Source organism: Pseudoalteromonas sp. APC 3355, assembly GCF_030407615.1.
Lineage (GTDB): Bacteria > Pseudomonadota > Gammaproteobacteria > Enterobacterales > Alteromonadaceae > Pseudoalteromonas > Pseudoalteromonas distincta.
In genome coordinates this window covers 675,257-732,927 of record NZ_JASDDB010000001.1, presented here as the reverse complement: position 1 = coordinate 732,927, position 57,671 = coordinate 675,257, and the positions used below count along the sequence as shown (strand labels likewise).

45 protein-coding genes (1 of these 45 cut by a window edge) are annotated in these 57,671 nt (G+C 38.2%); 19 read left to right on the top strand and 26 right to left on the bottom strand.

Features of this window, described 5'->3' with window-relative positions; translation table 11 throughout:
• Nucleotides 1-81: 81 nt before the first annotated feature.
• Nucleotides 82-357 (bottom strand): hypothetical protein, encoded by a 276-nt coding sequence (locus QMA08_RS03170; protein ID WP_290173691.1) that lies wholly within the window; start codon nt 355-357, stop codon nt 82-84.
• Nucleotides 358-733: 376 nt separating this feature from the next.
• Here QMA08_RS03170 and QMA08_RS03165 point away from each other — a divergent pair, with 376 nt between their 5' ends.
• A complete protein-coding gene (locus QMA08_RS03165; RefSeq protein ID WP_290173690.1) occupies nt 734-1,036 on the top strand; it encodes a hypothetical protein in 303 nt (100 codons plus the stop codon).
• Between the two features lie 56 nt (nt 1,037-1,092).
• On the opposite strand, the gene QMA08_RS03160 is transcribed toward QMA08_RS03165, so the two are convergent.
• From QMA08_RS03160 to QMA08_RS03115, 10 genes are all read right to left on the bottom strand, one after another.
• Nucleotides 1,093-1,263, bottom strand: a complete 171-nt coding sequence (locus QMA08_RS03160) for a hypothetical protein (protein ID WP_290173689.1) — start codon at nt 1,261-1,263, stop codon at nt 1,093-1,095.
• Between the two features lie 280 nt (nt 1,264-1,543).
• A complete protein-coding gene (locus QMA08_RS03155; protein WP_290173688.1) occupies nt 1,544-2,284 on the bottom strand; it encodes a hypothetical protein in 741 nt (246 codons plus the stop codon).
• Between the two features lie 38 nt (nt 2,285-2,322).
• Nucleotides 2,323-3,267: a hypothetical protein gene (locus QMA08_RS03150; RefSeq protein WP_290173687.1), complete on the bottom strand. Its 945-nt coding sequence runs from the start codon at nt 3,265-3,267 to the stop codon at nt 2,323-2,325.
• An 11-nt stretch (nt 3,268-3,278) separates the two neighbouring features.
• Complete coding sequence (locus QMA08_RS03145; protein WP_290173686.1) at nt 3,279-6,620, bottom strand: DEAD/DEAH box helicase family protein; 3,342 nt, start codon at nt 6,618-6,620, stop codon at nt 3,279-3,281.
• An 11-nt stretch (nt 6,621-6,631) separates the two neighbouring features.
• The gene (locus QMA08_RS03140; protein WP_096739807.1) at nt 6,632-9,799 is read right to left on the bottom strand and encodes a site-specific DNA-methyltransferase; all 3,168 of its coding nucleotides are present in this window, start codon (nt 9,797-9,799) and stop codon (nt 6,632-6,634) included.
• Between the two features lie 75 nt (nt 9,800-9,874).
• Nucleotides 9,875-12,763 (bottom strand): SNF2-related protein, encoded by a 2,889-nt coding sequence (locus QMA08_RS03135; RefSeq protein WP_290173685.1) that lies wholly within the window; start codon nt 12,761-12,763, stop codon nt 9,875-9,877.
• A 2-nt stretch (nt 12,764-12,765) separates the two neighbouring features.
• Nucleotides 12,766-13,644 (bottom strand): WYL domain-containing protein, encoded by an 879-nt coding sequence (locus QMA08_RS03130; RefSeq protein ID WP_290173684.1) that lies wholly within the window; start codon nt 13,642-13,644, stop codon nt 12,766-12,768.
• A 72-nt stretch (nt 13,645-13,716) separates the two neighbouring features.
• Nucleotides 13,717-13,998, bottom strand: a complete 282-nt coding sequence (locus tag QMA08_RS03125; RefSeq protein ID WP_058406002.1) for a hypothetical protein — start codon at nt 13,996-13,998, stop codon at nt 13,717-13,719.
• Nucleotides 13,999-14,006: 8 nt separating this feature from the next.
• Nucleotides 14,007-14,657, bottom strand: a complete 651-nt coding sequence (locus tag QMA08_RS03120) for a HEPN domain-containing protein (RefSeq protein WP_290173683.1) — start codon at nt 14,655-14,657, stop codon at nt 14,007-14,009.
• A 72-nt stretch (nt 14,658-14,729) separates the two neighbouring features.
• Nucleotides 14,730-14,915, bottom strand: a complete 186-nt coding sequence (locus QMA08_RS03115; protein WP_058406004.1) for an AlpA family transcriptional regulator — start codon at nt 14,913-14,915, stop codon at nt 14,730-14,732.
• 125 nt (nt 14,916-15,040) lie between these two features.
• Here QMA08_RS03115 and radC point away from each other — a divergent pair, with 125 nt between their 5' ends.
• From radC to QMA08_RS03095, 4 genes are read left to right on the top strand one after another with little or no spacing between them, the layout of a single operon-like run.
• On the top strand, nt 15,041-15,514 hold the full coding sequence (gene radC / locus QMA08_RS03110) for a DNA repair protein RadC (protein ID WP_290173682.1): 474 nt from the start codon (nt 15,041-15,043) through the stop codon (nt 15,512-15,514).
• Between the two features lie 12 nt (nt 15,515-15,526).
• Nucleotides 15,527-15,946, top strand: coding sequence for a DUF2787 family protein (locus tag QMA08_RS03105; RefSeq protein WP_290173681.1), 420 nt, complete (start codon nt 15,527-15,529; stop codon nt 15,944-15,946).
• Between the two features lie 10 nt (nt 15,947-15,956).
• Nucleotides 15,957-16,517 carry a tyrosine-type recombinase/integrase gene (locus QMA08_RS03100; protein ID WP_290173680.1) on the top strand — a complete coding sequence of 187 codons (561 nt, stop codon included), beginning with the start codon at nt 15,957-15,959 and terminating at the stop codon, nt 16,515-16,517.
• Between the two features lie 31 nt (nt 16,518-16,548).
• On the top strand, nt 16,549-16,788 hold the full coding sequence (locus QMA08_RS03095; protein ID WP_290173679.1) for a hypothetical protein: 240 nt from the start codon (nt 16,549-16,551) through the stop codon (nt 16,786-16,788).
• Nucleotides 16,789-16,978: 190 nt separating this feature from the next.
• On the opposite strand, the gene QMA08_RS03090 is transcribed toward QMA08_RS03095, so the two are convergent.
• On the bottom strand, nt 16,979-17,635 hold the full coding sequence (locus QMA08_RS03090) for an inovirus Gp2 family protein (RefSeq protein WP_273610277.1): 657 nt from the start codon (nt 17,633-17,635) through the stop codon (nt 16,979-16,981).
• Between the two features lie 245 nt (nt 17,636-17,880).
• A complete protein-coding gene (locus QMA08_RS03085) occupies nt 17,881-19,077 on the bottom strand; it encodes a hypothetical protein (RefSeq protein ID WP_273610276.1) in 1,197 nt (398 codons plus the stop codon).
• Between the two features lie 284 nt (nt 19,078-19,361).
• Here QMA08_RS03085 and QMA08_RS03080 point away from each other — a divergent pair, with 284 nt between their 5' ends.
• On the top strand, nt 19,362-19,892 hold the full coding sequence (locus QMA08_RS03080; protein WP_273610275.1) for a hypothetical protein: 531 nt from the start codon (nt 19,362-19,364) through the stop codon (nt 19,890-19,892).
• Between the two features lie 223 nt (nt 19,893-20,115).
• Here QMA08_RS03080 and QMA08_RS03075 read toward each other — a convergent pair whose 3' ends face one another.
• Nucleotides 20,116-22,794 carry a CHASE domain-containing protein gene (locus QMA08_RS03075; protein ID WP_290173678.1) on the bottom strand — a complete coding sequence of 893 codons (2,679 nt, stop codon included), beginning with the start codon at nt 22,792-22,794 and terminating at the stop codon, nt 20,116-20,118.
• Between the two features lie 624 nt (nt 22,795-23,418).
• Here QMA08_RS03075 and QMA08_RS03070 point away from each other — a divergent pair.
• Entirely contained in the window at nt 23,419-24,744 is a 1,326-nt protein-coding gene (locus QMA08_RS03070; RefSeq protein ID WP_290173677.1) for an OprD family outer membrane porin, read from the top strand.
• Nucleotides 24,745-24,850: 106 nt separating this feature from the next.
• Nucleotides 24,851-25,714 carry an alpha/beta hydrolase gene (locus QMA08_RS03065; protein WP_290173676.1) on the top strand — a complete coding sequence of 288 codons (864 nt, stop codon included), beginning with the start codon at nt 24,851-24,853 and terminating at the stop codon, nt 25,712-25,714.
• A gap of 13 nt (nt 25,715-25,727) precedes the next feature.
• Here the strand turns inward: QMA08_RS03065 and QMA08_RS03060 are convergent, their stop codons facing one another.
• A complete protein-coding gene (locus QMA08_RS03060; RefSeq protein WP_290173675.1) occupies nt 25,728-26,681 on the bottom strand; it encodes a dihydrodipicolinate synthase family protein in 954 nt (317 codons plus the stop codon).
• Nucleotides 26,682-26,733: 52 nt separating this feature from the next.
• Nucleotides 26,734-27,906 carry a phytanoyl-CoA dioxygenase family protein gene (locus QMA08_RS03055; RefSeq protein ID WP_039490122.1) on the bottom strand — a complete coding sequence of 391 codons (1,173 nt, stop codon included), beginning with the start codon at nt 27,904-27,906 and terminating at the stop codon, nt 26,734-26,736.
• Between the two features lie 95 nt (nt 27,907-28,001).
• Here QMA08_RS03055 and QMA08_RS03050 point away from each other — a divergent pair, with 95 nt between their 5' ends.
• Nucleotides 28,002-28,664, top strand: coding sequence for a TetR/AcrR family transcriptional regulator (locus QMA08_RS03050; protein WP_290173674.1), 663 nt, complete (start codon nt 28,002-28,004; stop codon nt 28,662-28,664).
• Between the two features lie 57 nt (nt 28,665-28,721).
• Here the strand turns inward: QMA08_RS03050 and QMA08_RS03045 are convergent, their stop codons facing one another.
• Nucleotides 28,722-29,111 carry a DUF2750 domain-containing protein gene (locus QMA08_RS03045; protein ID WP_024595957.1) on the bottom strand — a complete coding sequence of 130 codons (390 nt, stop codon included), beginning with the start codon at nt 29,109-29,111 and terminating at the stop codon, nt 28,722-28,724.
• 224 nt (nt 29,112-29,335) lie between these two features.
• Here QMA08_RS03045 and QMA08_RS03040 point away from each other — a divergent pair, with 224 nt between their 5' ends.
• From QMA08_RS03040 to QMA08_RS02995, 10 genes are all read left to right on the top strand, one after another.
• On the top strand, nt 29,336-30,379 hold the full coding sequence (locus tag QMA08_RS03040) for an alkene reductase (protein ID WP_024595958.1): 1,044 nt from the start codon (nt 29,336-29,338) through the stop codon (nt 30,377-30,379).
• Between the two features lie 194 nt (nt 30,380-30,573).
• Nucleotides 30,574-32,943: a TonB-dependent receptor gene (locus QMA08_RS03035; RefSeq protein WP_290173673.1), complete on the top strand. Its 2,370-nt coding sequence runs from the start codon at nt 30,574-30,576 to the stop codon at nt 32,941-32,943.
• Between the two features lie 74 nt (nt 32,944-33,017).
• Nucleotides 33,018-34,145, top strand: a complete 1,128-nt coding sequence (locus QMA08_RS03030; RefSeq protein ID WP_008139146.1) for an alkaline phosphatase family protein — start codon at nt 33,018-33,020, stop codon at nt 34,143-34,145.
• Complete coding sequence (locus tag QMA08_RS03025; RefSeq protein WP_290173672.1) at nt 34,142-35,203, top strand: alkaline phosphatase D family protein; 1,062 nt, start codon at nt 34,142-34,144, stop codon at nt 35,201-35,203. Before QMA08_RS03030 ends, QMA08_RS03025 begins: the two co-directional genes overlap by 4 nt.
• Nucleotides 35,204-35,363: 160 nt before the next feature.
• Nucleotides 35,364-38,663, top strand: coding sequence for an exodeoxyribonuclease V subunit gamma (gene recC, locus QMA08_RS03020; protein WP_290173671.1), 3,300 nt, complete (start codon nt 35,364-35,366; stop codon nt 38,661-38,663).
• Nucleotides 38,650-42,228, top strand: coding sequence for an exodeoxyribonuclease V subunit beta (gene recB, locus QMA08_RS03015; protein ID WP_290173670.1), 3,579 nt, complete (start codon nt 38,650-38,652; stop codon nt 42,226-42,228). The genes recC and recB overlap by 14 nt, the downstream gene beginning before the upstream one ends.
• A complete protein-coding gene (recD, locus tag QMA08_RS03010) occupies nt 42,225-44,273 on the top strand; it encodes an exodeoxyribonuclease V subunit alpha (protein ID WP_290173669.1) in 2,049 nt (682 codons plus the stop codon). The genes recB and recD overlap by 4 nt, the downstream gene beginning before the upstream one ends.
• Nucleotides 44,274-44,704: 431 nt before the next feature.
• Entirely contained in the window at nt 44,705-46,030 is a 1,326-nt protein-coding gene (locus tag QMA08_RS03005; protein ID WP_290173668.1) for a PAS domain-containing methyl-accepting chemotaxis protein, read from the top strand.
• Nucleotides 46,031-46,315: 285 nt separating this feature from the next.
• On the top strand, nt 46,316-47,386 hold the full coding sequence (locus QMA08_RS03000) for a hypothetical protein (protein WP_193226283.1): 1,071 nt from the start codon (nt 46,316-46,318) through the stop codon (nt 47,384-47,386).
• A gap of 217 nt (nt 47,387-47,603) precedes the next feature.
• Nucleotides 47,604-48,665 carry a hypothetical protein gene (locus QMA08_RS02995; protein WP_290173667.1) on the top strand — a complete coding sequence of 354 codons (1,062 nt, stop codon included), beginning with the start codon at nt 47,604-47,606 and terminating at the stop codon, nt 48,663-48,665.
• Nucleotides 48,666-48,733: 68 nt separating this feature from the next.
• Here the strand turns inward: QMA08_RS02995 and ttcA are convergent, their stop codons facing one another.
• From ttcA to ccoP, 9 genes are all read right to left on the bottom strand, one after another.
• Nucleotides 48,734-49,648, bottom strand: coding sequence for a tRNA 2-thiocytidine(32) synthetase TtcA (gene ttcA, locus QMA08_RS02990; RefSeq protein ID WP_002963067.1), 915 nt, complete (start codon nt 49,646-49,648; stop codon nt 48,734-48,736).
• A 153-nt stretch (nt 49,649-49,801) separates the two neighbouring features.
• Nucleotides 49,802-50,734, bottom strand: coding sequence for a universal stress protein UspE (uspE, locus tag QMA08_RS02985; RefSeq protein ID WP_290173666.1), 933 nt, complete (start codon nt 50,732-50,734; stop codon nt 49,802-49,804).
• Between the two features lie 127 nt (nt 50,735-50,861).
• Nucleotides 50,862-52,010, bottom strand: a complete 1,149-nt coding sequence (locus tag QMA08_RS02980; protein ID WP_290173665.1) for a right-handed parallel beta-helix repeat-containing protein — start codon at nt 52,008-52,010, stop codon at nt 50,862-50,864.
• Between the two features lie 196 nt (nt 52,011-52,206).
• Nucleotides 52,207-52,944, bottom strand: coding sequence for an FNR family transcription factor (locus tag QMA08_RS02975; protein ID WP_002963069.1), 738 nt, complete (start codon nt 52,942-52,944; stop codon nt 52,207-52,209).
• 70 nt (nt 52,945-53,014) lie between these two features.
• A complete protein-coding gene (locus QMA08_RS02970; protein ID WP_290173664.1) occupies nt 53,015-53,686 on the bottom strand; it encodes a sulfite exporter TauE/SafE family protein in 672 nt (223 codons plus the stop codon).
• Nucleotides 53,679-53,846 (bottom strand): cbb3-type cytochrome oxidase assembly protein CcoS, encoded by a 168-nt coding sequence (gene ccoS, locus QMA08_RS02965; RefSeq protein ID WP_002963071.1) that lies wholly within the window; start codon nt 53,844-53,846, stop codon nt 53,679-53,681. Before ccoS ends, QMA08_RS02970 begins: the two co-directional genes overlap by 8 nt.
• On the bottom strand, nt 53,843-56,218 hold the full coding sequence (locus QMA08_RS02960; RefSeq protein WP_290173663.1) for a heavy metal translocating P-type ATPase: 2,376 nt from the start codon (nt 56,216-56,218) through the stop codon (nt 53,843-53,845). The genes ccoS and QMA08_RS02960 overlap by 4 nt, the downstream gene beginning before the upstream one ends.
• A gap of 8 nt (nt 56,219-56,226) precedes the next feature.
• Nucleotides 56,227-56,718, bottom strand: coding sequence for a FixH family protein (locus QMA08_RS02955; protein WP_002963075.1), 492 nt, complete (start codon nt 56,716-56,718; stop codon nt 56,227-56,229).
• Nucleotides 56,719-56,867: 149 nt separating this feature from the next.
• Nucleotides 56,868-57,671 carry the 3' portion of a cytochrome-c oxidase, cbb3-type subunit III gene (ccoP, locus tag QMA08_RS02950; protein ID WP_039490091.1) on the bottom strand. Its footprint extends 231 nt past the window's final position, so 804 of the gene's 1,035 nt are visible here — the last part of the coding sequence; its start codon lies off the right edge, out of view; its stop codon occupies nt 56,868-56,870.

Genomic DNA, 57,671 nt, shown 5'->3' with positions numbered 1-57,671 from the left:
AAATGCGGATAAAAAGAAAACGAAAAGATCTAAAACAAGTGTTTGGGTTGTATCCGGAGGTAAGGTATCGCCAAGATAAGTCTATATGTTGTGTTTAATATGCTTATTAAATAAGTACTCAACTTTATCAGGGGTCATTTTAGTTCCCCGGCATGATGGTATTTTATTTTCAATAAATAGTGTTGATAAATCATCTAATGGCCAAGGTGACTTAGCATTAACTAGAATTTTATAAAGCTCAGTGGACGCTTTTAAAAATTCACGTGAGTAAGTAGTCGCCCAACTACCTGAGCCATGATTCGTTGGTAGATACTCTCCTTGATATTTCTTACACTCCTTTAGAAGTCTGTTAACCACATTTACTTTCTTTTTTGGTATAAACACTTGTCGCACTTATATTCACCATGCACCTGTCATTATATCTCAATAGTATATCGTATTCTCCATTTGCTAAAAATACAAAAAGTGGCAAAATAAAACAAAAGTCCGTTGAACATAAATAATAACTTTAGATATATACAGACGCCCCCAAATTAGCATCAGTTTTAACAAGGAGCTAGTTTATGAATAAAGCTGAAGTACACCGTAATAAAGTCCAAGAAATCATCTGCGGCAAGACTTAACCTACATTGTGTATGTAGCTTACAAAGTTCATTCTGGCTTTGTTAGACATTGGAGTAAGCTATATTGGTTAGGAATATTTTTAATGTGATGTAGGGCTATAAGGATAAAAATGAAACAACTAAATACCTACGATAGCAGAGATGAAGCTGAAAAAGCTGTCTCGCTAATAACTGGCGAAAAGCGCTTAGCTAGTGAGCGTGATGGAACAGAAATTATCTATAACCTATTTGGAGAAGCTACCTGGGGTAACTTATATAAATTGAATATGTTCAACTTACCTGAATTACAAAAGCTAGTAGAACTGAAGAATAAAACTCAAGCTTACGATCAGTTTAGACATAAAGAAATCATTTCAATGCTAAGATATGCAGCTAAGTCGTTCGACTTACAAATTCCTGAGCATTGGCTTTGAATTGACTCTAGTTCTTTACCTTATAGGACCTAGTTATCAACTATGTAACGCTGAAACTATAGATAGATTTTATTATCTATTGCCCAATTTTGGGCCTCTTTTAATGATGAAAACCTTTCTGGGTAGGGTTTACCACCTTTAATAATACCAAACTGTTTAGTATCTTCATTTTCTAATATAAGAATGTCTGTGCCTGGCCAGCGGAAACCATTTTTACCTGGGATCATCATCAGTTCAGAACAATCTTGCCCGACCTTTATTTCTCCCTCATATTTTCATGTTTCAAAACACCGAGATATCTAATGTTTTTTTGATCAAACATTTCACACGTAGCTGCAGGGAAATCTAGAGAGTACGTTCTAATAAATTCCCACCCCAAATGCGGAATGCCAGGTTTGTTCCAAATCCTTTTACTCATATTTACAACTTCAAATTAATATAAAAAACATCTATTTAGTAATTATACCACTAGAAAACTGGAGGCATACAATATGGTGTCTATGATAGCTACTTTACAAAAAGCTCAAAATTAATCTCTTTATTGGCATATTCTTCCATTTCAATGTCAGTCATACACAAAGGGCAATCTTTAATGTCAAAACGATTTTTATCGAGTTTATCAATATTATAAGAGCTAACATTATTACGAATATAACCAAACATGCCTGAGACCAAGGCATGTAGAAGAATAAATTGGTTGATTTGGTAAAAAGCTCTCTCTTGTTTATTCATTATATTTTTGTCAGTAAGTAGGGTGGTTATTCGGGAATCGAAAACCTGTATGCAATTAATTACAATAATTAAATGCTCTACTAACTTTTGGTCTTGTGGCACAGATTCTTCAATAAACTTTTCTACGCGTTTAAATGCCTGCTCAGGTATGTTGGGCTTAACCTTTAATTCAAATACTTCGTTTCCCTGATGAAGCTTTTCTAACAGCTGTATTAAAGACTTCATATAATCACATAGCTCTGCCAAAGCTATCGGCATGAAAGCTTTAGCTGCATTTCTTTTTCTTTGCATGTTGTAATGTTCAGCTATTTTAGAACTATGGACAATTAGCAATGTGGATAGGAAGGCAATAATTGCTGCATTAAATGTTTGCCATTCTTTCCATGTTGAAATGGCTGGCTGCCAGCCATTATCTATAGGGATAATAATCATCAAACAAACATAAATCCCAAGTAGAATGCATATGAAAACTTTAAATATTTTACTCTGTAAAACAGACTCAATTGCTGCAAACATATTGACTTATCACCATAATTGTTATTTTTATTGGATTTCTATCTAGGTTTAACTTCAAACTGGGCTAGGTTTAATCCTTCACCTCTAATATCTGTAAATCTTCGATCTGATAAAGCGCAGATATGAAAATCAATTTTATCTCCAGTTTGTCTGATGCTTAGCTTATCTCTATTTGAAACAAGGTAATCTCGGGGAACTTTTAAAAAGTGAAAGTTTTTGTAATCTGGCTCAGCTAGAAGTAACTTTAATTCGTTTTGCTCAGAGCTTAAGAAATCGATAGGAATTGTGAAGAACCAGATATCTTTATCTGTATAATATTTTGAAGCTCTAAAGCTTTGATAAGATTCTTCAGGGACATTATTTGAAAGCCACTGCTTAGCCTCTTGTGCAGTGTTTAATGAGTTACTAGTAGTCATTGAGTTGCGTATTGGTTGACTCAGATTGCCACGCATCAAAATTTTAGCGGTAATAATTGCAGTGTTATTTTCATAGCCTAATTTAGCAAGTGCATTGACTTTGTGCTTTACTGTTTCAGGAGACCAAAAGAACCATTCATTTGAATCAAAGTATTCAGCGATATCGTCTGATTTATTTTGATAAACATTTCCTGCCACTAGTCCGAGTTGTAAATTAATGTTTGATTCCGCTAACCCATAATGGACTAGATCTTTAACTAACCTTGAAAAAACTATATTTCTATAGTTTTCACAAGTAAATAACTTATAACGGCCTTCAGGAATTTTATGATGTTCTAAAAGCTCAGAGATTTTAACCCCCGGTGAGTCAAAATAGGATTTTGCCTCAAGTACTATCATTGAATTAGTACCCGGCTTAAAGGCCAGCAAATCAATCTCTGGTCTTGGAATGGAATGCTTTCCGATTGCACGTTTTTCTTCTTTAGTTAAGTTAACCTTGAATGACTGCCTCACCCAATAGCCTTCATGCTCTAGAAGTGTTTTTATAATACCTTCGAAAAGCTCCATTTTATTATCCTCTAAGCAACCATGCCCCTAATTATTTTCTCTAAATAAACGTCCTTTCCATCTTCCATAAATACCACATTGGCATCTTCTAGTTCGTCTTTAGATAAACTGACATTCAATAAATCGTTAAACGACGTGCCAGAGAGTATAAATGAGCTAAGGTTTAGGTTGTCTTGCTCGTAGTTTTTGATCTCTTTGTATAAGCCAAACTTACCGCTGTTTAAATCAATTTGGCGTATACCTTTAGGGTCAATCAAACTAAGCCATTGCTCGCCCGTTGCGTCGTCCACCAGCCATAATAAAAAGTCAGGATAAAAGTTCTCTGCTAGCGCAAACCCTAAACCTTTGGCTTTAGTATCAGCATTACGAAGTAGGTATATACTCTTGTCACCTATAACCTCTTGGCCTCGTTTAGAATCAACAAATTCCTGTAACTCTGTTACAAACTGTATCTCACTTGGTGCATCAAATGCCATTGGGCGCATTTTTAATGGTAAGCCTGCGTCTTTGTCTATCGACATTAGCGGGTAGTACAAGTGTTTATCAAACGTCACAGCAACAACCCCTGGGGCTTCCCATTTTTTAGCTTCACCAACATCGCCACTAGCAACTATTTTTTGTAACTCTTCTAAACGTTTTGAGTACTCAAACCCGTCATCACTTTCATCTATTTCAAAATTATAAACTTTGAGCATACCTGGATCGTCTTCATGAACATGAGTCACTTCAAAAAACTGGCCCTCATAGGCATTTTTTAAGGCCTTGTAAAACCTATCTGTATAATCTTCTAGCAAACGGATCATAATATCCTCTTGCTTTCGGATATCACTATAGAGCTTTATCTCAAGATCTTGCGCTGGTATAAGCAAGGTATACCAAGAGCTGCCTACATCCGTTTTTCCTAAGCAAAAGTCTTCTAAACGCTTTTTGTCGAGCCTTAAATTACTCCAGCCTCGTTGCAGTTTAAAATCTTGAAGTGCTAAATAAATACGCTCAAAGTCAAACGCTGCTATCACCTTATAATCTATGTTTCTTGGTATGCGATCAGATGCTGGCGTTTTATCACCCGTATCAGTAGTACTCAATGCCTCAAGTTTTGGATATAAATCAAGTTTGATGTGAGGCGTTTTAATTTTGCCCTTAAACTCTGCTGGCACTTCGTATAAATTAGGGAAATGTACGCGTTTAAAGCCTTTCTTTTGGTTATCTTTATAACCGTCTTTCAGTTTTAAAGTCTTCAGCTTTGTTTTTGGTAAACTTGGTCTAGTTTCAAAGTCTAGTTCAAGAATTTCATCGCTTGGCGTAATGCCTTCAGCTTCAAGGTACTGTTTAAACGTCGCCATGTAATCTGCACGCACACCAAAAATATTCAGTGTTTCAAGTTTTTCTAGGTGCAAACCTTTAGGTCTTTGTGCCGGTGTACTGCGTTTTAAAGAATAATCTTTACCTTTTAAGCGCACACCACGGCCAAATAACTGAATTATTTGTGAGCCTTCGCCACGGCCAATGTTAAGCAAGCCCATTGTTGATACGCGCCAGCTAGACCACCCCTCGGTAAACTTACGAGAGCCAATTAAAATGTTTAGCTTAGAATCTTTATCATTGATGGTGTTAAATAAAGTTTTAGCAAAGTCATCGGTTATATAATCAAATGACTGCTCCTCATCTAGCGCCTTATACAGCTTAGAAGAGTCACCAACATTTATCAGGCCAAACGGCTCCGATGTACCTACACGTAGTGCCAACTCACCTTTGCTGCCTTTTAAATTAACAACAATTAAACGCTGGCCAGTATAAGTGGTATTAAACAACCGGTTTAAAATATCTAAATAGATTTGCGACTCGTCTTTGCCTGTACCCATTAGCGGCGTAAAGCGGTTATGAAAAATATTACGTTCTTTGGTATCGAGTATTCGTGCTTTATTGGCAACTAGGTCCTTAATCCACGCTTTTGCTTGGTTTTCATTATTTAAAAACCACGCTAAAAACTTAACCACTTGCTGAATATCAGAATCTTCTTTAGAAACCGAGCTCCCCACAAAAACCCAAAGCGGGTTTTCAATATTAAACTCATTTAGCTGCTCTTCGCTTTTACTATACAAAAACTGCTGCTGATAAAAGCTTAACAAACAAGCAGTAAAGTATTCATAGCGGCGCTCTTCACTTTTATCATCGCCTAAGTTGAGTATTAACGACTCTTTACCGTAGCCATCTTCATAAAAAAATTTATATGAGTAATCAAACAGTACAGACTTACCATACACTTCTCGTGTTGCTTGAATACGTGCTTCGCGCAGCTCTGCATAATCTAGCTCAAGCTTAGCTAATTGGTCTTCGTCTAGTTTGTTTAACGCAGTTGTTTCAAAAAGCATTTTAGCTTTTTTCTTTTGAATGTCTGTTTTTACAGCTTCAACGGTTTTACCGTCAGCGACAGCTTGACCAAAGGTTGCCGAGTACTCAAACGCAAATCCGTCTTTTGTTAAGGTGTCTCTGCGTCTCATCCAAGCACCTGCAGCCGTACCTGTACCTTTGTGGCCTTCATCAATAAGTACCAGGTTATTACCTTCAAAGGCTTCTACTGCAACAGTTTTATCACCCATATCATCGGCAAGCTTATTAATATCAATAACTTCTATTGTGCCTCTGAATGGCGTATTCCCGTTTTTGTCAAACAGCCTTACATGGTCAAAGCCTGAATCATGTAACTCTTTTAAATGCTGTGCGGATAGGCGCTCATCCGGGGTTAGTAATATTATTTTATCAGGATAGTTGTGCGAGTTACCTGCTTGATAGTAATGTAAATACTGTAAAATATTTACATGTAGCAGCAGTGTTTTACCTGAGCCAGTGGCATTCCAAAAAGCAAGCTTGTTTAGCTCGTCTAAAATATAGCCTTGAAAGTTATCAGCGGCTTTTTGTTCTTTATTAAATACAGCAAGCTCCTGGTTTAAGCCATCAAGTAGTAACTGCTTTTTATTAAAGTAAAAGTCTAAATAAATTTCCGTAAACAGCAGAGACAAATACTGAAAATACTTCATATTCATCACAGTGTCTTCTTTACGATTACGGTGCTCGGTAATTTGCTGCCAATGATTAACAATATTTAAGTCATACCGCCTTAAATCATCACTATTAATAAGCTCAGCGTTAAAGTAGTTGTTACATAATTCATGAAAGTAATTACTTTGCCCATCATCATGAATGCCTTCAAAGCGGTCTTCACCCAAACGAGACTTTAACCCTTGCAGTGTACCATCAGTAAAAAAACGATACATAAATCGGTTTAACACCAGTTGTTGATGAAAACTGAGCTTTTTATTAGTTTTCTTTTTAGTTGCTTTACCTATAGCCATAGCTTTACTCCTTACGCTAATTCGTCAGGAGCAAACATCTGCTCTAAAAATTCAGGTTCGATTTGGCGTAGCTTCAGTGTCCTTGTACTTTCAACACCATCAGCACCTTCATCTGTGAAAGCTGTAGGTAAGTTATGATCGCCATTTACGTAAATCACATCAAAAGTTTTTTGCTTGGCAAATAAATCAAAGCGGTTAGCAAATTTAGTAAAGTCATCATATTGAATTTTTTCGCAGTCACGCCATAACACTAACGCGCGTTCACCTGAGGGGAGTGTACCTTCAATACGCACATAACCTTTATCTAGGTTTGATTCAATGGTACTAACGTGTAGGCCAATTAAATAGTTAAAGGTTTCAACTAAATCTATATTCTTTTCTTGGCTAGCTCCAGCTGAATCTTCGGCAATAGACATTTTGTATTCAAAAGGGTTAATAAAACTATCCGTACTTAAAAGTGACGATTTACTTTCCATCTCTAGCATGTATTTTACTAAGTATTCATTTTGAACATTTTCATTAGAGACACTAAAAAGATCGGCTGTAGATAATGGTTTTTGTAAAGCAATATTGTTGAGAGTATCTTCATATCCTTCAATTTTGATAACTTTATATATACTCGAAAGTCCATTTTCGTTAGAGGTCGGCTTACCTGCCTTCCAAGATGGCGTGAATGTTAGCTTTTGAACTCTAGGCTTGATCACAGTGTCAAAGTATTCGCCTTGTTCCACAAGTATGAATCGTAGCTCAGGGTTAGTTGTTCGTCGCAAGTTCATTGATGCATGAGCTGTTGTTCCGGAACCTGCAAAAAAATCTAATATGGTTTTAGTTTCATTACCTTTCCCAATACAAGCCAGAATAGAATTTTGCACCAAGCCGACAGCTTTGGGGAAGTCAAATGGCTTCTCATTAAATAGTTCTTTTAATTCTGCTGCACCGTAGTTTGCAGAAGCATATTCTTTCTTATCCCACCAACTTGTTGGTAACGCATTGGCATCCATTCGAGTCTTAAAGTCTATGCTTATTTTCCCTTCTTTATCTCTTCTAACTCTATGTTCGTCATATTCTTGAGATACTCTTACATGGCCTCTCTGCCAATTTTTTTCTATTTTTTTATTGTCTTCAAATTTATCTGGGTATATAAAAACTTCACCGTCAGCAAGCTCTTCTAATAAATCGTACTGTTGAAGTGAATCGTTCCACTTCATTTGCGGAATTCTAATATTATCCTCAGGCGTAACTATAATAGGATAATAAAGTTTAGGCCTGTCACTTCTCTTATCATTACTCCCTGCACGAATGAAATTCATCCATGAAAATCGACCTTTCTCATCTTCTAGCGGATATCTTGCTAGCTTGTTCTCATCATATCCAATTGATGCTGGTAATGCATTTTCTGAATTACCATAAAACATAGCGTATTCATGAACAGGTGAAAATTTCCCTTTTGTTTTACGGCTTTGAGGGTTTACTTTGACCGTACCAATGCCTACTTCTTTTGGGAATAACTCATTCATTAATAGTCTTAAAGGTGCAACTTCTTCATCATCAATAGCTACACTAACTAGGCTATTAGGCTTCATTAAATTTTTCGCTAAAACCAAACGATTAAGCATGAGACTCAACCAGCTAGAATCTTTATACCCATTTTTGTAAAGAATGGCTGAAGCATCTGTGTTATATGGTGGATCAATATAAATTCCATCAATATTCTGGTGATATTTTTTTTGTAAGAAGGATAGAGCTTGGTAGTTATCACCGTGAATTAGAGTGCCGTTGACCCGCTCTTCTATGTTTTCAATATTATTTAATACGTTAGCTTTAAAACTTGAGTCAAAAAGAGAAGTATCTACTGTCAGATATTTATTTTCATTTAAGAATTGAATAGTTCGGTTGCGATCGTCTTTAATCAACCCTAACTCTTGCCATTGAGACCATTGCTTATTATTTTCAATTACATGTTGTAAATCTTCATCTGAAAGGTGATCTAGTGTAATTAATAAGTGAGACTCAACGGCAAACTTTTTCTTAACCCATAGTTTTTTCTGAAAATCTTCAAGCTGCGACAAAAAGTCAATAAGTTCTATAGAAATACTTCTCAAACACTGGATCATTCTAAGTTGCTTTTCTATGTCGGAAAATACATCGGCATTTTGTAAATTGTCAAGCTTCATAACTTCATTTTTGATATAAAAATCAAGTTCATTTTTTAGAAATACATTTAAATTTTGATGAATAAAATAGTCAGATGTATTACTTTGACAATAAGTAACAAGGTGCTTCTCTAATAATGTTCTATTAGGACTACTTTCTACAGGTGCACGAGTTGTTAAGTCGACCCAGTTATTGTGAACTCGAGGATCAGAAAAAATAACTTCTAACGCTTGGGCTATCTGAGTTTCCTGTTTAGATCCTTTTTTCAGTGCTTTATACTCAAATTGAAGAATAAGTTCTTCAAAAACCTGAGCTTCTCCATCAATTAGAACCTCTTTTTTGACAACATCAACAGGTCTATAGTCTTTTTCATATTCTTCCCCATTTTCATCAATGAGAATTCGTGCATGCGGCTCTATTAAAACAAAGCGTCTATCTGCGTCGTTGTCTTTTCGGTTATCTTTAGCGGTATCAGCGGCTAATAATTTAAAGCTAACTTTGCGACCATCATCCAGTTTAAATGAGTAGTTTGCGAAGTTCTCACCGCTTTTTATGTAATATTGGTCTTTGTTAGCCCAATGCAGCATCACTTCTTCACCAGCATAGGGGATAGCATAGGTGTCGCCTTTATATCGGCGTTTGCTTACAAAGTCACCACTGTCGTAGTAGCGAGAAAAAAACGAAAGTAAGTGGGTGAACACTGCATTTTCATGCTCATTAGCGCCTTGCGATGTAGCAATAATTTGCTGGCGTAAGTCTTTTACTTTGGGGCTGTCTTCAGGATTGAAGCCCGCATCTTCTGCTGCCTTTATAGCTGAAGTGAGTTGCTTCTCAAGCTCTTCTTTATTGGCATTGCCAGCTGTTGCTAATGCATCACTTATTTTTTGTTTAAGTGTGTTTTCCAGGTAGTTATTTATTTCATCAGCTTTTGCATTAAGAATACGGTAGATACCAAAATCCAGCTCTGGTCTGTCTATCTGAAAAATCTCTTTTAATTTTTTCACTAATTCGTTGTACTTGCTCATATTGGGTTTTGCTCTTTAATTTTTTACTAACTGTCAATTGGTTCGGTGCTTCTACTTTAATACTCTAAAAGCCGGTTAAACCACTGACCAGCGCACCGTAAATAGTTCTTTAGTTTCTGTTTTTTGCTTCATGCGTTCTTCTAACGCAGCAATAAGTACATCGCGCTTTTCTGCAATTTCATCCTCAACATCCCATATTTCAGCGCGTTGCTGTCGTTGTTTACGCTCTAAATCCTTTAGTTGTTTTTGCATTTGTTGTTGCTCTTCTACAGATGTAGCATGGCGGCTTTCTCTTTTAAGCGACTTTATTTGGTTTTTGGTATCAACAAGGGCTTGCTCTGCTGCAAGTACCTTATCGTCCGCCCACTTTTCAAGCTTATCTCTTTCTTCTTGAAAGTATTGGTTATTCAAATCCATTGCTTCTGCAAGTTTGGCATCAAGTTGCCTTGCTTGGGTTTCAATGAGCTTTTCAGGAATAGTAGATTCAATACTACTCCCACTTGTAGCACCAACATTAAACAGCGCTTTACACGCCTCAGCATCAATCAACTGGCCTTTATCGGTAATACCCGTAAAGACTAAGTGCTCTTCTGTTTGAAAAGCTTCTATTCTTAGCAAGTTTAATGATAGCCAGCCTGACTGTCCTTGCAGTTTTTCTGCTACCGATACCTTTGTAGGGTGGTTTTGATAGTCAAATATTATCTCACTCTTAGGCGTGTCAGTCACTCTTGCATTATCGATTACATACTCTCCTAGGGGGTGTGTAATACGGTATTTGTGCGCATGACAGTCAATAGCTTGTTGAGCTGTGTTTTCAGGTTGTGTGCCTTTACGAATAAGTTGGTACTTACCTTGAGCTTGTTCGGCTACTTGGTTGGTTAACGTAAAGGTATAGTCTTGCTCGTTAAAGTAAGCCTGCTCTTGTAGCTGATGCTGAGTAACAGCCCAAAACCATCTAGATACTTTATCTAAGCGCTCGTTTGCTTGGTCTAGCTTTACTTTGAGTAAATCATGTATATCTTCATCAAAATGCTCTAGTAACGCCTCTTGTGTTTGCTGCATTTTAACGTTGATATCGGCTTCAAGTTCTTTTTGTAATGCCTCAAAAGCCGCTTCAATTTCTGCTGGCGAGCGACACTCTTGATAAATTTGCTGAATACGCTTTTCAAAGTCTAAGCCACTTTCTAGGCTACCTAATACAGAGTCAGATGCGCCAAATACGCCATCAAATAACGTAAACTTGTGAGTGAGCAACTCTAGTACTCGTTGATCTGCATAGTTACGCTGATTCATGAAGTTAATCACAACTACATCAAATTTTTGGCCGTAACGATGGCAACGGCCTATGCGTTGCTCTACGCGCTGTGGGTTCCAGGGTAAATCATAATTTATAAGTAATGAACAAAATTGTAAGTTAACACCTTCTGCGGCAGCTTCTGTTGCAATCATTACTTCGGCGCTATCTCTAAAGTGCTCAATTAATGCTGTTCTTCTGTCTACTTGTGGGGAGCCGGTGACTACATCTGAACCTGCGTGTTTATCGCGCCATGATTTATATACTTCGGTTGCTTCAGTGTGTGTATTGGAACCACTAAATGTGACTATTTTGTCTTTAAAACCATGCTGTGCAAGGAACGTTGCAAGATAGGCTTGTGTTCTTTTGGATTCTGTAAATATGATAACTTTTTGGGCCGCGCCCATTTCAGCCATTTGAGAAAAACCAAGCTCTAAGGCTTGTAATAGGGCCTTTGCTTTTTCATCATTTTGGATTCCTTCAGCTTGTGAGATAAAACCTTCAAGTTCCTTTATTTCATTCTCTAAGCGTTTATCATCAATAACTTCTTTCGCTGCGTCTTCATCAAGCAACTCATCGATATCTTCTTCGTCTAAGTAGTCAGTTTCTAAATCGTCATCTTCAATGATGGTGCGCAGCAAATCATCTTCGTGATTATCTCGTTGCTCTTTCAGCTGTTCTAGGCGGCGCTTCATGACTTGAAGTGTGTTCAATACAGCATGAGAGCTTGAGGCAAGCAGCTTGCGTAATATCAGACCTGTTAAGTGCTTTTGTCGTTTAGGTAATGCGTAGCTGTCGTCTTTTTCAATAAACGTTGAAACAGCATCGTATAAGGCTTGTTCTTGATCTGATGGAGTGAAAGGAACGGTTAACGCTTTACGTTGAGTATACTTTACATATTCAAGTACTTGTTTACGTAGTGTGCGTTTAACAAAGCCTGCGAGACGCTCTTTGAGCTCTTGTTGGTCACTATCGCCTTGCATAAATTGTTTTCTGAATGCTTTGTCATCACCAAAAATATGCTCATCTATTAACGTAGACATGCCGTAAAGCTCCATAAGGGAGTTTTGAAGTGGTGTTGCTGTAAGTAAAAGTTTCTTTCTTCCAAATAAAGCACGCTTTAACGCTTGGCCCATTTTGTTACTTTCGCGGTGAGCATTACGAAGTTTATGCGCTTCGTCTATAACTACAAGATCCCACATTTGCCCGACTAGCTTATCTTCTAGCCTTGCAGCGTAGTGATAGGACATTATTACGACTTGCTTATTATTTAGCGGGTTATATATGCCTGATTTTTGCAGTTGATTATAAGTCTTAGCATCGAGTATTTGTGATGGTAGGTTAAACTTATCTTGAAGCTCCTGTGCCCATTGACGGCGCAGTGATGCAGGACAAATAATAAGTAGTTTACGTTTGCGCTCGGCCCAGTATTGGCAAAGTACTAAACCTGCTTCAATGGTTTTACCTAAGCCTACTTCATCTGCTAGCACTACACCTTTATTTAAAGGGTTATCTAGCGCAAATAAGGCAGCTTCAATTTGGTGTGGATTTAAATCAACACTTGCATCGAATAATGATTGTGAAAGCCTGTCTACGCCATTATTGGCATGAAGAATTGATAATTCATGTGCAAAGTATTTTGCATGATAGGGGGTTATTCCATTACTCATATTTATTCCTTATAACCTGGCGCAATAGATAAGTTTTCTGCATCGCAAACAGATTGTTTGTTCTGTAGCCACAATTGGTACTCATTACTATCTAAACATGCTTCAGCAGTGCAGTCTACGTTCCATTGTCTAAGCAAGTAACCCAATAGAGCTGCTCTTACTTCTAATTTTAATTGCCCGTTTTCCATCGCATAATCAAGCTCTATTGCTTTTGGGTATTTTAGCTTTGGATGCGGGGTTAAAATTATATCGTAAATGGTGTGCCATTGGGTGTCTTTATCTGCTGATTCTTCAGGTTTAGTAAGTGGTTGAAGTATTTTTGGACATTCAATACGGGTAGTAACAAAATCTCTGAACTGTTGCTTGGTTCTATCAAATGCGCGTACATGCCAGCGAGTACCATTATTTACAATAGAGTGGGGTACCAATAGCTTTGAAGTAGTGCCTGAAGTTAGTGATGTATATTGGCACTCAATAGCGAGCTTAGACGTAATAGCACGCATAAGAGTCGCGATTACTTCACTATTTGGGTGTATCAAGCGCGTTGCATCTTGGCAGTAACTACTAGGCTGAATATTACTTGATAAGCCATCACCAAAACCACGGCATAAAGCGCTGAGAATACTCTCAGCGTTATGTTCGAACAAAGGTTTAAAGCTGTCTAACCGGTGGTAGCTTTTGGTTGTATGACTTAATACTAGGTTTTGAGGTGCAAGTTCTTTATAGGATGAAAAATCACGGGTACACGCGGCTAAGCCAGTTTTAAATCGTTGAATTAAATCAGCTCTTGCAACTTGGCCAAAGTACTGCAGGTTAAAGTCAATGAACGCTAGGCGTTCCCTCTGCGCATGTGTGAGTGCATCCAATGCGATATTAGTCATAAATATACTAAGTCATTATTTTGTAGTAACTATATCAGGGAAAGTTAAAGATGCAATCAAAATGAGTTAATCTTATTTTGTATTTTGCCACGTTCGTGCGGAGGTTTTACCCAGTAGACCTGTCATAACTCCTGGCGCGCGAGTTGCGTCTTTTTTACGATTGTGTTTTTTAACGTGTTTCCAGTTTGATTTACGGTTTTTGTTAGCTAATTTTTTTAATAGATAGCTTTTGATAAATGGGTATTTGTTAAGCATTTTTAAAAGTTCTTCTTTAGAATTAATACAACCTTTATTTGCTTCACTAGCTAATATATTTGCTTGTTCTAAGAGTTGCTTTTCTGTTAGTTTTGCCATTTTTAATGCTATTTATATATCAATGGATAATGGGCGTCGCCCCATAGCTCATTAGGGTGATCCATCATTATATCGATTATGTATGGAATGAGTTGCGATAAAAACTGTACAGCATCTTTGAGTTGCTCTCTGTTGGCACTACTGTTCCAAGTAGCTCCCCCATGTATCAATTGATTTCTTAGGGTATAGAGTCGTTGTAACACGATGGAGGTTAACTTTGCCGTTTCCTTATTTGCCAAAGCTACGTTAGCCACGCGTTTTGCATCGTTGAAACGTTGTTTGTATTCTTGCTCTTCGATTTGGCCGTTATGAAACTGCCAAAACGGTTGAAATACAAATTGATTGCTTAAAAGGATGCGAATACTTTTTGGAAATTCATGCCATAGCAAATTATAGATTCGATTTTGTGAGTCGAGAGTATCAAGCTTTTCTAGAAAGTGGCTAAACGACTGTGTTTCATTGAAGTTTAAGCATTCAGTGTCTTGGGCATAAGCAGCATTAAAAGAAACCCACAGAAAAATAAACTGGCAATCTAAATCATCATGGCATTGCTCAGATTTGTTTAACCAGCTAAGGGCTCGATGCACTCTTAATGCTAAGCCCTCAGGGAAGTTATCTCGTAGTTTTCTTTGTTTATCTTTTAATTGTTCATGAAGCATATTTTTAGCCTTGTAAATCCTTTTAATAAGGCTAACTTACTGCTTAATCATGATTAAATCTACATTTGTTAGTTAAATTTCATCTCTTTTCCCAATTTTTTCACTTATCCATTCTTCAACTTCACTTTCTACCCAGGCTACAGAGTTACCACCTAGCTCTACCTTCATTGGAAATCCACCAGCGCTCATAAAGCGATAAACAGTTGAACGGCTTAAGCCTGTGATATGTAAAACTTCTTTTAATTTGATTAAACGCATGGGATTTCTCCGGTTAGGTTATTAGTACATATCCTTTCCGGTGGTAGTAATTTTTTACTGAGGCGAAACAAAAACGTTAAACATATACATCACTATTTTGCATAAACCATTAAGAGGGCATAACAATGCAAAATAACAAGTCACTATACGAATTTGATCACCCAGTAAGTGATGAACAAATACTTGAAGCTGCTGCTTACATAATCGCTCAAAAGCAATTTAGGCATGGGGCTTTAACATGTCCGAAAGACAGTGAAGAATATTTAAGGCATAAGCTGGCGTTGGTTGAGCATGAGGTGTTTGCCGTCCTGTTCTTAGATAGCCAAAACCGCATACTTGAATATAAAGAGTTATTTAGGGGGACTATTAACGCCGCAAGCGTATACCCACGGGAAGTAGTTAAAGAAGTATTAGCGCTAAATGCAGCATCTGTAATACTTGCGCACAACCATCCTTCAGGCGTAAGTACACCATCTCAAGCTGACAAGCTTATTACTAACAAATTACAGCAGGCGCTTAACCTAATTGATGTATCGATAGTCGATCACATCATTATTGGTGAAACCAGTTATTCATTTGCTGAGCATGGCTTAATTTAAAGGGGGTAGGGTATGGCGATTAAAATAGGGCAAGTGCCAGGACTAAACGTGCCAGAGTCACTGTTTGATGTGATTGTAAATGCCATCACTAAACAAGGTGAATCGATAGGGAATGCGAGTGAGTTAACTATTAATTTTCGTGATAAAGATTATAGCGCAGCAGCTGGGGGCTTTCACCCAGTCGAGGTTAGGCTAGAAAAACGCGGTATTTTTTGGGAGCTTGTATACATTACTGATTTTTCATACCAGGACCGACCTGACTCTGAATTAGTAAAGGAGATTGATGTTTGCTTTGTGATTAAACGCGTGTATCACATGCTGGTGGGCTGGTTAAGTGAACGAGAGGGCAAGGAGCTTTTAACTTTATTTGTGACTAACTTTGTTGAGTATTACAACACAGGCTGCTACCAGGTCACTATTTCAACAGAATAAGGAGTTGGCTATGGCTGAAGTACAGGCGATTAAGGACCTTGATACAGTAAAGTTAATTAGTTATTTGCTTGAAAAGCGGTGTTCTAAACAGATGAGCCATATTTGGAATATAGGTTTGAACTTGGCTTTGCGCATATCTGATTTGTTGTCTGTTAAATTTACGGATATTCAAAACGACAGGTTACTTATATTTGAAAGTAAAACAGGCAAGCTTGCAGAGATTAAGCTAAATCAAAAAGCATTAGCGTTTATCCATGAAGTACGAATCACTCACCCCAACCATGTTTACTTATTTCAATCGTATCGAAATCAACAAGCTAAAAGTTCAGTACCACGGCCTTTATCTCGAAGGGCTGTAACAAGAGCATTTGCGTTAGTGGGTGAAGAGCTTAATTTAAAACTAGGCACTCACTCAATGCGTAAAACCCGAGGTTACCACCTCTACCATAAAACCCAAGACATCGCGCGTGTAATGAAGATGCTTCGCCATAGCTCGGAAGCAACAACACTGCGTTACATTGGCATAACCCAGGAGGAAATCGATAAAGACTTTGAGGAGTTAGAGCTATAAATTTATTACATATGATAGGAGTAAGTTTGTTATGTCGTTAGAAAAAGCCGTTGCATGCGGTGCAGTAGGAAATGAAGTTTCTAAACAAATAACCGGTAGTTCTGAGCCATCACTCAGTAGAACAGCCATTGCTGTGAGCTCTGGTGCTGTAGCTGGCGCTACAGTATCCGGTGCAGTTGTTGTTGGCCTTGGGGTGGCGTCTGCGCCAGTTACGGTGCCTTTGGCTGTTGCTAGTGGTTTGTTAGCCGGGGTCGCGAGCTTATTTGATTAGAAGTAAACAAAGAACGCATTTTTGCAGTGCGTTCTTTTTTTGCTTTTGTAGTGTAAATAGTGCTTCTCGTAATGCTATTTTGGGAACTTACCATCCCTTATATACTAAGGGTTTTAGCTTATTAAGCTAGTTGAAGGTCTCAAAAGCGCGTTAGAACAAGTTATGAGAAGCACAGGTCTTAATTAGAATATCACCTCTGACTATAACCAAAACAACGCTGCCCTGAACCATATTGTTTAGTATTGAGCTTTGCTAGGTAACTCAGTCGATAATACAGAGCATGATAGTCATGAGTAAAATTAGAGCTCTTAGCATCAAGATAGTAATGTGCATTTTGAGGCAAGTGAACTAATTCCATTGTTTCACCTACTGGTATGCTCAACGCACTCGCCCAGGCCTTTACTATTCGAGTAAACAGGTTATCACTCTCTGCATTTATTTTACCTGTACAGTGAAACCGGTCCTTATTGAAAAACAGTACACAATGATAATGCTGGTGGTGAGCAGTGTTCTGCTCCCTAGCCCAAATATACCTAATATTGCATGGGTGTGGCGTTTTACCCGCACGAGCTTTACGTTTTGTATCGGCTTTAATTTGTGACTCAAGAGAGGCAATAAACCGAGTACACACTTTGTTGCTATTTAGATTAATCGTATTTGAATGTGTAGGTAGCCTTAAATCAATTCTGACTGCAAACGTTCTTTTATGTTCAGTGCATGCAGCAAGCATGACTTTTTCAATAGCATCTAAATAGGGAATAACTAACGGTTGTTTTTCTTTTGCTAATACGCCGTACTCATTATACAAAGGACATTTAATTATTTGGTACTGTGTTGGGTTGTTCATACTCTTTCTCCTGGTATGTATTAGTTCATATCAGGTGTATGAGTTGTAATTTTTTAATATTTAGTAATTGAATAATATCTAAGGAATTAAAATCTCTATAAATACTACCAAACCGAAACTAGTTTTGAAAAAGTAACGAAGTATCAACAGGCTATTTATTCGATCACGTCACATACGAGCTTTGCTCTTAATTATTTCTGCTCTAAAGTTACGACTCGATTAATCTAAATTGAGAGCTATGATATCTATATTTTTGCTCTAAATGCTATTCTTACTTTAGGAGTAGGATTGTTTGTATTCATGTACAAAAAAAGATTCCTGTTAAAGACAATAACATCAGCTTTCATATTATCGATTTTAGATATGTAGTTTCTGTAGGCTTTAACTCGAAAGGGAGTTGATTTTTTAAAGTAATCATATGTAATAAACAATAGGCAATTTACATAAACATTTATAAATGAAGTGATAAAACTACTTAGACGATATAAATTCGAATTCATGTGAAAGATATCGGTTGTTCCAAATAGTGAATTGCTAACATCAAGTATAGATAGATGTTGTTTTGGGTTTTTATAACTGAGAATTTTTTTTATGCCCTTTATAGTAAGTAGAGTCAAGGAGCTTCGAAAGTTATCAATAGAACTCTCGGGTTGATCAGCTAAATATGATTTAACTAACTCAAATGAAAGCCCTGAAAAATGGGCATTTAGGTAAACATCAAAAAGCACTTTGTACCGAATATTAAAGCTGTCTGGTAACCAATTACAAATGCTACTTACATAGTCTCCAATTTTAACCTCTTTTGGACTTAATAATAAGTTAAAGTCTAATGCAGTTGCCTTCAGCTCATCTAAACTATCGTAATTAGGTATTGATAAATTGTATGCAGATGGCCTTTTTGTAATAAGTCGATTTTCCTCATGAGCAAATAACTTATTTTTCTTGAAAGTACATCCAGTTGTAGATTGTTGAATTTTTTTTGATTTTACAAGGTGCGCAATAGCTGTTTTTACTTCTACATTTTTTAACTTACAGGCTTTAGCAATAACAGGTACAGAAAGGTTTTCGACGAATCCAAATTCATCTTTGCTTAAACACAAAAAACACCATACTATTTTAACTGGGACTCTAAAGTTTTCGGCTTCTATTTTTACAAGCATTTCGCTCGAAATTAATTTACTAATTTCGCTGGGTGCATCGTAGATAAAATTATATGAGCTTTTAGGCCTTTCTGGATTAGACTGTCCAACTTTATGTTCTGAGATGGCTTCGATATTTAGTAGTTCACCTACAACTATATTGAATTTGTTGTATGGGCACCCTCGTTTAATGAAGTCAGTTTTAGATAATTGATCTCCAATAGCCTTATCCAAAATCAAGCGAATTAACACCCATTTTGAATACGCTGATAGACCTGTGGATACAGTAAAAAACTCATTCATTTAATTACTTCTCATTTGCTCAGCCAGGACTTATCTATAGTAAAGCAGGCTTATATTGAAATGCAATAACAGGGTGTTATTTTGTTTTAGTTATTTTTTGACTAAATTGGAGGTTTTTTAGAGGTTTTTAGTGTTTAACTAAAAGTCTAATTAAAGGTTTATTTATATTTTAAAGGGGATTTAAATTAGTTCTTGTAATTTATTACTAAACTAATAGTTAATAGGCTTTACGTTGTAATCTCTTTTGTGGATATTAGAGCAACAAATATAAGGAAAAAGAGCTTATGGTAGATTGGATTGATAGGAAGAATATTTTTAAATGGGTCGAAGAAGATAATGAAGCTTTTCTAGTTTGGTTAGCTTATCGGCTTGAAGTTAGCACCAGTGATTTAATGGCAGAAGGGAGTGATTTAAAACCTTATATAAGAAAAATAATTAGGAGCAACTTTTCAAATGATGATAGTCAAGAAGTTGCATATAGAAGACTTTATAAAGATTGGAAAAACCATGAAAAGGTATTGAAAAATAGCAATAATAAGATATGTAAAGTACAACTGGAAATATCTAAATCAGCGCGTGATAAACTAAAGGCGCTTAGTGACGCGGATGAAATATCCCAATCTAAATATATTGAAAAGCTAATAAATTACGCTAGTAAAAATCCTAAGTTGATTTCTAAAGATACAAAAGTGCAAGAGCAATACGAACTTAAAAAGAGAACTTTTGATGATATCAGTGAGATTAAAGCTATGAAGGAAGACATATCATCTATAGATGCTAAGGTTACTAGATTATTAGATGCTTGGGAGGAGTAGGGCAAGCTGAACTTTCTCTAGGCCGCCTTGGTTATTTTTAAAAATAAATAACTTTTAGTATGCCTATTGGTATTCCTTGTGTTTACTTTTGCCGGTATTTATATTGTTAATCAGTGTGTTATTATTTTTTTAAGAATCCCTCTTCCTCCACCATTATTCTTAGAGCCCAGTTATTAATATCGAAAGGTAACAATAACTGGGTTTTTTAATGCCTTCAGTATGACTAATTATTTACTAAGCAAAGTGTCGATAACATGCCGACAAGTTCATGTTTTTCGATTGGTTTTGAAACGTAACCATCAAATAACTGCCTGTATATTTCTTTTTGTTCTGTAAAAACATTAGCAGTTAATGCAATAACAATTTGTTCGCTATTAAGCGCCTTAATTTTTTTACATGCCTGAAGACCATCCATTTTTGGCATTTGAATGTCCATAAAAATAATGTCTGGTTTGTGTAACTCGTATAATGAAATCGCTTCTAAACCATTGTTGGCAATAATAATGGTGGCTTTAGTTGGTTCAAGCATCGCAGCTGCAACAAGCTGATTTATTTTATTATCTTCAGCTAATAAAATAATTTTTCCAGATAGGTCAGGAAACTCAATATTTTTGGTTGTTAATGTGCTGTCATCCACCTGCGCTTGTTTTAATGGTAAGTACACATAAAACTGACTCCCTGAACCTAACTGGCTTGTTACTTTAATTTCGCCATTCATCAGGCCTATTAATGATTTAGTGATGGGTAAGCCAAGGCCCGTACCACCATATTCACGCGTGGTTGATTGCTCAGCTTGTTCAAAGCGCTCAAACAATCGATCAATTGCTTGCTCAGAAATTCCAATCCCCGTGTCTGATATACAACAACATATTCTGCTTTCCTCAGTTAACCTAAAGGTTACTGTAACGCCACCTTGAGATGTAAACTTAATCGCGTTAGATATTAAGTTTAAAAATACCTGCCTGAGTCTAACTGGGTCGCCCACCCAATGCGTGTGCTCAATATCAATCACAAATTTAAGGTAAATGTGTTTATCTGTTGCTTGCACACCTAAGTCTGACTCTAAGTGATGAATAAGTTCAAAAAAGTCAAAAGGCTTATGCTCTAATGAAAGCTTGCCGGCCTCTATTTTAGAAAAATCAAGAATATCGTTAATAATGGTGGTGAGTGCTCGAGTTGAATACAGTGATTTTTTTAAATACTCTTTTGATTTTTCATTAAGCGGTTGTTCTTGTAATAGTTGTAATGTGCCAAGTATACCGTTCATCGGGGTTCGTATTTCGTGGCTCATATTTGCTAAAAACTCAGACTTTGCTTGCGATGCTTGCTCAGCAAGTTCTTTTGAGTGACCAAGGGCTTGCTCGTGGTCAATTTGTTCTGTTAAATCGTAAGCTATGCCTAAGTAGCCAACGGTGTCTCCTTCGTTATTTAACAACGAGGTGACACTTAAATTAACTTGTGTTTGCGCGCCTGTAGAAGAAATGTATGTCCATTGATTAATATCAGGCTCTGTTGCTGTTGCTTTTAAGATAAATACTTCAAAACCAGGGGTGACAGGTTTATTTAATTCAGCACTAAGTAGTTTAGCCTTTTTTATAATTTCTTCTTTTAAATGAAATATGCTTGGGTTTTTAATACCAATAACATCTTGCGCTTTGTAGCCTAATAACTTTTCTGAGGCGGGATTAAATAGAGTGATTAAGCCGTTTGTGTCGGTCGCTATAATTGAATAACTAGCACTGTTTAAAATACTTTGTTGGAGCATGCTCATATCGGCTATTTCTTGCGTACGTTGTTTGACTTCGCTTTCTAGTTTTAAATTTGCTTGCTGCAATGCGAGTTTATTTTTTTTAGCTTTGATAATTCTTCGTTGTGTTCTTTGTGCTTTACGGTAAAAAAATAGCTGAACTATCAAAATAATAAACATACAAACAAGAGTATAAAAAATGCCATTTGCTATAGCTTGATACTTACTGGGTAAATGCAGTGTTTTAATAAACGCATCTGAGGCGCTAAGTGTGATTTCCCATGTTCTTCCCATCACTTTAATAACTTTAGTTGACTGATATTTATCAGCTTCGCTTTGAGCACCATAACTAAAAAAGTCAACGTTAGCGTTTTTACCTATATCGCTAATTACTAATCTGTTTTCATCAGTTTGCGATAGAGAGTCCAAAATATTATTTATTAATAAAGGGGCGTAAGTCCATCCGATTAACTGCTCTAAACGTTGGTTTTTATCCGTAGGAATAATAATATTTTTATAAACTGGTAGTAAAATTACAAAGCCTTGGAGCGAATTTTTATTAGCTTGGACTAATGTAATTGGCGCCGACAATTGAACTTGATTATTAATTGCAGAATTTAATGCAGCTTCTTTGCGTGTACTTTCCGACGCTATATCGAGTCCTAGAGCCTGTAAATTACTTTGTTCAGGAAATATATACTGAATAATAAAGTGCTCATTATTTTCTCTCGTTAGTTTATTCACTTTAAACATTTGGTTAGGGCGATCGTATTTTGCAGCTTGTAAAAATTGCGCTAAGTTTTTGGCATCTACTTTTCTTATAAAGCCAATACCGCTTGCTCCAGGGAACTCTTGTGCGTAGTTGCGACTGTTAGAGTAATCTGAAATTGTTTGGTAGCTTAAGTTATTGATGCCAATACCGTGTATAAACCCCTTTAAACCGTACAATCCATATTTATATAAGTCGAATCGGTTAGTTACACCTGTTGAGAGCGATGCAAGACGGTAGTTAAGGGCTCGGTTTATTTTATTACTAACAGCATTTTGATGTGAAACGTGTGCAAAATAGGTTAATACAACACCACAAATGAAAAAAATAGCATGAGTAAGCACCGAGATTAATAATCTTTTACTAACCGGCCGTCCTGAAAACATTAACTCATCCTTTATTATGGATATACCAAGCGTGTATCTGTTTTATGATCGAAATAAATATAGCACCTATTATTCAAGACACAACTTTGTTATTAATTGGAATGTATATATTTTATAGAGGTTTAGAGTAGGGGGAGTCTAAAAAGTTGATTTTAAGCCTCAAGATAAAATTAAAGTGCATATAAATATAATAATTTATAAATTCTGCATCACTTTATAGATACCAACAAAAGTAGTAGCAAAAGGCGCTGGTTTTTGTGCTTATTGATTTTTAGAAGAAATTAGCTGCTCATAACTTTACTTAGGTAAGTTTAAATCAAGTAAAATTCAATTAATATCATGATGCTTTTTTAAATAAAATTAGCGACTTAGATACGAGTGAGCAAGAGGTAATCTTTACCAATTTTTACAATTCATCCGAAATAAAACAAACTATTACTATTTTATAATATAAAAATTAAAACATTATAAATTTATATTGTTCTATATTTACTAGCATGAAAGAAAGGTAATTACTTGAAATGTAATTACCCTATGACATGTTTGCCGTGTAGGTCAAAAAGCATACATATCCCTATGTGCTGCACAGTAACAAACTTAAAAAACAAGATAACGGAGATAACTATGGCTCACCGAGTATCTAAATTACTTGCGGCAACAGGCGCTGTATTAACATGTATTTCTATTCCTTCGTATGCTGCTGTTAATGGGCTGACAGAACAAGATGAATTTAATATAAAACTTAGATCAATTTATTTTGACCGTGACTACGATAACGACGCAAGTGACGATTCAACTTTTGCTCAAGGTATAGAGCTCAATTACACATCGGGTTATATAAACGATTTATTGAGTGTGGGTGTATCGACTTACACTGTAATGAATATTAACTCTACAGGTTCTGCCGCAGGTAATATTTTACCAGCAGGTAATGAGAGTGGTGGAGTAGACGATAGCTTTTCTAAATTTGGTCAATATTTTTTAGATTTTAAATTGGGCAAAAACGGTCACGTTAAAGTAGGTGGGCAAAAAACCAAAAGCATGCTTTTAAAAAGCTCAGGCAGCCGTGCTATTCCTAATACTTTTAGAGGTGTTTTTGGCGACTATAAAATCGGCAACACTAAATTATATGGTTACGTATACGACAAATGGAGCCGTCGACATGATGAAAAATGGGAAGACTTTTCTACCGATCAATCGGCACTTGGCGCCATTAGCGTAATTTGGGGCGTAGGTGCTACGCATAAAAAAGACGATGTAACATTAGAGGCTGAATATTTAAATTCCCACAATTATCTAAGTAAAATGGGATTAAAAATCAGTTATGACATTAAACTTGAGCAAAGTAAGTTAACCCTTTCAACTGGCATATTTACCTCACAAGATGATGGCGATTTATTTGTAACAGGCGCAGAGGGCGGTGATTTAGATGATGAGGATGCACCTGGTGCTTTAACAGGTTTAACTAAAAGTGAAAACGATGGATTTGCCTATTACTTGGATGCTGATTGGAAAAAAGATATTTGGAGTGTAGGTGCGGCATTTACTAAGGTAAGTGATGCTTGGATTGAAGATAACTTTAGTGGCGATCATGGTACAAACCCATTTCCAACTCGCTCATTGATTGGTGCCGATTTAACAAATCAAAACGAGGCAACGTGGCAGGCACGTTTTGGCATTGATTTAAAAGCAGTATCGCCAGGTTTAACAACAAAATTTTACTACACAAGCGGTAGCGATGCTGAAAACTCTGCGCTGGGTAAGTTAGCTGGCACAGCTGACGAAAAATATTGGGCTGTAGATACGCGCTATAAAGTTGAGAAAATAAAAGGCTTAAGTTTGCGCTGGTTATTTGTAGATTATACAACCGAAAAATCAGGCAGCGTTGATGGTGTTAAAGGCGACAGAGCCGACCACCGAGTTTATTTAGATTACACTATTAAATTTTGACATGACTTTTAATAAGCCAATGCAAATTTATACATTGGTTTTATTTCCTTTATTAATTACCACTATGATAAAACTAACAAATAGATAATAAAAATAAAGCTAATATATGTTTTCTCTTCAACAGTGGCAATCGCAGGGCCAATTCACTCATATTTCTGGCCATCAAATATTTACAAAAATAGCTGGTGATATAACTAAGCCTGCGCTGCTTTTAATACATGGCTTTCCAAGTGCTAGCTGGGATTGGGAAGGTATGTGGCAAACGCTTAGTGAACATTATTTTGTAATTACGCTCGATATGCTAGGTTTTGGTTTGTCAGATAAACCAATAAACGCTACTTATAAAATTACCGAACAAGCCGACTTATATACCCAATTTTTAAAAACGTTAAATATTAATGATGTACATATTTTAGCTCATGACTATGGCGATACAGTGGCTCAAGAGTTATTAGCAAGGCAAGTGGTTAGCCAAAGTGACTTTAAAATAAACAGCGTGTGTTTTTTAAATGGTGGGTTATTTCCTGGGGTGCATAAACCATTATTTATACAAAAGCTTTTACTTTCAAAGCTAGGTTGGATAGTGCCAAAATTAATGAATAAACAAAAATTTGCCAATAATTTAGTTACTATTTTTAGTAAAAGTACACCTCCTTCAAAACAAGTGGTAGACACACTTTGGGAGTTGCTAATTTATAAAGATGGTTTAGCCGTTATGCCTAAACTCATTAGTTATATAAAGCAGAGGCAGCAAAACAGAGAACGCTGGGTTGGTGCCATCATAAATAGCAATATACCACTTACGTTTATAGCAGGCGCAGAAGATCCCATCTCTGGTAAGCACATGATTGAGCATTATAAAAAGCTTATTCCCAATGCGCGCGTACAAGAGTTTGTAGAGCTTGGGCATTATCCGCAAGTAGAAAATCCAGATGCAATTACGCAGGCTTACTTGGCATTTAGAAATTAACTATTAGTACAATTTAGATTTTTATAGAAGCTAAAATTTTAGCTATTTTTTCTTTTGATTCATAACTGATAGGCGCTAAAGGGCTTCTTACCGTTGCGTGTATTGGTAATCCCAAAAGGCTGAGTGCTTCTTTAATATTTGCATGAGGGCTGTTTACTGACTTTATTAGTGGTTTAGGACTACGAATTAAAATATTAAGCAGTGAGTTTTGCACACTTACTGAAATATTTAAATTATTAGCAATCGGTAATACAGATTTTAATACTGTACGATGTTTATTTATCTCTTTAGTGTTATTTAGATTTAAATCTTCAAAAAATGCAGCAGCCTGCATGGGTAAAATAGTTGCTATAGGACAAATTGCACCCGCAGCACCATGGGCAGCTATATGTTCGTACACCAAAGTTAATCCGCTAAAGTAACGAGTATCAGGCAATTTATTTAAAACGGTGCGCGCTGTTGCTAGATGTAATGAGCTATCTTTAATACCTATAATATTTTTAATACTTAGCAGTTTTATTAATTGTTGGTTTGAAAAATAATGCCCTGTAATCTGAGGGAAATAATAAAAAAGGATAGGTGAAGTTGAATGCTGCGCTATGTTCTCAATCGCTTTTAAGTAGTTTTCAAAGCTTGATTTATAGTAAGGAGTTAATAACAGTAATATATAACTCGAGTAACCTTTATAAGCAGTAATTTTTTCAATTGCTTGCGCGCTACTGTATGCGTTTACGCCTATGATAAGTGGCTTTTTATTTTGCACTTTATTGTAAGTGTACTGAACAATTTTAAGTTGTTCTTGATCAGAAAAATAAGGGAGTTCACCACCACTACCTAAAATTGTTAAGCCGTGTATATCTGTATCTAGGTAATAACCTAAACATTTATCAAACCCTTTAAAATCGATACTCTCATCTTCTAAAAGGGGAGTGTGGATCACTGGGTATATTCCATTTTTTATAGTCATATTGATATCCAACTAAATATTAGCTCCTAAAATTATTAGGAGCTAAGTGATTTTATATACTTAAATCAAGTAAGTTATAATCTTTAATCTCTTGTTTTGCCTGATCATCCCAATCAAAGGTTTTATTGGCTTCAACAAAAGGTTGATATTGATAAGGTGTTTCGTCAGGGAAGTGCTGTTTTCTAGCATCTATTGCATAGCCAAGTACTTTTGATCTCTGCTCAATAAGTGACTCATCGTAAACTTTAGCTTCACAGTGCATTCCAGAGCCCATGACACCTAATACAGATGAACGTTTATGGAACCCAAAGTTAATAGTAACGCGAGGCTCAAATCCAGAGTTAGCGAATGAACCATGCAAAAGCTGTCTATTACAAATAACAACATCACCGGGATTACAAATTAAAGGCACCATTCCAATTAAGCGCTCACTGCCTGCTTCGGCAACCATTTTTTTAATATCAACCCTACCAACCTTATGACTTTTAGGTAAAACCCACACACCATTTACAGCAGTACTGCCAAAAACTTGCGCCATAAAGTTAAAGCCGTGTATGTCTTGATCAAAATTTTCATTTTCCCAATGAGTATCACCATCTTGGTGCCATGAGACGGCAGCGCCTACGCCAGGATCTTTAATAAAAAGACATTCATGAAATGGTGCAAAATCTTTACCATTTATTGCCTCGGCCACTTTTAATAATTGAGGGTGCGCGTACGTTCTTAAGCATGACTCAGAAAACTGCAGTGAGCCAAGCAATACAAAAGGCGAAAACGCAGGCAGATCGTCAGCAGCTTCAGGTTCAAATAATTTTACTTGGTGTCGGCCATTAGCGATTGCGGTTCCGCCAAGTGGATCTCCAAGTGATTTTGACCAAATTAAATTAGGTGCTTGATTATCAGCACCTAACGCTGGTTTTCCATCTGCGGTTGTTTTTCCATACGGTTCTAAAGGGAAGGTTTTTTTTAATTGGGCTAGTTCTATTTCTATCTCGGCGAGCTCTTTTTTATCAATTACGTTTTCGAATATATAAAAGCCGTATTCTTGGTATTGGCTTTTAATGTTTTGTGCTAAATCACCATATTCATCAAACTCAATAGGGCCTCTATTATTCATAGCTAAAGCATTTTTTTCGCCATTAAGTAAATATTCTCGCATTTCATTGGCATTTTCACCGTAATGTGAGGCGCATGCATCAATCGATCTTGTTATACTTTTAGTCATAATGTGTCCTTAACGTATTTCACAGTTTTTATTGCAAGTAAAACTTAACCTACAATAAAAACTGTGGTCAAGCTGTTTTTCTATGGAGAAAATAAATGGAGCAACTAAATATCGCTCGGGGTAATAAAAAAAGACAAGAAAACAAAGAGTTGAGAAAGGTTGATATACTAAAGCATGCCCGAAATCTTATTGCCTCTAAAGGCTTTGATGCGTTTACATTAAGCGAATTAGCCAATGTTGCAGGTGTTTCAATACCAACTATTCATAATTTATTTGGTAAAAAGCATGATATCTTCAAAGTGCTGGTCGAAGAAATGGTCATTCGCATTGAAAAAGTTATACTACAGCCCGACATGACAAACCCAATAGAAGCCGCTATTGCGTTTATAGATAACTTACTCGAATTATTTAAAAAAGATGAAGCGTTTTACCGAGCTGCGTTTGTTGCTGGTGAGCGTAGTAATTTATTTGAACATAAACAACCGACAGGCATTTTTAGTCAATCGCTAAAAATAGCAGAGCAGCTATGTATTTCAGCTAAAGAAAAAGGCTTTTTGAATGGTCTTGTTGATAGTAAATGGTTAGCAAAGCAGCTGTTTGGTTGTCAGCGACTAGCTCGCCAAGATTGGGTTAACGGGTATATTGATTTACAGCAGTACAAAAACCAAGTGCTGATAGGTATGTTTATTACTTTTAGTGCTGATGCAACAGATGAGTATAAAGTTGAATTGTTAAATAAAATTGATTCACTGACATAAACGTATAAAAATGCGGCCTACTTTACAGTGGCCGCGTTTTAAATTTAGTAATTAGGTTTAATATTTTTTCTTCGGTGCTCTTAATTGTTTTTCAAACTCATCTGAAAACAATATCGTGCCGTCGTCTTCCTCAGTAGGAAAGGCAGCAATAAGTAAATCATCCTCTTCAAGGCCTGGTGTCCAGCGACTAAACCAGTCTGCAAGTGGAATTGCTTTAGCGCTGCAGCCAGCCCATTCGCCAGTTGCCCATGCTTCTGCAAATTCACGAGTTGGCCAAACTGGCACGCAGTCGTCATCTTCGTTGGCAAGCATAACGCAGCCATCATCGTCGTTTAAAATCCATACTTGTTTAAATTGTTGTACGGTTTCGAACATATAGGCTAGGCGTTTTTTTGCCCCAAGCCCTAAAATTACTGCTTGTTCTTCGCTTAAATTTGGCGTTGTCATAATTAGCTCACTCTTAATTACTATATCTCAATTATATGCACACAAGTATATCGAGTTATATGACAGAGTGTTGAAAAGTTGCTATTTAATTTCAGCAATGCAGATCTAATTTGTATATTGAACAGTATAAGTCACAACTAATTTGAGCGATCATTCAAAATAGGCTTGAATGTTTGTAAAAAGGCCACATTGTAGTAAGCATATACTTAATGAAGGATTGAAAAATGACTACTGATCTACTTGCTCCGTTTAAACTAAATAATACGATTGAGCTTAAAAATCGCGTACTTATGGCACCATTAACGCGTTGTATGGCTGACGATAACTTAGTGCCAACACAAGATATGGTTGAATATTATGCTCGCCGTGCCGAAACCGGTTTAATTATTAGCGAAGCAACTATTATTCGTCCAGATGCGCAAGGTTACCCAAATACACCGGGTTTATTTACCAGTGAGCAAATTCAAGGTTGGAAAAAAGTAACTGATGCAGTGCACGCTAATGGCGGCAAAATGTTTGCACAGCTTTGGCATGTTGGCCGTGTTGCACATCCTCACTTTTTTGATGGTGATGTACTGGCACCATCGGCAATTGGCGTTGAAGGCTCTGTACCTCGTATGCGTGAGCTTACATATATCACACCAAAAGCAGCGACTATAGATGACATTAAGGGCCTTGTAGCTGATTACGCAAAGGCGGCAGAAAATGCGATTGAAGCGGGTTTTGACGGGGTAGAAATTCACGGTGCTAACGGGTATTTGATTGACCAGTTTTTACATTACGCTGCAAATACACGCAGCGACGAATACGGTCAAACGCCTGAAAATATGTCGCGTTTTGCACTAGAAGTAACCGATGCAGTTATCGCCGCTGTAGGTAATGAGCGTACTGCTTTACGTGTTACACCGGGTGCTTATTTTAATATGAGCGAAGATAACCGTGATAAAGCGGTATTTGATTACTTATTACCAGAGCTTGAGAAGAGAGATTTAGCATACTTACACGGTGGTATTTTTGACGACAGTACAACGTTTGAATCGCTTGAAGGTAAAACAACGTCTGAATTTTTACGTGCAGGCTACAAAGGTACATTAGTAGGCGTAGGCAGCTATAGTTTTGAGTCAGCAAAAGAGGCAATTAACGATGCTAAGTTTGATTTAATCGCTATTGGTCGCCCACTTATCGCAAACCCAGATTACATTAGCAAAATTGCAAACGGTGAAGAGTTAGTACCTTACAGCGATGAAATGCTAGCTGAATTAAAGTAACAGCTAAGTATTATATTTAGTTATTAAGGCACCTTAAGCTAAACCTTTGGGTGTCTTTTTTTGTACATATTCCCGCCATAAATCTTCCATATTTGTTTAACCTTCATGTAAATAAAGTTCATCCTCGTTGTCATATTTAAAATTCATACTGTCCGCGTTTTCATATTTCATAATTAAAACTAAACGGGACAACAATGTACGCTTTAAAAAACAAATCGCTATTAAGCATGGCAGTTGCTATGGCGGTATCAACATCTACTTATGCTAACGACAACACCATAGAAGAAGTAACCGTGGTTGCTAAACCAACGAGCTACGCTAACAATGTTATTGAGCCTGCAATGCTTGAGCAACAAAGTTCGGTATCGAGCATATTATCGGTTATTGATAATTTACCAGGTATTAGCATAAACGAAGGTGATGCATTTGGTGGCGACGATTGGTCTACTACAATCACTATGCGTGGTTTTAGTATTGATGGAAACCAACAACAATTAGGTATGACCGTTGATGGCATTCCCAATGGTGGCTCTAATTACGGCGGTGGTGCTAAAGCTAACCGTTACTTGGAGAGTGAAAATTTAGCAACAGTAGAAGTAGGTCAAGGTACGTCTGATATTAAGTCGGCTTCACTTGAAGCACTAGGCGGGACATTTAACTTTGTAAGTAAAGACCCAAGCCTTGAAAAAGGCACTACCTTTGCTTATACATCAGGCAGTCACGATGCCACGCGTTATTATATTAAACACGAAACAGGCACTGTTTTTAATAACACACAAGCGTACGTAAGTTACTCGCAAACAGATACAAGCCGCTGGATTGGTTCAGGCAGTAATGGGGGCAAAGACAACCAACACGCTGAGCTTAAGTTTGTATCTAATTTTGACGATTTAACGCTCACTGGTCGTTTATCTTACGATGATGTAAGCGAGACAAACTATAACAGCGTAAGCCTTGAGCAGTTTGAACAAACACCCGATTGGGATCAGCTAACATGGAATTGGACGGGAGTTCCGCACTTTGACCAAATGTTTGCAGAAGGTTGGGGAACGCTTCGTGAAAATACCTTAGGCTATTTAAAATTTGAATACGCGATTTCGCCAACTTCATTATTAACTGTTAGCCCTTATTATCATAAAAATTCAGGTCGCGGCGATTGGATCCCACCTTATTTAACAACGCCTGTTGATGAAAATGGCGACCCAACAACCGAGGGTGGCACTAATGCAGGCTCTTATGGTTTTGCTGATAGTGAAGGCAACCCGCTTGCACCCAATGCCGATTGTACGCAAAGTTTGAGCTGGCCATGGGAGTCGGGTCCTGGTTTAAATCCTGCGTGTTACGATGCAACAGCAACGCCGGTTATGTCTTACCGCCATACGCATTACAACAAAGATCGTTTAGGTGTAACGGCAAATTACCAAGCTACATTTGGTGATCACGATATCGAAGCGGGCTTTTGGTATGAGCAAAGTGAGCGTGATGAATCGCGTGATTGGCACAAAGTAATTGACGCGCGTATTTATCATCACTTTGATAGCACGCCTTACTGGACACAATACAAAAACACTTTTGATACCGATACATTCAAATGGTACTTACAAGACTCGATTAATTTTGGTGACTTAACATTAAATATTGGTGCAAAACAGTATTTAGTTGAATTACAAAAGTATGACCACTTTGCTAACGAAAGATCAGATAAAGTAGATAGCGACTCAGACGTGTTATTTAGTGGTGGTGTATTGTATCAGCTAAATAACAGCACAGAATTATTTGCTAGTTACAGCGAGAATTTTTCAGCAATAAAAGACGGTGTACTGGAGCGAGATAGCTCAACACTTACAAACATAGAGCCAGAAACTGCCGACAACATCGACTTTGGTGTACGTTACCAAGCCGACAGATTAACCCTTACAGCAACGGCTTACAGTGTTAAGTTTGATAACCGCATTACCTTTATTGCCCCTGGTAGTGGCACAGATGGGATTGATTACACCATTGGTACAAATGGCTCGTACGTAAATGTAGGGGGTATTGACTCAAATGGCCTTGAGCTTGCAGCAAGCTATATGTTAACACCAAGCTGGAGCGTGTACTCGTCGTATACTAATAGCAGTTCTGAGTATTCATCCGATGATCCAAATGCATACGATTCACAGGGTGTAATATTAAGAGATGGAAGTGGTAATGAGGTAGCACCGAGCTTTAGAAAAGGCGACAGCATAATCGATTCATCAGAAGATTTATTTGTGGTATCTACCGATTACTTTAGCGATGGCTTTCGTGTTGGTTTATCGGCTAAATACACCGGTGAGCGCTTAGGTGCATGGCAAGACGAAGACACTCGCACGCGTAATAAAGTAGACGGCTACACCGTACTTGATTTTAATGCAGGTTATTCAACTGACGTAGATGCAGGTCCGTTTAAAGCCATTGACGTATCGTTTGTTGTTTATAACGTTACTGACAAAAGCTACTTAGCAGGTGGTACCGGTAACGGCGCTACTTACTACATTGGTGCGCCTCGCACCGCAGCAGTTACATTTACCGCTGACTTTTAATTAAGTTTTAGTAATTGAATTAAAATAAAGCCCATCATTGATGGGCTTTATTATATCAAAGGGCGCAAAACGCGATGAAAACGATTTTAAAAGTAACACTATTTAGCTTAAGTGTATTAGCGAGTAACTTTGCAACAGCTGCGCAAAATGTAGTGCTGGTAACGCTTGATGGAGTACGCTGGCAAGAAGTATTTAATGGGGCTGATAATAGCTTAATTAATAATACTGATTTTGTTAAAAAGCCAGAGCAATTAAAGACCCAGTTTTGGGCAAAAACAGCAAATGAGCGCCAGCAATTACTAATGCCTTTTTTAACGCAAGTAGTGGCTAAAAAAGGCATTATAATTGGCGATAGAGCTAACGGCTCTACTATGTCGGTAAGTAACCCGTGGTATTTTTCATACCCTGGTTATAACGAAATACTCACCGGTGAAGTTGACGAAAATATAAATAGTAATAACAAAGTGCTTAACCCAAATAAAACTATTTTAGAGCGTTTAGATAAGTTACCTGAGTTTAAAGATAGCACAGCCTTATTTGGTAGTTGGGATGTATTCCCATACATTGTAAATACTAAGCGCAGTAACGTGTATGTAAATGCAGGTTTTATGTCAATTGAAGAGAATTTATTCACAGATGCGCCACTGTTAAATGCTCTACAAAACGAAATCCCCAGTCCTTGGTATAACGTACGACTAGACAGTTTTACATATCGCTTTGCTAAAGCGTATATGTTGGCTAAAAAGCCTAAGTTGTTAGTGATAAGCTTAGGCGAAACCGATGACTTTGCGCATGATGGTCATTACGATCAATACCTTAAATCGGCAAGGCAAAGTGACGCGTTTATAAAAGACTTATGGGCAACCATTCAAACTACAGCGGGTTATAAAAATAACACCACACTAATTATTACTACTGATCACGGCCGTGGCAATAATGCCAACGATTGGCAACATCACAGCTCTAAACGTGCACTTGCTGAGCTAGAGTTAGGTGAAAATACCTACCCAGAAGGAATTATCGGCTCTGAACATATTTGGCTTGCGGCCATTGGCCCCGCAATAAAAGGTAGTGGCTTAATTAAAACTAAAAATGAGCTTAAACAAGCGCAAATAGCGGCGACCGTTTTAAAGGCGCTTGGGCAGAACCCAAATGAAATAAATTCAAATATGGCGCCTGCTATTAGCGAGATTTTAAAATGAAGAACCTATTAAAAACATTAACCCTAATTGCCTTGGTGTTGAGTTTGGTTATTAGTACAGGTGTTACTGCCGCGCCATCTAAAATTCTATTTGGTTCGTGTGGGCATCAAGATAAAAAGATACCCATATTTAATGCAATTAACAAAGAGAAAGGCGATTTGTTTATATTTTTGGGTGACAATATCTACGGCGATACCAACGATATGGATGTACTTGCCGATAAGTATCAACGTTTAGGGGCAAAGCCTGGTTTTAAAACGTTAAAAGCGCAAACGCCTATTATTGCTATGTGGGATGACCACGATTATGGCCAAAACGATGCAGGTAGAGAGTATCCGCACAAAGAGCTATCACGTCAAATTATGCTTAATTTTTGGGATGAACCTGTAAACTCAGCGCGTCGCACTCGCCCTGATGGAATTTATACCTCGTACATGTATGGTGAAAATGAGCAAACCATACAAGTAATAATGCCTGATTTACGTTGGAATCGTGATTCGCTAAACCATGTAAGCGAGCTTGAATACTACGCTAAACGTAAGTTAAATAACCAAGGCCCGTATAGTCCTAGTGAAGTGAAGGGCGCATCAATGCTAGGTGAAGCCCAGTGGCAATGGCTTGAACAAGAGCTTAAAAAGCCTGCTGCAATAAAATTGATTGCCTCAAGCTTACAGCTTTTACCTGACTTTACAGGTTGGGAGTCATGGGCAAACTTTCCTGAAGATAGAAACCGTTTATTTGCATTGATTAAAAAGCATAAGGTAAATGGGGTAGTGATCATCAGCGGCGATACGCACTGGGGTGAAATATCAAAGTATCAGCAAAACCTTGATTACCCATTGATTGAGATGACCAGCTCAGGCTTAACTGAAAAATGGAAAGACGTAAGCCCTAACAAGCACCGAGTAGGGAATTTTACTCATAACGTAAATTACGGTGATTTAAGCATAGACTGGCAGCAAACTGATCCCACTATTTCACTTAAATTAAAAGGCATTGATGGCCAAGTAATAATGCAAAGTGACTTTAGTTTATCAAGTATTAGCCCTTATAAATAACATTACTCTATAAACAAAAACGCACAGTGATCAAAATTAATGCTGTGCGTTTAAATTACTTGCTAACTCTCTGATTTATTAATATCAATTACCTGTTTGAGCTACCCCTAATATTGAAAATATCTTACACTGGTTTTATCTCAAGCAAGGTCAGTGTTATATGCTAAATATTATTCAATCAAACCGCATGGAAGCCCTGCAAGCGCAGTTCCACCAGCTGTTAAAAATAAACCCATTGCAAAGCCCGTTCGACAAAGAAGTGGTGCTAGTGCAATCGCCGGGTATGTCGCAGTGGTTAAAAATAGGTTTGAGCGAAAACTTAGGGGTCGCAGCGCAGGTAGATTTTCCGCTGCCGTCGAGCTTTATTTGGCAGTTGTATCAGCAATTACTGCCAAATGTTCCTAAAGAGTCGGCATTTAATAAGCCCAACCTTGCTTGGAAACTGTTTGCAATTTTACCAACCTGCATTGATGAACCGCTTTATTTGCCGCTAAAAACCTATTTAGAGGGCGATATTGACGGGCAAAAAACCTTTGCGCTATGCGAAAAAATAGCCGATGTGTACGACCAATATTTAATGTACCGACCGCATTGGATAGCCACATGGGATAGCGGCAAAGATGAGCTTGATGACGTAGATGTAGCCATTGCCCCATGGCAACCTGACTTATGGCGACGCATTGTAAAGCTAAGCCAAGAACTTGGGCAAAGCCAATTTCATCGCGCTAACATGCAAGGGCAATTACTTGCAGCACTTGAGACGATGGACAATAGCTTACTGCCACAACGCATTAGTTTATTTGGTATATCGGCGATTGCCAGCTCCCAGCTTGAGGTGTTTGAAGCGCTGAGTAAAAAAACCGAGGTTATATTATTCTTTTTTAACCCAAGTGAGCACTACTGGGGCGATATCATAGATGAAAAAACAGCAGCTAAAATAAGCGCTAAATACGCCAAAATGCCGCTGGTGGAAGCGCAACAAAAAAAACAAACCAATCCAGATGAAGAATACTACTTTATTGGTAATCCGTTGTTATCGTCGTGGGGTAAATTAGGCCGCGACTATTTTGAACAACTTGTACAGTTAGATGCCCGTTGGATTGATGGTTTTATTGATGTGTTTGACGACACCTTACTAGGGCAAGTACAAAGTGAGATTTATCAACTTGCGTTTAAGGGGGAGTCTCTTACCGATAACAAAGAGTGGTTTATAAACGACGAAGGTAAATTACCAATCAGCGCAACCGACACCAGCATTACGCTCAGCGATTGCCATACACCGCTTAGAGAAGTTGAGCGCTTGCACGACTACTTACTTAACTTATTTAATCAAAACCCAACGCTTACCCCCAAAGACATAATTGTCATGATGCCCGATGTAGGCACTTACAGCCCTTATATTGAAGCCGTATTTGGCGGGGCACAAGGCAGCCGCTTTATTCCTTACGCATTGGCCGATTTAGCCATAGAGCAAGAAAAGCCTGTCCTTAGTTCATTTGCGAGTTTAGCTAACTTACCGTTTTCGCGCTTTGGTGTATCGGATATTCTCGATTTATTACAAGTGACGCAAATAGCCGAAAAATTTGGGCTTGAAGCACACGAATACGAGCAAATTCAATACTGGCTTGAACGTGTAGGTGTTAAATGGGGTATAAACGCAGCGCATAAAAGCAGCTTTGATTTACCCGCTATCGATTTAAATACCTGGCAACATGGGCTCAACCGTTTACTGCTTGGTATAGCCATGCGCGACGAGCAATGCCCGTTTAACGGTATTTACAGCGCTGATGAAGTAGAAGGCATGGCGCTTGATACTCTCAATAAGCTCGTGCACTTTATTGATGTACTGCAAAGCTTTAAAGAGCAGCTAACGCCTGATGACACGCTCACTAATAAAGCGCATATTTTAAGCGAGCTATTAAACGCTATATACGAAAGTGAAAGCGACGACAGCTGGGATTTATTAGTACTTCAAAACGTGCTCGAAGAGTTACAAAAACACCACGACAACGGCGATTACAGTAAAGCGGTTTCGCAGCGTATTGTTAGTTACTTAGTTAAACAAGGCATTCAAGAAAAAGGCGTAGGGCAGCGGTTTTTAGTTGGGCAAGTCAATTTTTGTACGCTTATGCCCATGCGCGCCGTGCCATTTAAAGTGGTATGTATGCTGGGGTTAAACGATGCCGACTACCCACGTAACGTACAACCTATTGGTTTTGACTTAGTGCCTTATTCTAAAAAGCAAAAAGGTGACCGATCACGTAAATTAGATGACCGCTACTTATTTTTAGAAGCGCTATTGAGTGCCCGCGACAACTTATACATGAGTTACATTGGTCGCTCGTGTTTTGATAACCAACCGCGCATGCCATCAACGCTTGTAAGTGAGCTGTTAGAATATATTGGGCGTAGTTTTGTATTAAACGAAAAGAGTGAAAAAACGCTGCCCGCATGTCTAATTAATCAGCAGCATTTACAGCCCTTTAATAGCCATTACTATTTAGCCGATGAGCAAACCAATACTGTGCTGAGCAACCACAGTTACAATCCAATTTGGCTACCAAGTGAGTCAATTAAACCAGAGCCGGTTATTGCGCTTGATGTGACTGTGCCAGATCAGCTAGATCTCGATGTGTTTATTAGAAGTGTGTGCAGCGCACAAGAGAGCTTTTATCAACAAACACTAGGCTTACGCCTGCCACAATTTAACGAAGTAGCAAAAGACGAAGAACCCTTTAGCCTAGATGCGCTGCGCCGTTATTTTTACCTTGATGAAATACTTAAAGCCAATATAAACGAGCAACCAATAAGTACCGAACAAATACTGCAGCGAGGTGAGTTACCTCAAGCCAATGTAGGCAGCCTCATATTTGAGAGTATGGAGCACCGAGTTGATGCGCTTGCAGGTCAAGTTAAAGAGCACATTAAAGGCGGGAAAAGTGAGCCGATAGAAGTTTTGCTTACCATTGAAGGCACCAAAATAGAGGGCTGGCTCAATCATGTGTATTTGCAAAAACAAGTGTTTTATCGCAGTGCGAGTATTAAAGCGAAAGATTTAATTAAAGGCTTTATTTATCACCTCGCAGCGCAAAGTATGGATCAACAAATAGAAACATTGTTACTTGGGCTTGATAAGCAGATTACCTTCGCGCCAATTAATAAAGCTGATGCCGATGCATTGTTACTTGATTGGTTTGAGTTATACAAAGCGCTGCGCGCAGAGCCTGTGCCATTTTTTCCGGTAAGTGGTTATGAATACGTTGAAAGCGGCGGCGATATAACAAAAGCAATGAGCAAATTTAGCCCGCAATACATAGGGCGAGGCGAGGGCGAAAATCCGTATATTCGCTTAACGGTGCAATCGCTAAACGACTGCCAAGAAGAATTTATAAAATGGAGTGATAAATTGCTCACGCCTTTATTTGAACACGCAAAGGAGAGTGACCATGCAAGCGCTTAATCCTCTTACTATGCCGCTCATTGGTCAAAGTTTAATAGAAGCCAGTGCGGGTACTGGTAAAACTTATACCATTACGGGGCTGTATTTACGTTACTTATTAGGTATGCAAATAGAAGGTGAGTTAAATACGCCGCTCAGTGTTGAGCAAATTTTGGTAGTAACCTTTACCGACGCTGCCACTCAAGAAATTAAAGACCGCGTACGTAGCCGAATTATTGCTGCGCGCGACGCATTGCTTGGGCAAGACCCAAACGACGAACTCATTGAAGGCGTAATTGCCAAAATTGATGATAAGCACCGCGCGTTTGATTTACTCGATGCAGCTGCTAAATCAATGGACGAAGCCGCTATTTTTACTATTCATGGCTTTTGTCAGCGGATGCTAAAGCAACATGCGTTTGAGTCGGGTGTGGCGTTTAATCTCGAATTTATTTTAGATGAGCGCGACATATTACTCGAAACTATTAAAGATTTTTGGCGTGCGTTTGTATACCCACTTAATAAAGAACGCACCGATGCTATTTTAGATGTATTTGCCGCACCAGAGTCTTTATTTGCTCAAGTGGCGAGCATTTTAAACAAAGCTAATGCGCACATTACACCACAAATAAATTTAGATGATGTATGGAAAGCCCGTGACGAGTACATAACCCGTGTGCCTGCATTTAAAAAAGCGGTGTTAGAGCAAGAGTTTATCGGTGCTATTAAAGGCTCGGGTTTAAGCGGGTCCAAAACGCCAGCACGAAAAGGCAGCCTTGGTGCGCTTGAAGCATTTTGTTTAGGCGGCGATTTGTTTTTTGAATTTGGCACTAGCAAGTATTCGTTTGAAGTGTGGAGTACAGAAAACTTAAGCGATGTGAGCAATTATAAAAAAAATCAGCCATTATTTGTGCATCCATTACTGAGTCAGTTTGACGAGCTTGCCGCCCTTAACAACACCATAAACCAAGGGCTCAAAATAGCGGTTGTACAACATGCAGCACGCTGGGTAAAAGCCGCAATAGTTAAGCGCAAGCAAGAGCAAAGCGTTATCACCCCAGATGACTTATTGACCAATTTACACAGTGCGCTTAATAACGAGCAAGGCGACGTACTAGCGCAAAAAATTGCGCAGTTATTTCCGGTTGCCATGATTGATGAATTCCAAGATACCGATCCGATTCAGTACGGTATTTTTAGTAAAATTTATGGGCAACAAAATACCACGCTTGCCATGATAGGCGACCCTAAACAAGCTATTTATGGCTTTAGGGGCGCAGATATTTTTACGTATATTGGCGCAAAAGAAGCTGTACAGACTGAACAGCAATTTACGCTGGGGACTAACTTTCGCTCAAGCACCGATATAGTCAATAGCGTTAATAGTTTATTTGGCAAACACGCTAACAGCTTTATTTATAACGATGCCATACCGTTTAACGCAGTAGCTGCTAAAGGTAAAAAAGCGGAAGACTCTTTTTTAATTGATGGCAAAGCCGCGACCGCATTCGAATTTAATGTATTTGTGGATGAAGCCGCCGATGAAAAGAACAAACCAACTAACAAAGGTGTAGGGCAAGCGCATTTAGCCACTCACTTTGCTAATAAAATAGTCACCCTGCTTGAAAAAGCAAAACAGGGGGATGCGTGCATTGGCAGTAACCCTGTAAGCGCTGCCGATATTTGTATATTAGTGCGCGACCGTGTTGAAGCGCAAATAATGAAAAAAGCGCTAGATGATGCCAAAATAGCCAGCGTGTATTTATCGCGCGAGAGCGTTTTTAGCCAAGAGCTTAGCCATCACCTACTTAACTTTTTAACGGCGCTGCATGGTCAATATGACGAGTCATTGCTGCGCGGTGTTTTAGCGGGTCCACTATTTTGTTTAAGTTATAACGAAATACATGCACTCGCCGATGATGAAAATAAATGGCAAGACTACTTAAACTTTTTTGCACAACTTAGCCACATTTGGAACAAGCAAGGCGCTATGGCAATGCTTGAGCGTTTAATGAGCCATAACCAGCTTAGCGCTAAATGGCAAGGGCTGGGATATAACGTTGAGCGTTGGCTGACAGACTTTAGGCACTTGGGCGAAATACTTCAGCAAAAACAAATAGAGCTTGAAGGTACGCTACGTTTACTGCGATGGTTTGCACAAAAGGTAAGCCAACAAGACGGTGAAACAGTACAAGTTCGCCTAGAAAGTGACGCCAACCTAGTTAAAATTGTCACTATGCATGCCTCAAAGGGGCTTGAATACCCTCTGGTATTTATGCCGTTTGCCAGTGGCTATCGCGAAACAAAAGAAGCGCTTTATCATAATAATGGCAAGCTAGTTTACGATTTAAGTAAAGACGAAGATGCCCTTCAAAAAGCAGAACAAGAACACCTAGCTGAAGATTTACGCCTGCTTTATGTAGCACTTACTCGCGCCGTACATTTTTGTGCGCTTGGTGTTTATAACATAGGGCAAGGACAAAGTAGCCGCTTGGCTATGCAAAGTAGTGCACTTGGGCATGTTTTATTTGCAGGGCTTGAACTTGCCAGTAGCCAAACATGGCGTACGCATTTAAGTGAGTTTTGCGACGCTAACAGCGCGATGAGCTATCAGCAATTTACCTCACAAACATTATTAGAGCAGGGAACACTTTGTTTTAATAACAGTGAAAGTGCGCAGCAAACGTTAAGTGTTAATAAAGTAACGGCAAATATTGAGCGTAACTGGCGAGCAACTAGCTTTAGTGCATTGAGCTTTAAAAAGCACAGCGACCAATTAGCCCCAGGGCGAAGTGATGAAGATCACGAAAAAGACGAGTTTGCAGTGCAAGAGGACGAACTACCATCACCTTATAGCTTTCCTAAAGGGGCAAAGCCCGGTAGCTGTTTACACGAAATATTTGAACAAATAGATTTTACTAGCCCAATAGTTCACCCAACCAATACTGAGCAAAACTTATCTGAGGTAGTTAAGCGCAGCCTTGAAAAATACCACATAGGTGAGCAATGGCGAGAAGTGGCTGAAAAATGGGTGCTTGATGTTCTTACGTGCCCCCTAGATAACAGCTCTCAAGAAAACAGCCTTCTTTCATTGGGTGTGCTTACACCCAATGATTGCCTAGTCGAAATGGAATTTAATTTACCACTTGAGAGCTTAAGTGCACCAAAGCTAAACGAAATGCTAATTAAACATTTTGGCTTTACGCAAAGTAAGCTTGAATTTTCGCACGTAAAGGGCTTGTTAAAAGGCTTTGTCGATTTAATATTTTGCTACCAAGGCAAATATTATATTTTAGATTATAAGTCTAATTATTTAGGCAGTACGCCAGCTGATTACGAAGGCGATATGCTTGAGCAAGCGATGAGCAGTCATCAGTATCATTTACAGTATTTAATTTACACCGTAGCACTGCATCGTTTATTAAAACAACGCATAGCTGATTACTCAATAGAAACCCATTTAGGCGGCGTGTATTACACGTTTTTACGAGGAATGCCGGCAGGGCAAGGCGTGTACTTTAAAAAGCTAACTGTAGAGCAAGTGATTATTTTAGATGGCTTATTTAGCCAAGGAGCCATGCTATGAGCGATTTAAATGAGCAACCTGGCTTGTTTGACGATATAGACGAGACACTTAATAATGAAGCCGTAGAGCCTCTTACTTCAAAAAATGTAGCACAAGATTCCTCATTAGAGGACATTGTGTTAAATAATACGATTATCGAAGTCCCGTTACTTGAGTATTTATTAGCGCAAAATCGACTGCGTGTGGTTGATGTTAAACTCGCAGAATTACTGTGTGCTAATGACATTGAGCAAACTCACAATGAACTATTTTATATTATTTTATTGCTGTGCTTATCGCAGCAAAGCCAGCATAGCTGCCTAACCTTGAATGAGGTTGACTGGAGTAATCCTTTTAACTTGCGCAAAAGCGACTTTAATAAACTCGATGGCAATGTACCCAGTACGCTAAGCCCGTTTAGTGATGACTTTAATGTACATACAGCGCTTAGTTATTTACAAAACCATGAAAGCGTGGGCGAAAATAAACCACTGCAACTGTTTAAAGAGCGACTTTATTTTGCGCGCCTTGCCGGTTATGAGCAAACACTCGCAGATAGACTATTAAGCATGAGCGAGCGAAAGCTCAATATTAATAATGAAATATTGGCAGAACTTTTAAATACCTATTTTCCTGCTGATTCTGCAATTGAAACTGATTGGCAAAAAGTGGCGTGTGCGATTGCTGCCACCAAAGGCTTTAGCGTGATCACGGGTGGTCCTGGTACCGGTAAAACTACCACAGTGACTAAGTTGTTGGCTATTTTGCAGTCACTTTATAAAACCGCGTCGCTTAGCATTAAGCTGGTGGCACCGACTGGTAAAGCCGCTGCACGTTTAAGTGAGTCTATTTTGGGCGCTAAAAATAAGCTCACAACGATTCCTGATGATATAAAAACGCTGATACCGCAAAGCGCTCAAACTATTCATCGCTTATTGGGCGTAAAACCGTTTACTAATAAATTCAGACATAACAAAAGCAATCCGCTGCATTTAGATGTGCTGATTATTGACGAAGCCAGTATGGTCGATTTATCGCTGATGGCTAAATTAATAGAAGCACTGCCTACGCATGCGCGATTAATACTCCTAGGTGATAAAGATCAGCTTGCCTCGGTAGATACCGGCAGCGTGATGAGTGATTTATGCCAAGGTTTAACACTTGGGCAAACGCCACGCTACTCGCAAGCACGCTGTGATGAGCTAAATAGCTTATGTTTTAATAATGAGCCTAAGCTCGTAGCGCAAAGCGTGAGTGAATTTAAACTCGCAGATTGCGTTGCCTTTTTACAGCACAGTTATCGATTTGATGCACAAAGCGGCATTGGCCAACTCGCACTTGCGGTAAACACAAATAACACCGGTATTTTAAATTACGTTGAGCAAGAAAGTACTGAAGGGCGTTTTAACGATGTAATTTTAGATTACGACTTTGTAGCAAAACCAATTGAAAAGCTCGTTAAAAGTGCAGCAAGTCATTATGCAAAATACCTTAACTTAATTGCCCAAGGTGCAGATGTTGCACAGGTGCATGCTGCTTTTGCTAGTTATCAGCTTTTAGCTGCGGTACGAGAGGGCGATTACGGCGTGCATAGCTTAAATCAGCGAATAGAGCGCGTATTGCAACAGCAAGGTTTAATAACAGTGAGCCCTAATACTCATCATTATACAGGCATGCCCATTATGGTGAGCCAAAACGATTACCAGCTTAAGTTATTTAATGGCGATATTGGTATTTTAATGCCCGATGAAAGTAATCAGCTCAAAGCCATATTTATCGACGAGCAAGGTAACCAGCGAGCATTTTCGCCTGCACGCTTGCCGGCGCACGATAAAGTATACGTAATGACTATTCATAAGTCACAAGGCTCAGAATTTAGCTACACCGCTATGGTACTGCCACCGCTAAAACAAGCGCGCATGGGTATTAACAGGCAATTAGTGTATACGGGAATAACCCGCGCTAAAAATAAGTTTGAGCTGGTGGCTGACAAAAAAGTACTGCAACTTGCAATGAATAAAAGCGTATCAAGAGCATCTGGTTTATATGAAAGGTTACAATTTTAAGCTTGATTTGAATTTTTTATTAATAATTTAGCTTCAAACTGCTTGTTATTTATCGCGTTATTATAAATGTCTTCTATACTAAAATTAATTTTATATTGAATGTATTTGGGCGTGTTGATCTTTGGTGGGTGAATTTACAGCAGTGTGTTTGTTTTTTAGGCAAGGCAGAGCCTATGTAGTGTGGTATTCCCCATAAATAGGCGATAATGTAGTATAAATACCAAACATACGCTGCCCATTGGGTTCTTTCTAGGGACGATTAACTCTTTGTTGCCTACATGGATGTAGGTAAGGGGCGTGAGCAGGACGCGGAAGCTTTGCTCGGTTTTTACTTAGCCCACTAGGTTACAAACCTCGCGCCGTGATTTAATCGCCCCTAGATTGAACAAATTTCAATCTACAAAGGTCAACACGCCCTAGTAAGGACATTAATGTTTTTTTCTAAAAATAAGCAAAATGAAATAGCCTCTTTAAAAGCAGAACTCTATCCGTTACAACAAGTGTGGGAAGGGCTCTACCGAGAGATGTTAGTTGTTAATATTCTTTATGATGGGCGTATTTCTCATGCCAATGATTTATTTTTGCAAAAGCTTGGCTATGACGAAGATACGTTAACTAATAATCCTTTTAATGACTTTATTACTGAGCAATCACGCCAATCTAAAGATTTTGCAAGCTTACAACAAGCAATTAAAGCCGAAGGCCATTGGGGGGGGACATTACAAATTACCCGTTTTGATGGCGAAGCAGAGTGGCTACGCTTAATTGTACACCCGGTGAAAGGTGAGCAAGATCAGCTTCTTTATTTTTCTATATTCGCGAGTGATTTAACCAAAACAATTACAGCCTCCCGTGAGCAAAGCGACACTATTAAAGCAATATATCGCTCTATGGCAGTAATTGAATTTGATTTAGAAGGCCATGTTTTAAAGGCAAATGAGCAGTTCTTATCAGCAATGGGTTATCAAGAAAGTGAATTAATAGGAAAACACCATCGCACATTTTGTGAAGCTTCAGAGTATAATTCCCAAGAGTATCAACAGTTTTGGGCTAAATTAAGAGAAGGACAGTTTATAGCGGAGCGCTTTAAGCGTGTTGATAAATATGGCAATGTTGTATGGTTAGAAGCGTCATATAACCCAATCTCAAATGACGCGAATGAGCTTTATAAAGTAATGAAGTTTGCAACAGTTATTACAGAGCAAGTAAATCAAGAAATTGCGATATCTCAGGCTGCCGAAATTGCTTATAGCACCTCAACCCAAACTGATAAAAAAGCAGAGCAAGGCGCGAGCGTTATACAAGATACGGTTGCAGTAATGACCGAGCTGGCTATTAACATGGAGCAAGCTGCAAGTGAAATTTCAGCGCTTGATCAGCAGTCGCAACAAATATCGAGTATTGTACAAAGTATTAGTAGTATTGCAGAGCAAACCAATTTATTAGCACTAAATGCCGCAATTGAAGCGGCTAGAGCTGGCGAGCAAGGGCGAGGCTTTGCTGTGGTTGCAGACGAGGTTCGATTACTTGCATCGCGTACCTCAAAAGCAACAGAAGAAATTGTAGAAGTTGTGCAGCGTAATCAATCACAGACACAAAATACGGTGGCTGTAATAGAAAAAGGTAAAGAAAAAGCAGAGCAAGGTTTAGCATTATCTAAAGAGTCGGGTGATGTGATGCAGGAAATTCAGCAAGGCGCACAAGAAGTTGTTAATGCGATTGGGCAATTTACTAGTGAACTCAAAGCTAACGGCTAGATTAGTTACGTCCTTATTCTAAAGCGGGCACCTTTACCGGTACCCGCTCAACCTACCCCCCTCAATATTACTCTCGAAACACCCCTGATAATTTTAAATTTAACAACTATTCTTTATTAACCCATTAAATAACAAGTAATAAGTTTTCTCATTCCTATAAATGATAATAAATTGTTGCATTTTTGTTCTTTGTTCCTAATACTGGTGAACGCCAAGGCTGACAAGCCCTAGTATGAATACCTTAAATGATAATAAAATATTACGTACACAACATTAAGGAATTGTATGAACAACACTAAGCGCACACACACATTAATTAAACCAAGTCACCTAATTGGTGCTGGTCTTGCTATGCTAATGAGCTTTTCTGCTGCGAGTAAAGACTACAAAATTATATTAATTCACGGGTTACAAACTTCGCAAATAACCAATAAGTCGGGTAGTGATGTAATTAATGACGGTGAAACATATTGGCAATCGTACTGGAATAATCGTGCAGATGAGCGAATTGATTGGCCTGCTTATGAACGTATTGAAGATAAAATTGCTACCGATTGGGTGTGGCCAAAGTTAAAGCAAATTTCACGCTCTAATTTATGCAGTGATGGCTGTGTATTTGTAACACATTCAACAGGCGACTTAGTTGCACGCCATATTATTGATAACCAAGAAAACTGGTTAGAAAACGCAGGCTTACAGCCGCTTAATATTGTTGCGACGTTTGATTTAGCAGGCGCGGGCGGTGGAAGTGAGCTGGCTGATGTAGCAGTTAGTGCTTTAACTGGCGCATCATGGAACTTTGCGGTCGATGCAGCACTCAAATGGTGGCTAGGGAGCGATGTAACCGAAGCTGTTGGTGTATTACACGATTTAAAAGTAAATAATGCCCGTAAAATATCGCCATTTCCTGATGCACGTACACCTAGGTTACGCTTTGTGGCAGATGGTAATGCCTATTTAGGTTTAACAGGTGGGTTTTTAAAAGGTAATGATGATTCGGTTGTAGCATCGCACTCTTCATGTGGTGCAAGTTCGGCTGGCTCGTTTGGAAGTTGTAGCAGCAGTATTGATACAGATGGCCATTTAAAATCGCAAGGTGACGCTGTCAGTAGCTTTATGCCAAATCATTATCCAATGATGATGAGTGACAGTTATAGCCATAACGAAATACATAACGCGCAGCGTAAAGGTAATGTCACAATAGCCATGAATAACGTAAATGTTGAAGGTAATAACCTAGGGTTTAATACGTTTGATAAAACTACAGGTAGTTGGTTTTGGAAAAAACAATATCGTTATATTAAGGATTCAAATAATTTAAGCGCATCAGCACTTATTTATAATGTGATTCCATAACATAGAAGGCGTGTAGTTATACCAATCTGCATAAATCTTTGATCAATTTAACGAATTAAATTCCACTATAACGTCGTTAAAATTTTTTCATTTAGAACAACTAGATACAAAAATTTTTGCCTAGTTCTAGCGTAATTTTCTTAACGTTAAATTGACCCCATATATAAGCAGATTGGTATTAAAAACTATACCCCTTATAAAAGATTGAAATATAAAAATGAAAAAATTTTATGTCGTTGCTTTAATTATTAGCACTATTTTATTCTCGCTATGGTTTACAGGTAAAAATGATGCTCATAAAGCTGCTGAGCCAATAAAACCACAGGTTAAACACAGCGCGAACGCAGCTGACTTATCGCCTGTAAAAGTGATCCCTATAGATGTGCCTAAAGCTAAAAAACCACAATCAAAGAAGCAAATTGCGTTTAATGAAGACCTAACAAAAGCAGCGCAGCAAGTGGTGATGCAATACGAAAGTGCACTTAAGTTTCCTCCTTATTCCCAACCTTTAAGTCCTTTAGATGAAGATCGATTAAAGCCAAATCAATTTTATCCTGTGTCGAGCCCCATAGGTGAAAGCGGCGATACTTTAACAGTCAGTCTCAAACAATATCGTTTTGTATATCCAGAAGAAATAATAATAAAGGTAAGCGCTCAAGGGCTTGGTAAAGTGGTCGTTGAACTTGCAAATACTGATACAAAAGAAGTATTAAATACCCACATGGGCAATGCGCGTGAAGGTGAGGCAATTATTACATTTAAAGAAGATGAAGATTACCCTCGTAGTTTGCAAGTGTATGTACAGGGCGATGTTGACGGTAAAAAAGTACCTGTAGTTGCGCAAATTCAATATATGCCGCCAAGTGCTACTTTAACAGGTTTTGAAATTGCTTATGCTCAAAATGAAAACATGATTATGCCAGCTAATTTAACGGTGATAAAAAGTGGTTTGTATCGTGTTAGGGCGAATTTATATAGTGGTGATACACCACTTGCTCATTTGGTATCTAAGGAACGCTTAACACAAGGGAGTCAAACCGTAGACTTAAAAGCTCATTGGTCAGTATTACCTAAGGGCGTTACCGATATGCGCTTAAGTGACTTTGTAATAGAAAGAATGTCGCCAAGCCCGGGTGAGCGTAACAGCTTTGGGAATAGTGAAATAAGCCATTTTGATATAAACGATTTTTCGTACGACAGTTTACAGCAGTTGCCGTATCAGACTAATGCACAAGAAAAGTTAAGTTTGGAGTTTTTACAAGGCCTAGCTGAGAGTTAAAAAGACAACGCAATGCTAAATTGGTAAATTTAAGGGGGTTGTACATAAATACAACCCCCTTAAATTTGTTAGCTTAGATTTATAGTAACTACACTTGGCGCTTCTTGTTCATCAAGCTCATTAGTAACAGGCACTTTAGGAATGTCTGGCTTATCAAGAGCTATATCGCCACCATCAATGACTTCACCTGTTTGTAAGTTTTTAAAATCAAACAAATCAGCATCAGCTAAGTGTGAAGGCACGACGTTTTGCATTGCTGTAAAAATACTCTCAATACGACCTGGATGCTCAGCATCCCATTTAGCGAGCATTGCTTTTGTATGTTTACGCTGTAGGTTTTCTTGCGAACCACATAGGTTACACGGAATAATTGGATAACCTTGTGCAAATGCGTATTGGCTTATATCGCTTTCTTTACAGTATGCCAGTGGGCGAATAACCATATGCTCGCCGTTATCACTCATTAATTTAGCCGGCATACTTTTTAGTTTTCCACCGTAAAACATATTTAAAAACAACGTTTCAATCATGTCGTCACGATGGTGGCCAAGGGCTATTTTAGTTGCGCCTAACTCATTTGCTGTGCGGTACAAAATACCACGACGCAGTCGTGAGCAAAGTGAACAGGTTGTTTTACCTTCAGGAATAATATCAGTAACAATACTGTAGGTATCTTCTTCTACAATTTTATATTCAACATTTAATTTATCAAGATACTGAGGTAAAACGTGCTCAGGAAAACCTGGTTGTTTTTGATCTAGGTTTACAACAACGAGATCAAACTTTATAGGTGCTACACGTTTTAAATGTTGAAGCATTTCAAGCATTGTGTAGCTGTCTTTGCCACCTGATAAACACACCATTATGCGGTCACCTTCTTCAATCATATTGAAGTCCATAACGGCTTGACCAGTTTGGCGACGTAAACGCTTTTGTAGCTTATTTAAGTTAAATTGAGCTTTAGCTTGATCTGAGTGTGACAATTACGCCCCCTAGTAAAACAATACAGCAAAGTTATTTGCTAAAAATAAAGGGGCGTATTATACCCAAACCACCTGAATATGCGAGTTTAGGATGTAATTAAACACGGTATTTTTAGCAAGTAACATCCAGTTTGTTACTTGCTAAATTTTTAATTAATCTAGTTTCTTTGCCATCGGGCTTACGTAACCATCGGGCTTGAGTGCTAGTACATCGCAGTCAAGGCTATCAATTACATGCTCTGCTGTATTACCTACTAAAGCGGCACTTAAGCCTGTACGACCAACGGTACCTATAACTACTAATTCACTATTTAACCGCTTAGCTACATCAGGGATTACATCCTCTGGTAGGCCTTCTTCAATAAAACATTGCTCTTGGCTTAAATTAAACTCAGCAGCAAGTGCATTGGTTGATTCAATGTGGTGTTTTTTAACTGATTCGTTATAAAGTCCAGGGTTAAACTCAGGAATTTCGATTGCTATATTTATGGGCGTTGCAGGATAAGCATTAACTAAATTAAGCTTTGCGTTGGCAAGTTCACATAAAAATTGTGCGTCTTTAATTACCCGTTTATTAAGTGCTACATGTTCTTCGTTTTCACTAACCGCATTCACAGCAGCTAAAACATTTCCGTTTGCTGGCCATGCCATTTCTTTAACAAACAACACCGGGGCAGGGCATTTTCGTACTAAATGCCAGTCGGTAGGGGTGAAAATAACGGATTTAAGTGCACCATGTTGATGTGTGCCTTTAATTACTAAATCGTACTTTTGATCAATTACGGTATCGATTATGGCTTCATAAGGACGGTTATGCCAAACCACTTGGGTGTCAATATTTATATCTTTGTAAGGTGAAATCATATCGTTAAGCCATAGCTGGCGATCTTTTAGTACGGCATCACGCATTGCTTCGCGTTCATCGCCAGATAGCATCGTTGTCATTTCATAAGAGAAGTCGTAAACCGTCATAAAGGCGGTAATACTTGCGCCAGATTTTTTGGCTAAGTCTATTGAACGTGATAAACCGTGTTGATCGTCTTTGGTAGGGTCAATAACCGCAATAATGCGTTTAATAGTGTTCATATGCTACTCCATTTGCCTAACGGGTGTACAATTAGTGTAACGCAAATATAAAACAGTTAAAGGGGTAGCATATAAATTGTTGTTCTAAATCAAACTATAAATTTAATTTTATTTAGAGGAACAGGATCTAATTACTTTGGTTTATTTCCATATTACTTTCTTCTTTTACCCCTTCAGTGGGGCTAAAAAAGCTAACATTAGGTAATAAATTGTACAAATTATTATCAACAACAGAAAATATAAAGTTCTTTTGTCCATCATCTAAAAATTTAACTAAACTTTTATATTTATTTTCAGAATAAACCGACATATCAACATCAATGAAATGATTGTTTTTGATATAGATGCACTTAATATAATCATCGTCGATTAGCTCGTCAGGGACATTCGCTTTAACTCTAATACCGCCTTTTGCATTTATAATACTATTATCCGATATATAAATATCCCCCCAATTGAAAGGTACATTTACACTGCTTGATTTATTTGGGTAGACATTAAGTGCGAATTTACCAATATTTACAAACGTATTACCAGTTACTTTTACATCGGAGTAGTAAACTAATTCAATGGCAGTTTCTTTCATATTTTTAAAGGTATTATTTTTAATTAATGCTTTTGAAACAGGCTTTCGCGAAGCAAGTTTAAGACCTCCTTTTATATTTTCAAAAATATTGTTTGCGAAAGTAATATCTTCTGTACCACCATAATCTGCACTCCATGGATAGGTTGTACTAACTTGTGTAATATTGTGAAAGTAGTTATGTTGAACCACAACACGATAGGAGTTAATTGGACTTAAATCAGTTGATCTACGCGATGATACGACTCTCAACGCTGCATCACCAAAATCAAAAAACTGGTTGTGGGACACAGATATATCAGACGACCCGGCAATCAGTACACCTTGCTCCCCCCAAGCATAATTCTCAGTATCCTTTGTTAATCCAATGAAACTAAAACCTTTTATACTTACAAAACTAGAAGTATAGAGGGTTAACAGATATTCGCCGTCGAAATTGTTACACTTTTTGAATATTACGCCTTTAGCTGCTGAGATTGTAACTTGGTTAATATTAGATATAGCGATAGTAGAGCAAATATCATATACACCAGGTATTTTAATCATGGCTTCGCCGCCATCAGGAGTACTTTGAATTAGTGCTTGCAATGCTTGGGAATCGTCTATCTCGTCATTTGGGATCATTTTTGCAGGGCTATAAAAACTAAATGTAGTGAAAATAAAAAGAGTAAAAAAACACAGGAAATTAAACATAATGAGTTTCCTTTTGGGAGTTAGATTTAAGTATAGACTTTTTCTCTTGCATAAAAGTTTTTATTGAAAATAATTAATGAGACTTACTTAACTAAAGATTTTAAGTAAGCTTGAAATAAGAGCTTTGAGAAGTATTAGGCCCATAATTGAACTAATTATGGGCCTATAAAATTTGAGAGATATTGAATTGCTGACTTTAGCGAGGCTTAACGATTGCCGCCGTTTTAGCTAAGGCATCATTATCTAAAATTGTAATAAATTTACCTTCAACTTTAATTAAGTCGGCTTTTTGAAAACGGCTTAATAAACGGCTAATGGTCTCTACGGTAAGGCCTAAGTAGTTACCTATTTCACCGCGAGTCATGGTAAATCTAAATTCTTTGCGTGAAAAACCACGTTCACCAAAACGCTCTGATAAGTTATAAATAAAACTAGCTAAGCGTTCTTCTGCTGATTTTTTATTGAGTAATAACAGCATTTCTTGATCGTATGTAATTTCGCTGCTCATTAAACGCATAATTTGTTGACGAAGTTTTGGTAATTTACCAGCAAGTTCGTCAAGGGTATCGAATGGTATTTCGCACACCATTGATGTTTCAAGTGCTTGTGAAAAACTTTGGTGCGCCATTTTGCTTATTGCGTCAAAGCCTACTAAGTCACCCGCTAAATGAAACCCGGTTATTTGCTCATCACCTTGCTCTGATAATGTGTACGATTTAAATGAGCCAGAGCGTACAGCATAAATAGCCTGTAAAGGCGCGCCTGATTCAAATAGATAATCGCCTTTATGGAGTGGTTTTTTTCGCTCAATAATTTCGTCTAGCTTATCCATTTCTTGGCCATTGAGTGAAAATGGCAAGCACAATTGACTAATACTGCAGTTATTACAGCTAATAGCACAATTACCTTTAGCGCGACTTTGAGAGAAATCCATAATTTAATCCGTTTAAATTTTTATACACACGACTGCAAAATAACCATAAAAGGTTAATACTGCGAATAGCTTATTGTATCAGCTTGTCAGTTGCAATTATCAATAAGTAGATACCATACCAGATTATAACACTGCCCAATACAATTCGGGTCCAAGGGTGGTTAATAATACTATTTAGTTTTTGTGCGGTAACGCCTAACGTGATCATTGCGGGAAAAGTACCCAAAGCAAAACAAAGCATCACTAAAGCACCGTCTAGGGCACTTGGGCTAGTCATCGCCCATGTAAGTGCTGAGTAAACAAGTCCACATGGAAGCCATCCCCACAAAGCACCGTAACCTAGGGCTTTAAAAGGTGAGTTAATAGGCATTAAGTATTTATTTAGCTTAACAATGTGTTGCCACACTAAGGTTTTACCAATTTTTTCTAACCATTGCAACGTAGGGCCCAAGCGCATTATATACACGCCGACTAGGAGCATAAAAATAGCTGCAATGAATGAAAGTGCTAAAGAAAAAGATGTGTTTTGCCTAGCAAATTGGCTGCTAATACCAGCAACAAGTGCACCTGCGGCCATGTAGCTCAGTGCACGCCCGCTATTATAGGCAAATGAATAGGTGAATGTTTTGCGTTTATCACTTGCCAGTTGTAATGAGCTTGCAATACCGCCGCACATGGCAATGCAATGACCGCTACCTATTAGCCCCATTAAAAATGCGCTGGTGTAAAGAGGGTCAATCATTACTTTTGTTATGTTGCTCTTTGTCATCTTCAAACAAAATACTATGACCTTGCTTATTTAAATCCGAAAACTGCTCACTTTTTACGGCCCAGAAAAACACGCCAATAGCAATAATGACAAACAAAATGGCAATGGGGATCAAAATGTAAATTATGCTCATAACTTTAATAGCCTTAGTGAATTACTAATCACAATAATTGAGCTGGCAGACATGCCAATAACAGCCATCCACGGAGCAACTAAGCCCAGTGCTGCCAATGGTAATATGGACGCATTATACAATAAAGACAGCGCAAGGTTTTGCTTAATAATACGTCTGGTTTGTTTTGCCACATTGAGTAAATGATCAATTGAAGCTAAATCGCTATTAAGGAGCACTACATCGGCGCTATTTTTTGATATGTCAGCACCGGTTTCCATTGCAATGGATAAATGCGCACTTGCAAATACAGGGCTGTCGTTTACGCCATCGCCGACCATTGCTACAACTTCATTTTGTGACGCCCATTGTTCAACGGCTGTTTGTTTATCTTGTGGCGAACACCCAGATTGCACACTTTCAAGGTTGAGTTGCTTAGCTACTTTTTGCCCAGCATCTGATGCGTCACCGGTTAACATATGACACGTTAAATTTTGCGATTGAAGTGAGCCTATAAGCTTTTGAGCATCCTTTTTTACTTTATCAATAAAGTAAAAACGAGCAACAACCTGCTTATTTATATATAAGCTTGCTTGTGCATTTGATTTTTTGCTATCAAACCAACCACTTTTACCAATAGCATAATGATTAGTTGCATCTTGTGCGCTAATTCCCAGACCTGGATGCACTTCAACGTTATTAAGATTGTGGTGAGCAGGAGTAATTTCATCAAATGCGCTGGCGATAGGGTGCTCAGAATAACGCTCTAACATAGCTGCCATATCTAGCACTTGCGCTTTTGTGTATTGCTTATCGAGTATATCTACTTCATCAAGGCTAAATTTACCTTGAGTAAGTGTACCTGTTTTATCAAAGGCAAATAACGTAATTTGTGAGAGTGTTTCGAGCACATGCGCTTGTTTTATTAATACGCCTTTACGGGTCAAGGTTGCAACCGCGCATGTAAGTGCGGTTGGTATGGCTAAACTCAGGGCGCATGGGCAGGTAGCAACTAAAACCGAAATGGTGATCCAAAATGCGTGTTCAGGGTCAATTTGGTACCAGCCAATAGCTGTAAGTGAAGCAAATATAAGCAGGCACGCTATAAACCATTGCGCAACTTTATCTGTAATTTCAACTAGTTTAGGGCGTTTAGTTAATGCGTTGTGTTGCAAGCGGATAATTTGATTTAAAAGCGTATTTTGGCCAATTTTATTAATTTTTATTTCAATAACGCCGTCGTGGTTAACGCAACCGGCGTAGACATTGTGGCCGATAAATTTTGTAACGGGTTGGTGTTCGCCCGTCATCATTGATTCATCAACCGTAGTTTTACCCTTTATAAGCTCGCCGTCGGCAGGGATTGTTTCACCCGCTTTAATGAGTACTACGTCATTAAGTTTTAGTTTTTTGGCTGCAATTATAAGTTCTTCACCACTTTCGTTAATGGTGCGGGCTGTTAATGGCAATAATTTTTGTAAGTTGGCAGTAAATTCGCTCGCTTTTAAACGTGCTCTAAATTCAAGATACTTACCTAATAAAAGTAAAAAGGTAAACATGCATACAGATTCAAAATATACTTCGCCGACTTGCATAAATGTGGCGTAACAACTTGCGCCAAACGCACCAAAAATAGCCAGCGATACGGGTAAATCCATATTGAGCTGTTTTGCTTTTAAGCCATTTATGGCGTTGGTTAAAAAGGGCAGTGCGCTATATAAAATAACCGGAGAGGCAAGTACTAAGCTGATCCATCTAAAATACTGCTCAAAATTGCTGTCCATCCCTGAGAACATGCCAAAGTACATGGCAAACGCAAACATCATGACTTGCATGGTCATTAAGCCTGCAACACCTAAGCGGCGAATATAGGCTTTGGCAGTTTGTTGCTTTTGTTGAGCTTCAATATCTGATTGAAATGGGTAGGCTTTATAACCAATTTTGACTAAGGAAGTAATAATTTCACTCAATGGGGTGCTGGTTTTATCCCATTGGATCATCGCGCGGTTGGTGGATGTATTTACATCAACCCGTTTTACAGTCTTTAAGTTTAAGAGTTGTTTTTCGATAAGCCATGCACACGCTGCGCAAGTTATACCTTCAACACTCAACAATACCTCTGAGATATTATCGTTAGTGGCTATAAATTCATCTTGAATGTCTTCGTTGTCATAACTTTTTATAAATGCGAGTTGCTCAGGTACCAGTTGCTCAACCTTGCCTGCGCGAACAGTTCGGTATTTATAATAATCAGTCATACCTTGATCAACAATATTTTGCGCAACTGCTTGGCAGCCAATGCAACACATTGGCTGGGCTATATCGTCAATTATAACGTTTGCGCTAAATCCGTTTGGCACACTTTCAAGGCAATGAAAGCAAGAGTGAGACATAGTAATGATTACTTATAGTTAGGAGTAACTAAAACGGTTTCAGCCGTCGGTAGAACAATGTTTTCTTTTAGTTTCCAGCTGCCATCAATTGGCTCAATAAATACAGAGTATGCACCTGGCGTATACTTATCAAGTAATGCAGTAAATTCTTGATTGGCATTAGGTGTAAGTGTGGCCTCAAAGTCATGCGCTTTAATAGTACGGTGGTAAAACGAAAGTTTTAAAACATGCACGTTGCTACTGTCACCTTTTGTAAACTTAAAGCTTACACGCTCGTTGGTTACATTTAATTCGCCATGTAAATAAAGTGCTTTTGCTTTTTCAAACTTAGTCAGTTCTAAGTTTATTGCTTTGCCTTTTTTGTAGTAGTCGTCAACAACCATATCTGGGCCGTTACCTATTGCTGTAATAAATAAGCTAATACAGCCAATAATGGCAACTAACGGAAAAAAGATTAAAAACCAAGGCCAAAAATTTTTATACCACGGAGTAGGTTGCATAGTGTCTCTAAAATTAGTTTAGGAAGCGTTATTTTATAGGAATTATACGTAAAAGACTAAAAAAAAGCCTCCGACTGGAGGCTTTTTTGATCTGGATTAATCTATTGAATTAAATAAATTAATTTATAAACATTTTATTAACCGCGTGCTTATTTATCTTGCGATAAACTGTAAACGTAGGCTGTTAATAAGTGAATCTTATCTTCACCTAAAATGTCTTTCCAAGCAGGCATTACACCAGCACGGCCGTGGTTAAGTGTTTCTTCAACAGCACGTTGAGAACCACCGTATAACCAAATGTTATCAGTCAGGTTAGGCGCGCCAAATGGTAGGTTATGTGCAACCGACCCTTTACCGTCAGCACCGTGACATGCAGCACACATAGCAAACTTAGCTTTACCTGCGGCAGCATCTTTTTGGTTAACAGTACGGCCAGAAAGGCTCAGCACATGTGCAGTCATTTCTTTAACGCCTTGCTCACCAAGAGCATCGCCCCAAGCTGGCATTGCAGCTATACGACCATTAAGCAGTGTTTCTCTAATTTTGTCTGGTGTACCGCCATATAACCAATCTTTATCAGTTAGGTTAGGGAAGCCGGTTCCACCACGTGCATCAGAGCCATGACATTGCGCACAGTTTTGTGAGAATAAACGCTGACCAATTTCGATGGCTAATTGACCATCTGTTTGTTCATGTTTGTCACCATTTTCTAGAGCAACTTGCTGCGCTGCGTCACCTTCAAACTTAGAATTAACTAAATCTAAAACCGGCACTTGTGCAAGTCGATTAAAAATAGGACCAAAGCGTTCTTCTGCAGCTTCATACTCTTTATCAAGTTTAACAAAACGACCTTCTGCTTTGGCCTCTGCAACTGCTTTTTTAGATTCAGCTAAAGACGTAATACCTTGGTTAGAGCTAGTCCATTTACCTAAACCTTCCCAGTTGCCTAAACC

What these genes read in the sequence shown, in the direction of transcription:
- QMA08_RS03055 (WP_039490122.1), bottom strand. Translation starts at nt 27,906, where the DNA reads ATGACTAAAAGTATAACAAGATCGATTGATGCATGCGCCTCACATTAC.
- QMA08_RS03150 (WP_290173687.1), bottom strand. Translation starts at nt 3,267, where the DNA reads ATGGAGCTTTTCGAAGGTATTATAAAAACACTTCTAGAGCATGAAGGC.
- recB (WP_290173670.1), top strand. Translation starts at nt 38,650, where the DNA reads ATGCAAGCGCTTAATCCTCTTACTATGCCGCTCATTGGTCAAAGTTTA.
- QMA08_RS03050 (WP_290173674.1), top strand. Translation starts at nt 28,002, where the DNA reads ATGGAGCAACTAAATATCGCTCGGGGTAATAAAAAAAGACAAGAAAAC.
- QMA08_RS03140 (WP_096739807.1), bottom strand. Translation starts at nt 9,799, where the DNA reads ATGAGCAAGTACAACGAATTAGTGAAAAAATTAAAAGAGATTTTTCAG.
- QMA08_RS03000 (WP_193226283.1), top strand. Translation starts at nt 46,316, where the DNA reads ATGAACAACACTAAGCGCACACACACATTAATTAAACCAAGTCACCTA.
- QMA08_RS03115 (WP_058406004.1), bottom strand. Translation starts at nt 14,915, where the DNA reads ATGCGTTTAATCAAATTAAAAGAAGTTTTACATATCACAGGCTTAAGC.
- QMA08_RS03135 (WP_290173685.1), bottom strand. Translation starts at nt 12,763, where the DNA reads ATGAGTAATGGAATAACCCCCTATCATGCAAAATACTTTGCACATGAA.
- QMA08_RS03070 (WP_290173677.1), top strand. Translation starts at nt 23,419, where the DNA reads ATGGCTCACCGAGTATCTAAATTACTTGCGGCAACAGGCGCTGTATTA.
- recD (WP_290173669.1), top strand. Translation starts at nt 42,225, where the DNA reads ATGAGCGATTTAAATGAGCAACCTGGCTTGTTTGACGATATAGACGAG.
- QMA08_RS03035 (WP_290173673.1), top strand. Translation starts at nt 30,574, where the DNA reads ATGTACGCTTTAAAAAACAAATCGCTATTAAGCATGGCAGTTGCTATG.
- QMA08_RS03145 (WP_290173686.1), bottom strand. Translation starts at nt 6,620, where the DNA reads ATGGCTATAGGTAAAGCAACTAAAAAGAAAACTAATAAAAAGCTCAGT.
- QMA08_RS03160 (WP_290173689.1), bottom strand. Translation starts at nt 1,263, where the DNA reads ATGATCCCAGGTAAAAATGGTTTCCGCTGGCCAGGCACAGACATTCTT.
- QMA08_RS02960 (WP_290173663.1), bottom strand. Translation starts at nt 56,218, where the DNA reads ATGTCTCACTCTTGCTTTCATTGCCTTGAAAGTGTGCCAAACGGATTT.
- QMA08_RS03030 (WP_008139146.1), top strand. Translation starts at nt 33,018, where the DNA reads ATGAAAACGATTTTAAAAGTAACACTATTTAGCTTAAGTGTATTAGCG.
- QMA08_RS02970 (WP_290173664.1), bottom strand. Translation starts at nt 53,686, where the DNA reads ATGATTGACCCTCTTTACACCAGCGCATTTTTAATGGGGCTAATAGGT.
- QMA08_RS02975 (WP_002963069.1), bottom strand. Translation starts at nt 52,944, where the DNA reads ATGGATTTCTCTCAAAGTCGCGCTAAAGGTAATTGTGCTATTAGCTGT.
- QMA08_RS03080 (WP_273610275.1), top strand. Translation starts at nt 19,362, where the DNA reads ATGGTAGATTGGATTGATAGGAAGAATATTTTTAAATGGGTCGAAGAA.
- QMA08_RS03065 (WP_290173676.1), top strand. Translation starts at nt 24,851, where the DNA reads ATGTTTTCTCTTCAACAGTGGCAATCGCAGGGCCAATTCACTCATATT.
- QMA08_RS03120 (WP_290173683.1), bottom strand. Translation starts at nt 14,657, where the DNA reads ATGCTTCATGAACAATTAAAAGATAAACAAAGAAAACTACGAGATAAC.
- ccoS (WP_002963071.1), bottom strand. Translation starts at nt 53,846, where the DNA reads ATGAGCATAATTTACATTTTGATCCCCATTGCCATTTTGTTTGTCATT.
- QMA08_RS03045 (WP_024595957.1), bottom strand. Translation starts at nt 29,111, where the DNA reads ATGACAACGCCAAATTTAAGCGAAGAACAAGCAGTAATTTTAGGGCTT.
- QMA08_RS02955 (WP_002963075.1), bottom strand. Translation starts at nt 56,718, where the DNA reads ATGCAACCTACTCCGTGGTATAAAAATTTTTGGCCTTGGTTTTTAATC.
- QMA08_RS03060 (WP_290173675.1), bottom strand. Translation starts at nt 26,681, where the DNA reads ATGACTATAAAAAATGGAATATACCCAGTGATCCACACTCCCCTTTTA.
- QMA08_RS03025 (WP_290173672.1), top strand. Translation starts at nt 34,142, where the DNA reads ATGAAGAACCTATTAAAAACATTAACCCTAATTGCCTTGGTGTTGAGT.
- QMA08_RS03095 (WP_290173679.1), top strand. Translation starts at nt 16,549, where the DNA reads ATGTCGTTAGAAAAAGCCGTTGCATGCGGTGCAGTAGGAAATGAAGTT.
- QMA08_RS03005 (WP_290173668.1), top strand. Translation starts at nt 44,705, where the DNA reads ATGTTTTTTTCTAAAAATAAGCAAAATGAAATAGCCTCTTTAAAAGCA.
- recC (WP_290173671.1), top strand. Translation starts at nt 35,364, where the DNA reads ATGCTAAATATTATTCAATCAAACCGCATGGAAGCCCTGCAAGCGCAG.
- QMA08_RS02995 (WP_290173667.1), top strand. Translation starts at nt 47,604, where the DNA reads ATGAAAAAATTTTATGTCGTTGCTTTAATTATTAGCACTATTTTATTC.
- QMA08_RS03075 (WP_290173678.1), bottom strand. Translation starts at nt 22,794, where the DNA reads ATGTTTTCAGGACGGCCGGTTAGTAAAAGATTATTAATCTCGGTGCTT.
- QMA08_RS03105 (WP_290173681.1), top strand. Translation starts at nt 15,527, where the DNA reads ATGGCGATTAAAATAGGGCAAGTGCCAGGACTAAACGTGCCAGAGTCA.
- radC (WP_290173682.1), top strand. Translation starts at nt 15,041, where the DNA reads ATGCAAAATAACAAGTCACTATACGAATTTGATCACCCAGTAAGTGAT.
- QMA08_RS03165 (WP_290173690.1), top strand. Translation starts at nt 734, where the DNA reads ATGAAACAACTAAATACCTACGATAGCAGAGATGAAGCTGAAAAAGCT.
- QMA08_RS03085 (WP_273610276.1), bottom strand. Translation starts at nt 19,077, where the DNA reads ATGAATGAGTTTTTTACTGTATCCACAGGTCTATCAGCGTATTCAAAA.
- QMA08_RS02980 (WP_290173665.1), bottom strand. Translation starts at nt 52,010, where the DNA reads ATGTTTAATTTCCTGTGTTTTTTTACTCTTTTTATTTTCACTACATTT.
- QMA08_RS03090 (WP_273610277.1), bottom strand. Translation starts at nt 17,635, where the DNA reads ATGAACAACCCAACACAGTACCAAATAATTAAATGTCCTTTGTATAAT.
- QMA08_RS03125 (WP_058406002.1), bottom strand. Translation starts at nt 13,998, where the DNA reads ATGGCAAAACTAACAGAAAAGCAACTCTTAGAACAAGCAAATATATTA.
- QMA08_RS03130 (WP_290173684.1), bottom strand. Translation starts at nt 13,644, where the DNA reads ATGACTAATATCGCATTGGATGCACTCACACATGCGCAGAGGGAACGC.
- uspE (WP_290173666.1), bottom strand. Translation starts at nt 50,734, where the DNA reads ATGAACACTATTAAACGCATTATTGCGGTTATTGACCCTACCAAAGAC.
- QMA08_RS03040 (WP_024595958.1), top strand. Translation starts at nt 29,336, where the DNA reads ATGACTACTGATCTACTTGCTCCGTTTAAACTAAATAATACGATTGAG.
- QMA08_RS03155 (WP_290173688.1), bottom strand. Translation starts at nt 2,284, where the DNA reads ATGTTTGCAGCAATTGAGTCTGTTTTACAGAGTAAAATATTTAAAGTT.
- QMA08_RS03100 (WP_290173680.1), top strand. Translation starts at nt 15,957, where the DNA reads ATGGCTGAAGTACAGGCGATTAAGGACCTTGATACAGTAAAGTTAATT.